Origin of the sequence: Pseudomonas sp. PA1(2017), assembly GCF_001945375.1 — a bacterium.
GTDB lineage: Bacteria > Pseudomonadota > Gammaproteobacteria > Pseudomonadales > Pseudomonadaceae > Aquipseudomonas.
Map to the genome: position 1 here is coordinate 1,213,765 of NZ_MSXU01000009.1, position 57,671 is coordinate 1,271,435.

The 57,671-nt window shown below is 57.9% G+C and carries 53 protein-coding genes and 3 pseudogenes (1 of these 56 running past the window's edge); 14 read left to right on the forward strand and 42 right to left on the reverse strand.

The features are described from left to right. From BVH01_RS24845 to ngg, 4 genes are all read left to right on the forward strand, one after another. Positions 1–277: hypothetical protein (locus BVH01_RS24845; RefSeq protein WP_218189098.1), on the forward strand; the 277-nt coding region annotated here is incomplete at its 5' end. Further along, positions 274–717 (forward strand): transposase, encoded by a 444-nt coding sequence (locus tag BVH01_RS12460; protein WP_075930607.1) that lies wholly within the window; start codon positions 274–276, stop codon positions 715–717. The genes BVH01_RS24845 and BVH01_RS12460, both read left to right, overlap by 4 nt. Before the next feature lie 610 nt (positions 718–1,327). Then, a complete protein-coding gene (locus tag BVH01_RS12465; RefSeq protein ID WP_075930608.1) occupies positions 1,328–3,097 on the forward strand; it encodes an N-acetylglutaminylglutamine amidotransferase in 1,770 nt (589 codons plus the stop codon). 131 nt (positions 3,098–3,228) lie between these two features. Beyond that, complete coding sequence (gene ngg, locus BVH01_RS12470; RefSeq protein WP_075930609.1) at positions 3,229–4,971, forward strand: N-acetylglutaminylglutamine synthetase; 1,743 nt, start codon at positions 3,229–3,231, stop codon at positions 4,969–4,971. A 176-nt stretch (positions 4,972–5,147) separates the two neighbouring features. Here ngg and BVH01_RS12475 read toward each other — a convergent pair whose 3' ends face one another. After that, the gene (locus tag BVH01_RS12475; protein ID WP_075930610.1) at positions 5,148–6,329 is read right to left on the reverse strand and encodes an O-antigen ligase; all 1,182 of its coding nucleotides are present in this window, start codon (positions 6,327–6,329) and stop codon (positions 5,148–5,150) included. Between the two features lie 318 nt (positions 6,330–6,647). Here BVH01_RS12475 and BVH01_RS12480 point away from each other — a divergent pair, with 318 nt between their 5' ends. The 7 genes and pseudogenes from BVH01_RS12480 to BVH01_RS24415 all read left to right on the forward strand — a co-directional run bounded on the left by BVH01_RS12480 (position 6,648) and on the right by BVH01_RS24415 (position 12,151). After that, entirely contained in the window at positions 6,648–7,838 is a 1,191-nt protein-coding gene (locus tag BVH01_RS12480; protein ID WP_075930611.1) for an osmoprotectant NAGGN system M42 family peptidase, read from the forward strand. A gap of 170 nt (positions 7,839–8,008) precedes the next feature. Then, positions 8,009–8,611: pseudogene (locus tag BVH01_RS24980) on the forward strand (IS4 family transposase); the annotation flags it as partial. Positions 8,612–8,703: 92 nt separating this feature from the next. After that, positions 8,704–8,918: pseudogene (locus BVH01_RS25210) on the forward strand (transposase); the annotation flags it as partial. Between the two features lie 57 nt (positions 8,919–8,975). After that, positions 8,976–9,119 (forward strand): transposase, encoded by a 144-nt coding sequence (locus BVH01_RS12500; protein WP_083659464.1) that lies wholly within the window; start codon positions 8,976–8,978, stop codon positions 9,117–9,119. 400 nt (positions 9,120–9,519) lie between these two features. Then, complete coding sequence (locus BVH01_RS25215) at positions 9,520–9,741, forward strand: DDE-type integrase/transposase/recombinase (protein ID WP_371915593.1); 222 nt, start codon at positions 9,520–9,522, stop codon at positions 9,739–9,741. A gap of 221 nt (positions 9,742–9,962) precedes the next feature. Then, positions 9,963–10,814 (forward strand): annotated as a pseudogene (locus BVH01_RS24125) (IS5 family transposase). 320 nt (positions 10,815–11,134) lie between these two features. Continuing rightward, positions 11,135–12,151: a hypothetical protein gene (locus tag BVH01_RS24415; RefSeq protein WP_139317828.1), complete on the forward strand. Its 1,017-nt coding sequence runs from the start codon at positions 11,135–11,137 to the stop codon at positions 12,149–12,151. A 322-nt stretch (positions 12,152–12,473) separates the two neighbouring features. Here BVH01_RS24415 and BVH01_RS12520 read toward each other — a convergent pair whose 3' ends face one another. From BVH01_RS12520 to ihfB, 19 genes are all read right to left on the reverse strand, one after another. Then, positions 12,474–14,408 carry a nucleoside-diphosphate sugar epimerase/dehydratase gene (locus BVH01_RS12520; protein WP_083659485.1) on the reverse strand — a complete coding sequence of 645 codons (1,935 nt, stop codon included), beginning with the start codon at positions 14,406–14,408 and terminating at the stop codon, positions 12,474–12,476. Positions 14,409–14,660: 252 nt separating this feature from the next. Beyond that, the gene (locus BVH01_RS12525) at positions 14,661–16,136 is read right to left on the reverse strand and encodes an aminotransferase class I/II-fold pyridoxal phosphate-dependent enzyme (protein WP_075930616.1); all 1,476 of its coding nucleotides are present in this window, start codon (positions 16,134–16,136) and stop codon (positions 14,661–14,663) included. Continuing rightward, positions 16,136–16,747, reverse strand: coding sequence for an acetyltransferase (locus BVH01_RS12530; RefSeq protein ID WP_075930617.1), 612 nt, complete (start codon positions 16,745–16,747; stop codon positions 16,136–16,138). Before BVH01_RS12530 ends, BVH01_RS12525 begins: the two co-directional genes overlap by 1 nt. Further along, positions 16,737–17,864: a UDP-N-acetylglucosamine 2-epimerase gene (gene neuC, locus BVH01_RS12535; protein WP_083659465.1), complete on the reverse strand. Its 1,128-nt coding sequence runs from the start codon at positions 17,862–17,864 to the stop codon at positions 16,737–16,739. The genes BVH01_RS12530 and neuC overlap by 11 nt, the downstream gene beginning before the upstream one ends. Beyond that, entirely contained in the window at positions 17,864–18,895 is a 1,032-nt protein-coding gene (gene neuB / locus BVH01_RS12540) for an N-acetylneuraminate synthase (protein WP_075930618.1), read from the reverse strand. The genes neuC and neuB overlap by 1 nt, the downstream gene beginning before the upstream one ends. Further along, on the reverse strand, positions 18,892–19,590 hold the full coding sequence (locus BVH01_RS12545; protein WP_075930619.1) for a cytidylyltransferase domain-containing protein: 699 nt from the start codon (positions 19,588–19,590) through the stop codon (positions 18,892–18,894). Before BVH01_RS12545 ends, neuB begins: the two co-directional genes overlap by 4 nt. Then, positions 19,587–20,234: an imidazole glycerol phosphate synthase subunit HisH gene (gene hisH / locus BVH01_RS12550; RefSeq protein WP_075930620.1), complete on the reverse strand. Its 648-nt coding sequence runs from the start codon at positions 20,232–20,234 to the stop codon at positions 19,587–19,589. The genes BVH01_RS12545 and hisH overlap by 4 nt, the downstream gene beginning before the upstream one ends. Then, complete coding sequence (hisF, locus tag BVH01_RS12555; protein WP_075930621.1) at positions 20,227–21,009, reverse strand: imidazole glycerol phosphate synthase subunit HisF; 783 nt, start codon at positions 21,007–21,009, stop codon at positions 20,227–20,229. Before hisF ends, hisH begins: the two co-directional genes overlap by 8 nt. Beyond that, the gene (locus tag BVH01_RS12560) at positions 21,006–22,328 is read right to left on the reverse strand and encodes an N-acetyl sugar amidotransferase (RefSeq protein ID WP_075930622.1); all 1,323 of its coding nucleotides are present in this window, start codon (positions 22,326–22,328) and stop codon (positions 21,006–21,008) included. Before BVH01_RS12560 ends, hisF begins: the two co-directional genes overlap by 4 nt. An 18-nt stretch (positions 22,329–22,346) precedes the next feature. Further along, the gene (locus tag BVH01_RS24420) at positions 22,347–23,639 is read right to left on the reverse strand and encodes a glycosyltransferase family 4 protein (RefSeq protein WP_139317829.1); all 1,293 of its coding nucleotides are present in this window, start codon (positions 23,637–23,639) and stop codon (positions 22,347–22,349) included. A 36-nt stretch (positions 23,640–23,675) separates the two neighbouring features. Then, on the reverse strand, positions 23,676–24,635 hold the full coding sequence (locus BVH01_RS12565; protein WP_139317830.1) for a hypothetical protein: 960 nt from the start codon (positions 24,633–24,635) through the stop codon (positions 23,676–23,678). A 16-nt stretch (positions 24,636–24,651) separates the two neighbouring features. After that, a complete protein-coding gene (asnB, locus tag BVH01_RS12570; RefSeq protein WP_075930624.1) occupies positions 24,652–26,409 on the reverse strand; it encodes an asparagine synthase (glutamine-hydrolyzing) in 1,758 nt (585 codons plus the stop codon). 1 nt (position 26,410) lies between these two features. Further along, positions 26,411–26,965 carry a sugar transferase gene (locus tag BVH01_RS12575; RefSeq protein ID WP_075930625.1) on the reverse strand — a complete coding sequence of 185 codons (555 nt, stop codon included), beginning with the start codon at positions 26,963–26,965 and terminating at the stop codon, positions 26,411–26,413. Position 26,966: 1 nt separating this feature from the next. Then, entirely contained in the window at positions 26,967–28,448 is a 1,482-nt protein-coding gene (locus BVH01_RS12580) for a lipid II flippase MurJ (protein WP_168177281.1), read from the reverse strand. A 41-nt stretch (positions 28,449–28,489) separates the two neighbouring features. Beyond that, the gene (locus tag BVH01_RS12585; RefSeq protein ID WP_075930627.1) at positions 28,490–29,320 is read right to left on the reverse strand and encodes an aldolase/citrate lyase family protein; all 831 of its coding nucleotides are present in this window, start codon (positions 29,318–29,320) and stop codon (positions 28,490–28,492) included. Between the two features lie 152 nt (positions 29,321–29,472). Next, positions 29,473–30,741 (reverse strand): Wzz/FepE/Etk N-terminal domain-containing protein, encoded by a 1,269-nt coding sequence (locus BVH01_RS12590; RefSeq protein WP_075931024.1) that lies wholly within the window; start codon positions 30,739–30,741, stop codon positions 29,473–29,475. A 555-nt stretch (positions 30,742–31,296) separates the two neighbouring features. After that, on the reverse strand, positions 31,297–32,802 hold the full coding sequence (locus tag BVH01_RS12595; RefSeq protein ID WP_083659466.1) for an MBL fold metallo-hydrolase: 1,506 nt from the start codon (positions 32,800–32,802) through the stop codon (positions 31,297–31,299). A gap of 356 nt (positions 32,803–33,158) precedes the next feature. Then, a complete protein-coding gene (locus BVH01_RS12600) occupies positions 33,159–34,799 on the reverse strand; it encodes a methyl-accepting chemotaxis protein (RefSeq protein WP_075930628.1) in 1,641 nt (546 codons plus the stop codon). A gap of 227 nt (positions 34,800–35,026) precedes the next feature. Continuing rightward, positions 35,027–35,314: an integration host factor subunit beta gene (gene ihfB / locus BVH01_RS12605; RefSeq protein ID WP_074884791.1), complete on the reverse strand. Its 288-nt coding sequence runs from the start codon at positions 35,312–35,314 to the stop codon at positions 35,027–35,029. A gap of 293 nt (positions 35,315–35,607) precedes the next feature. On the opposite strand from ihfB, the gene BVH01_RS12610 reads away from it, so the two are divergent. Continuing rightward, the gene (locus tag BVH01_RS12610) at positions 35,608–35,841 is read left to right on the forward strand and encodes a YheU family protein (RefSeq protein WP_075930629.1); all 234 of its coding nucleotides are present in this window, start codon (positions 35,608–35,610) and stop codon (positions 35,839–35,841) included. A 631-nt stretch (positions 35,842–36,472) separates the two neighbouring features. Here the strand turns inward: BVH01_RS12610 and BVH01_RS12615 are convergent. From BVH01_RS12615 to ccmA, 14 genes are all read right to left on the reverse strand, one after another. Further along, a complete protein-coding gene (locus BVH01_RS12615) occupies positions 36,473–36,907 on the reverse strand; it encodes a hypothetical protein (RefSeq protein ID WP_075930630.1) in 435 nt (144 codons plus the stop codon). Positions 36,908–37,076: 169 nt separating this feature from the next. After that, positions 37,077–38,246, reverse strand: a complete 1,170-nt coding sequence (locus tag BVH01_RS12620; protein ID WP_075930631.1) for a CynX/NimT family MFS transporter — start codon at positions 38,244–38,246, stop codon at positions 37,077–37,079. 322 nt (positions 38,247–38,568) lie between these two features. Continuing rightward, positions 38,569–39,396 carry an SDR family oxidoreductase gene (locus BVH01_RS12625; RefSeq protein ID WP_075930632.1) on the reverse strand — a complete coding sequence of 276 codons (828 nt, stop codon included), beginning with the start codon at positions 39,394–39,396 and terminating at the stop codon, positions 38,569–38,571. Between the two features lie 165 nt (positions 39,397–39,561). Beyond that, positions 39,562–40,401 carry an IclR family transcriptional regulator C-terminal domain-containing protein gene (locus BVH01_RS12630; RefSeq protein WP_075930633.1) on the reverse strand — a complete coding sequence of 280 codons (840 nt, stop codon included), beginning with the start codon at positions 40,399–40,401 and terminating at the stop codon, positions 39,562–39,564. 847 nt (positions 40,402–41,248) lie between these two features. After that, the gene (locus tag BVH01_RS12635; RefSeq protein WP_075930634.1) at positions 41,249–41,599 is read right to left on the reverse strand and encodes a hypothetical protein; all 351 of its coding nucleotides are present in this window, start codon (positions 41,597–41,599) and stop codon (positions 41,249–41,251) included. After that, positions 41,596–42,807, reverse strand: a complete 1,212-nt coding sequence (gene ccmI / locus BVH01_RS12640; protein ID WP_075930635.1) for a c-type cytochrome biogenesis protein CcmI — start codon at positions 42,805–42,807, stop codon at positions 41,596–41,598. Before ccmI ends, BVH01_RS12635 begins: the two co-directional genes overlap by 4 nt. Next, positions 42,804–43,289, reverse strand: coding sequence for a cytochrome c-type biogenesis protein (locus tag BVH01_RS12645; protein WP_075930636.1), 486 nt, complete (start codon positions 43,287–43,289; stop codon positions 42,804–42,806). Before BVH01_RS12645 ends, ccmI begins: the two co-directional genes overlap by 4 nt. Next, complete coding sequence (locus BVH01_RS12650; RefSeq protein ID WP_075930637.1) at positions 43,286–43,822, reverse strand: DsbE family thiol:disulfide interchange protein; 537 nt, start codon at positions 43,820–43,822, stop codon at positions 43,286–43,288. The genes BVH01_RS12645 and BVH01_RS12650 overlap by 4 nt, the downstream gene beginning before the upstream one ends. Further along, the gene (locus tag BVH01_RS12655; protein WP_075930638.1) at positions 43,819–45,792 is read right to left on the reverse strand and encodes a heme lyase CcmF/NrfE family subunit; all 1,974 of its coding nucleotides are present in this window, start codon (positions 45,790–45,792) and stop codon (positions 43,819–43,821) included. Before BVH01_RS12655 ends, BVH01_RS12650 begins: the two co-directional genes overlap by 4 nt. Next, the gene (gene ccmE / locus BVH01_RS12660) at positions 45,789–46,253 is read right to left on the reverse strand and encodes a cytochrome c maturation protein CcmE (protein ID WP_075930639.1); all 465 of its coding nucleotides are present in this window, start codon (positions 46,251–46,253) and stop codon (positions 45,789–45,791) included. Before ccmE ends, BVH01_RS12655 begins: the two co-directional genes overlap by 4 nt. Next, on the reverse strand, positions 46,250–46,426 hold the full coding sequence (ccmD, locus tag BVH01_RS12665) for a heme exporter protein CcmD (RefSeq protein ID WP_027905095.1): 177 nt from the start codon (positions 46,424–46,426) through the stop codon (positions 46,250–46,252). The genes ccmE and ccmD overlap by 4 nt, the downstream gene beginning before the upstream one ends. After that, a complete protein-coding gene (locus BVH01_RS12670) occupies positions 46,423–47,181 on the reverse strand; it encodes a heme ABC transporter permease (RefSeq protein WP_168177288.1) in 759 nt (252 codons plus the stop codon). Before BVH01_RS12670 ends, ccmD begins: the two co-directional genes overlap by 4 nt. 56 nt (positions 47,182–47,237) lie before the next feature. After that, positions 47,238–47,909: a heme exporter protein CcmB gene (gene ccmB, locus BVH01_RS12675; RefSeq protein WP_075930641.1), complete on the reverse strand. Its 672-nt coding sequence runs from the start codon at positions 47,907–47,909 to the stop codon at positions 47,238–47,240. Further along, complete coding sequence (gene ccmA, locus BVH01_RS12680) at positions 47,906–48,529, reverse strand: cytochrome c biogenesis heme-transporting ATPase CcmA (protein ID WP_075930642.1); 624 nt, start codon at positions 48,527–48,529, stop codon at positions 47,906–47,908. The genes ccmB and ccmA overlap by 4 nt, the downstream gene beginning before the upstream one ends. 129 nt (positions 48,530–48,658) lie before the next feature. Here ccmA and BVH01_RS12685 point away from each other — a divergent pair, with 129 nt between their 5' ends. Together BVH01_RS12685 and BVH01_RS12690 are read left to right on the forward strand one after the other, a co-directional pair. Then, positions 48,659–50,206, forward strand: a complete 1,548-nt coding sequence (locus tag BVH01_RS12685) for a flagellar hook-length control protein FliK (RefSeq protein WP_075930643.1) — start codon at positions 48,659–48,661, stop codon at positions 50,204–50,206. After that, positions 50,203–50,541, forward strand: coding sequence for an EscU/YscU/HrcU family type III secretion system export apparatus switch protein (locus tag BVH01_RS12690; protein ID WP_075930644.1), 339 nt, complete (start codon positions 50,203–50,205; stop codon positions 50,539–50,541). The genes BVH01_RS12685 and BVH01_RS12690 overlap by 4 nt, the downstream gene beginning before the upstream one ends. Before the next feature lie 628 nt (positions 50,542–51,169). On the opposite strand, the gene BVH01_RS12695 is transcribed toward BVH01_RS12690, so the two are convergent. The 8 genes from BVH01_RS12695 to BVH01_RS12730 all read right to left on the reverse strand — a co-directional run. Continuing rightward, on the reverse strand, positions 51,170–51,568 hold the full coding sequence (locus BVH01_RS12695) for a DUF2802 domain-containing protein (RefSeq protein ID WP_027911376.1): 399 nt from the start codon (positions 51,566–51,568) through the stop codon (positions 51,170–51,172). Between the two features lies 1 nt (position 51,569). After that, positions 51,570–52,049 (reverse strand): chemotaxis protein CheW, encoded by a 480-nt coding sequence (locus BVH01_RS12700; protein WP_013791056.1) that lies wholly within the window; start codon positions 52,047–52,049, stop codon positions 51,570–51,572. A gap of 87 nt (positions 52,050–52,136) precedes the next feature. Further along, a complete protein-coding gene (locus BVH01_RS12705; protein WP_075930645.1) occupies positions 52,137–52,988 on the reverse strand; it encodes a CheW domain-containing protein in 852 nt (283 codons plus the stop codon). 91 nt (positions 52,989–53,079) lie between these two features. Further along, on the reverse strand, positions 53,080–53,868 hold the full coding sequence (locus tag BVH01_RS12710) for a ParA family protein (RefSeq protein WP_075930646.1): 789 nt from the start codon (positions 53,866–53,868) through the stop codon (positions 53,080–53,082). 40 nt (positions 53,869–53,908) lie between these two features. Further along, positions 53,909–54,793 (reverse strand): flagellar motor protein MotD, encoded by an 885-nt coding sequence (gene motD, locus BVH01_RS12715; protein WP_075930647.1) that lies wholly within the window; start codon positions 54,791–54,793, stop codon positions 53,909–53,911. A gap of 2 nt (positions 54,794–54,795) precedes the next feature. Continuing rightward, entirely contained in the window at positions 54,796–55,536 is a 741-nt protein-coding gene (locus BVH01_RS12720) for a flagellar motor protein (RefSeq protein WP_075930648.1), read from the reverse strand. Then, a complete protein-coding gene (locus BVH01_RS12725; RefSeq protein WP_075930649.1) occupies positions 55,536–56,663 on the reverse strand; it encodes a chemotaxis response regulator protein-glutamate methylesterase in 1,128 nt (375 codons plus the stop codon). Before BVH01_RS12725 ends, BVH01_RS12720 begins: the two co-directional genes overlap by 1 nt. Positions 56,664–56,705: 42 nt before the next feature. Next, positions 56,706–57,671 carry the 3' end of a chemotaxis protein CheA gene (locus BVH01_RS12730; RefSeq protein ID WP_075930650.1) on the reverse strand. The gene runs 1,320 nt beyond the window's last position, so the window shows 966 of its 2,286 coding nt (coding positions 1,321–2,286); its start codon lies off the right edge, out of view; its stop codon occupies positions 56,706–56,708.

Below are 57,671 nucleotides of genomic sequence, written 5' to 3' on the forward strand. Positions count from 1 at the left end.
GCGCGGCTCCCACCATGATCGCGAGCAGCCCACCGCCCGTGTAGGAGCGCCGACCCGGCGCGAAGCGATTGCGGCCTCGCTGCGGAACTGGCGTCGCAAGCACCATTCGCCGCGGGTCGCGGCTCCCACCATGATCGCGAGCAGCCCACCGCCCGCGTGGGAGCGCCGACCTCGGCGCGAAGCGATAGTCGGCACACCGCGATACAAGAACCGCGCGTTGAAATCTCTGCACTCCCTAGACTTTGTAAATTTCAAAGACTCCAAGGGATTCGAATGAGCATCAAGCGCAGCGCCAGCCACAGGCTTCGCTTAGGGCGATGGTCAGCAGTCGGCCACTGCTACCTAGTAACCACAGTGACGGCCGACAGAAAACCCATTTTCAACGACTTTTATCTGGCGAGAACGCTGATCCGCATCATGCGGCAGGACGAACTCGCTGGCACGCACAGGACACTTTGCTATGTGCTGATGCCTGATCACTTGCACTGGCTGCTGGAACTGCGACAAGGAACGCTTTCACAACTAGTCGGCAGAGTGAAATCGCTATCCGCCAAGCAGCATGGAGGACGAACCTGGCAAAAAGGCTTTCATGACCATGCATTGAGAAATGATGAAAATTTGCTTAGCGCAGCGAGGTACATCGTCGCCAACCCCATACGCGCCGGGATCGTCACCCGAATAGGTGAATACCCACACTGGGACGCAATCTGGCTTTGATGGTTGCCTCGATACGATGGCAGCCATGATTTAACCGCACCATTCGCCGCGGGTCGCAGCTCCTACAATGATCGTGAGCAATCCAACACTCGCGTAGGAGCATCGTCCCCGGCGCGAAAACGATTGCGGTCTTGCTAGTAGACCGGCGCCGTATGCACCATTCGCCGCGGGTCGCGGCTCCTACGCGACCGCGGATACACCACCAATCGTGTAGGAGCGTCGACCCGGCGCGAAAAAGATTGCGGCCTTGCTACAAGACTGGCGGCGTATTCACCATTCGCCGCGGGTCGCGGCTCTTACGCGACCGCGGATACACCACCAATCGTGTAGGAGCGCCGACCCGGCGCGAATTGACTGTGGCCCTGCTGCAATGCCCCGGCGGCACCGCCCACCTGCCACCCCAAAGCCATTTCATTGAACGTTCCCCACGCACTGAGACTCGAAAAAACTCGAGCCTGCTGCGCTGCCTACCCGCGCGCAGCAGCTTTTTCACTGCTCGATCGTCTCCGGCGCGCACTGGAGCGCACTGGAACTCAGAACCGGTACACCACTGGTACGGACTGACGTTAAGGAGGAACAGAGCCCAGGAAACATACGGGCTTTATAGACTATGTGCGGAATAGCAGGCGAACTTCGATTCGATAACCAACCAGCCGATCTGGCTGCCGTTGAACGCATCACTCACCACCTCGCCCCTCGCGGCCCGGATGCCCACGGCTTCCACAGCCGCGGCCCCGTCGCCTTCGGCCACCGCCGGCTGAAGATCATGGATCTCGCCGAAGCTTCCGGCCAGCCGATGATCGATAACGATCTTGGCCTGTCGATGGTCTTCAATGGCGCCATCTACAACTACCCGGAATTGCGCACCGAGCTGGAACGGCTTGGCTACCGCTTCTTCTCCGGTGGCGACACCGAGGTGCTGCTCAAGGGCTATCACGCCTGGGGCGCCGACCTGCTGCCCAAACTCAATGGCATGTTCGCCTTCGCCATCTGGGAGCGCGACAGCGGGCAACTGTTCATCGCCCGCGACCGCCTGGGCGTCAAGCCGTTGTATCTGTCCAAGACCAAGGATCGCCTGCGCTTCGCCTCGAGCCTGCCAGCCCTTATGAAAGGCGGCGATATCGGCAAGACGCTCGACCCCATCGCGCTCAACCATTACCTGAACTTCCATGCCGTGGTGCCCGCCCCCCGCACCATTCTTGCAGGCGTGGAGAAGCTGCCGCCAGCGACCTGGATGCGTATCGATACCAACGGCAATGTCGAGCAGAAGGTCTGGTGGACGCTCAACTTCGGACCGAACGCCGACGAAGCCGACTTCACCTTCGAAGACTGGCGCGACGCGACCCTCGACAGCATGCGCGAAGCGGTCGAAATCCGTCAGCGCGCTGCCGTGGACGTCGGCGTGCTGCTGTCCGGCGGCGTCGACTCCAGCATGCTGGTCGGCCTGCTGCGTGAGGCCGGCGTCGAGAACCTGCTGACCTTCTCCATTGGTTTCCAGGATGCCGGCGGCGAGCGTGGCGACGAATTCCAGTATTCAGACCTGATCGCCAAGCGCTTCGAAACCCAGCACCACCAGTTGCGCATCGGCGAGAACGAGATTCTCGACCAATTGCCAGCGGCCTTCCGTGCCATGAGCGAGCCGATGGTCAGCCACGACTGCATCGCCTTCTACCTGCTCTCGCGAGAAGTGGCCAAGCACTGCAAGGTGGTGCAAAGCGGCCAGGGCGCCGACGAGCTGTTCGCCGGCTATCACTGGTACCCGCTGGTCGATGGTGCGGACGACGCCTACAGCGCCTATCGCAAGGCCTTCTTCGACCGCGAGCATGACGAATACGCCGCCTGCGTGCAGCCCGCCTGGCTGACCGACGACGTATCCGGCGAATTCGTTCGCCAGCACTTCGCCCAGCCAGGCGCGACCGCCGCCGTGGACAAGGCCCTGCGCCTGGACAGCACGGTGATGCTGGTCGACGACCCGGTCAAACGCGTCGACAACATGACCATGGCCTGGGGCCTCGAAGCGCGCACGCCGTTCCTGGACTACCGCGTGGCGGAATTGTCGGCGCGCATCCCCGGCCGGTTCAAACTGCCGGAAGGCGGCAAGTACGTGCTCAAGGAAGCGGCCCGCAAGGTGATTCCGTCCGAGGTAATCGACCGCAAGAAGGGTTACTTCCCAGTACCGGGCCTCAAGCACCTGGAAGGCGCCACGCTGGGCTGGGTACGCGACCTGCTGGTCGACCCGACCCATGATCGTGGCATCTTCAACCCGCAGATGCTCGACCGCCTGCTTACCGACCCGCAGGGCCAGCTGACGCCGTTGCGCGGCTCCAAGCTGTGGCAGATGGCGGCCTTGAACCTGTGGCTGAGCGAACAGGGCCTGTAACGACGAATCGGGGGAGCTGCGGCTCCCCCGCTTCCAACTGCAATGGCCGTATCCGCCTCGCCGCGGGTTACCAGACAGGCCAACCGATAGCCGGCAATGCCGGCCATGCGTAAGCAAAGGAACATTCTTCAATGCGAGCCACTGCCCACAACCAACGCCTTCTCCGGGGCCAGTCCCCCTCCTACGAACGCCTTCAGGCACGGTTTGCCGAAGAGCACGGCGATGGCATCAGCCAACCGCAAATCGTCCATTGTGGCTGGGGACGACTGCTGATCGGCCACACTTTTCCGGATGCTGCGGTACTGGCCGAAGAGCTGCTCAGCGAGCAGCCCGGCGAGCGCGATATCGCGCTGTATGTAGCGGCACCGCAACAGGTGCTGGCCCACGCCCCGCAGCAGCTGTTTCTCGACCCGTCGGACACCCTGCGCCTGTGGTTCAGCGACTACCGCCAGGCACGCCGCGGCTTTCGCGGCTTTCGCGTACGCCGCGCGCAAACCGAGGCCGACTGGCAGGCGATCAACTGCCTGTACCAGACCCGCGGCATGCTGCCGCTCGATCCCGAGAAGCTCACTCCGCGCCACCAGGGCGGCCCGGTCTACTGGCTCGCCGAGGATGAAGACAGCGGCGCAGTGATCGGCAGCGTGATGGGCCTCAATCACCAGAAGGCCTATCAGGACCCTGAGCTGGGCAGCAGCCTCTGGTGCCTGGCCGTCGACCCGGCCTGCAGCCGCCCAGGCGTGGGCGAAGTGCTGGTGCGTCACCTGATCGAACACTTCATGAGCCGCGGCCTCAGTCATCTGGACTTGTCAGTGCTGCACGACAACGGCCAGGCCAAGAAGCTGTATGCCAAGCTGGGTTTCCGCGAGCTACAGACCTTCAGCGTCAAACGCAAGAACGGCATCAACCAGCCCCTGTTTCTCGGCCCAGGGCCGGACGACAAGCTCAACCCTTACGCGCGCATCATCGTCGACGAGGCCCGTCGTCGTGGCATCGATGCGCAGATCGACGACGCCGAAGCCGGCCTGTTCACCCTGAGTCAGGGCGGCCGACGCATTCGTTGCCGCGAGTCGCTGACCGACCTGACCAGCGCCGTGACCATGACCCTCTGCCAGGACAAGCGCCTGACCCACCGCACCCTCAGCCGTGCCGGCCTGAGCCTCCCCGCCCAGCGCCTGGCAGGCAGCGCCGAGGACAACGCGGCGTTTCTCGCCGAGCACGGCAGCTTGGTGGTCAAGCCCGTGGATGGCGAACAGGGCCAGGGTGTTGCCGTCGACCTGCGCACGCCTGCCGAGGTGCAGGCGGCTATCGAACGCGCCCGCCCCTTCGATGAGCGCGTGCTGTTGGAGAGCTATCACGAAGGCTTCGACCTGCGCATCGTGGTCATCGGCTTCGAAGTGGTTGCCGCAGCAATCCGCCGCCCGGCGGAAATCCTCGGTGATGGCCGCCATACCATTGGCGAACTGATCGACGCACAAAGCCGTCGCCGTCAGGCGGCAACTGGCGGTGAAAGCCGCATCCCCAAGGACGCCGAAACCCTGCGCACCCTGCATGCCGCCGGTTACGACTATGACAGCGTGCTGCCCCAGGGCAAGCGCATGGCCGTGCGCAAGACCGCCAATCTGCATACAGGCGGCATTCTCGAGGACGTCACCGGCATCCTCCACCCCACGCTCGCCGATGCCGCCGTCAAAGCTGCCCGTGCGCTGGACATTCCGGTGGTAGGCCTTGACCTGCTGGTGCCTGCGGCGGACCAGCCCGAGTACGTGTTCATCGAAGCCAACGAGCGCGCCGGCCTGGCCAACCATGAACCGCAGCCAACCGCAGAACGTTTTATCGACCTGCTGTTTCCGCTGAGCCATGGCGTTGGGGATTGATACACCCTAGATTAATGCTATCCCGCAAATAAACCTCGGGTTAGCTAGAGGTGCGCTGGGTATGCCGCTCAGAATCATCACGGGCGGCTAACTCCCCAAATGATTACCATCCTAAAGGATGCAGACCGGTAAATTTGAGAATGCTGACTTCTGCTTAACCAAGCAAAAAAGAAAACTCACTCGATATCCTTTGGCTGCCTTAGTGTGACTGAAAGCGCGCAGCACAAAGCGAGTGGTATCCAGATAATAAACCAGCTTTCATTGGGGCGAGAAAGGAAATTACCACCTTCTGTAAGCCCAGCCCCTATTCCATAGACCAAAAGCGCAGAACCAATCTGAACACTGGAATTAGATTTAAATTTCAAGCAACTGTAGAACACGAATGCATACATTACCGACCAGATTATTAGACCGATCAACCCCAGCTCCAAGAGTACAGCGAGTTCAACATTATGTGGATCATGGAGGAGCATGCCTACACCAGGAATATCGTAAATGAATCTACTATCATAACCACCACCCAACCAAAGGTGGCCATTCGCCTTATCGATCGCGTCCATCCACAGTTGTGGGCGGAAGGAAACTCCGCGTCCTAACAGCAACTCAGGCATCAGGGAAGTGGCTAACAGCGCTGCAAAAAATAAGGACATCACAAGGTAAACTGCTCTACGACCACTCACCAGCAGCATCCAGAAGCTTGTGAGAACCAATGCCATCAGCGGAGTTCTTGAGCCCGTAGCTAACAAGGCGATGAGCAACACTGATGCTAACAAAATAGGGATAATATCGTACCGCTCATTGCATGATAACCAAGATGCAACCCAGTAGGTACATAGAAATCCGAGAACATGTGAAGTTAGCAATGGATTGCGCAGCGCTCCAGTACCGATCATACGACCGCCTGGTTGGCCATCCAACCAAAACAGGACAATATTTATAAGTGCTGCTATCGCGCCAATTGCGGCACCCAACCTTAACGTTTGCATTAATAGCCGTTCGCTTTTCAAAGCAACCATACATAAACCCATAAACAGCATAAATACGTATACAGGTCGCTTCAAAAGACTTCCCACACCCACATCACTGCTGCTCCAAGACAAGCTAATAGCTATCCAGACAATGAGACAAAGATAGGCTTGGATCGCGGGCTCTTTAAGCATTGGCAGAGCCTGGGCTGGATTATTTAGCACACAGAAAAACACTGGCGCCACAATCAGAGCGTAATAAAATTTTGTATAGAGACCACCGTCTTCGACCCAAAACAGGCCGGTTAGTAGGACTAGAAAGCCAAGCGTTAACCAACGATTTATAGTGAACTCTTGTACTGAATTGCGTAGCGCGCCAAAACGCTCTTTCATAGCTCACACACTTTTTGTCTATCCATAAAATTAGCTATTCTAAAGCATTAACGCGCCGAGAGCTGCACCTTCTGCTATCCGTAGCGTTGATACCGCTCACTGAAACCCACTCCCCTACGAAACAGACGCAATGGATTGAGAGGCCTAGCGGCAGAGTCCCTCAATCGAACAATCATTACAGAATCAGGAAACCCTCATCGCCATCGCAGGTCAGCATATAACAGAGACCTGACTTTTACCGTCCGTCGACCGGCGTCAAAGCATTCACCAGAGACTGACGCCGCTCAGCGGCCCATCCCCGTCATAGATGGAGAGCCCATGTCGCAAATTCCTGAACCCGATCTCGAATACATGCAAAAAGTCCTGCTGGAAATGCTCGCCATTCCCAGCCCCACCGGTTTCACCGACACCATCGTGCGCTACGTCGCCGAGCGCCTCACCGAAATCGGCATCCCTTTCGAAATGACCCGTCGTGGAACCATCCGCGGCACCCTAAAAGGCCGTCGCGACAGCCCGGACCGCGCCGTCTCCGTGCACCTGGATACCATCGGCGCCATGGTGCGCGAGATCAAGGACAACGGCCGTCTGTGCCTGACCGCCGTGGGCTGCTGGTCCAGCCGCTTCGCCGAGGGCAGCCGGGTCAGCGTGTTCAGCGATCATGGCGTTTACCGCGGCAGCGTTCTGCCGCTGCTGGCCTCCGGGCACGCCTTCAACACCGAAGTGGACCAGATGCCGATCTCCTGGGATCACGTCGAGTTGCGCCTCGATGCGCTGGTCGCCAGCCGCGCCGACTGCGAAAGTCTGGGCGTATCGGTAGGCGACTTCGTGGCCTTCGACCCGCTGCCCGAGTTCACCGAAAGTGGCCATATCAGCGCCCGCCACCTGGACGACAAGGCCGGCGTCGCCGCCCTGCTCGCCGCGCTCAAGGCAGTAGTGGAAAGCGGCCAGGAGCCGCCCATCGACTGCCACCCGCTGTTCACCATTACAGAAGAAGTCGGCTCTGGCGCCGCCGCAGCCTTGCCGTGGGACGTCAGTGAATTCGTCGGCATCGACATCGCTCCGGTCGCCGCTGGCCAACGCTCCACCGAGCACACCGTCAGCGTCGCCATGCACGACTCCGGTGGCCCCTACGACTATCACCTGTCCCGGCAACTGCTACGTTTGGCGAGCGAGAATGAAATCCCGGTACGCCGCGACCTATTCCGCTACTACCACAGCGATGCCCAGTCCGCCGTAACAGCTGGCCACGACATCCGCACTGCGCTGATCGCCTTCGGCTGCGACGCTACGCATGGCTACGAGCGTACCCACATCGACAGCCTCGCCGCTCTCTCCCGCCTGCTAGGCGCCTACCTGCTTAGCCCGCCGGTATTCGCCAGCGACGCCCAACCGGAAAACAGCTCCTTGGAGCGCTTCAGCCACCAGCTGGAACACGATGCGCAAATGGAAACAGACACCAGGGTGCCGGCCGTCGATAGCCTGGTAGGTAATAGGGAGAGAGAAGGTTAGGTTCTGTACGAAAAGTCAGGCCGCGTAGAATGACGCCATTATTGGCCGGAGCCCCGAATGGAAAAGCGGTCTGTCCCTGAGGAATCCCCACAAAATATCCATGCAGATCAGTCGGATAGCTTGAAGATGCCTACATGAGTCGTGCAATTTGGTAGTCGCCCCCCAGACTCATACAGGCAGTACGATTCTTACACAAGGCATTTTCCAAGCACTCCCCACGATCCACAGCAAGCGACTGAGCGCCTTGATGAGCGGCGTCAGTGCGTAGCTGCATGGGCATCGCCTGACCCTGACCGATTTGGGCAGGGCCATGCCCAGCGCGACTTACACCAAGCATTCGATCAAGCGCGTGGACCGCCTCCTTGGTAATGCTCGCCTGCAATACGAGCGACCACTGTTCTACTGGAAAATACTGACTGCGCTGCTTGGCTCCCTGCGTCATCCACTGATCCTGGTGGATTGGTCGCCGATCAATGCAGCTTCTGATCTTTACTTGCTGCGCGCGTCAATACCGCTGGCCGGGCGGGCGTTCCGCGTTTACGAGAGCGTGCACGATCGTGAAGGCTGCCCACAACGCCAAAGGCAACTACTCGACGCGCTTGAGTTTATGCTCCCCGATCAATGCGTGCTGATCCTGGTGACAGATGCTGGATTTTGCCGTCCCTAGTTCAAGGCTGTCGAAACCAAGGGTTGATATTACGTTGATCGTGTGCGCAATCGTGATCTCTATCGCGACGAACAAGGCTATTGGCAACCGATCAAGCAGCTCTATCAGCGGGTAACCTTGACAGCGAGCTCGCTTGGCAAAATTAAGATGACATGCCGCCCGCCACATCAGGTTGTGCTGTACGGCATTCCCCAGCAGGCCAGAGGCAGGAAACATCGACGCGTAACGGGCAGCATCACGCGTAGCAAGCTCAGCCGACAGAGCGCTCACCGTGAACAAGAGCCCTGGTTGCCGCCAGCAACCTGCTACAAGCCAACTGGACTGCGCGCCAGATCGTAGATATCTACCGCAAACGGATGCAGATCGAAGAAGGATTTCGGGACGTGAAAAGTCTACGCCTCGGCTTTGGTCTGTCCCGGGCTGAGTGGACACTGACTTAAGGTGGATAATGTCCACCGCAAGGAGTGCTCATGACCCAGACCAGACGACGTTTTCCCGAATCTCTCAAGCGTGAAGCGGTGGAGGTGCTTGCCGGCACGCCGCGTCGTCATGTGGCCGAGACGCTCGGCATCGCTGAAAGCCTGCTGGCCAAATGGAAGCGCCAGTGCGAATAGCAAGGTGACGATGCTTTTCCGGGCAATGGCAAGCAGCGCGGTGAGAGTGGCGAGCTCGGCCGGCTACGCCAACAACTGGCCCAAGTCAACATGGAGCACGATGTTTTAAAAAGGCGATCGCCATCTTCTCGCATCCCACGAAGTGAGATTCCGCGCGATTGAGGCGTTGGCCGGTCGTTATCCCGTAGCACCGATGTGCCGGCTATTGCGGGTATCTCGCAGCGGTTTCAGTGCCTGGCAGCAGCGGTCTCCTTCTGCGAGAGAAATGGCCAATCGGCGCCTGAGCCAAGAAATTCGCACCATCCACCATGGAGTAAGCGGGATCTATGGCCATCGCCGCATCAAAGCTGAGCTGTCGGCCATGTGACTGGCGTTTGGTCGGCACCGGGTCGCTCGACTGATGCGTGAAGCCAACTTGCGAGATCGATCATGCAAGCGTTGGAGGCTGGTTTCAGGCAGTCGTCACGACCTCCCGATTGCTCCGAATCACCCGGATCGCCAGTTCGCTTCGGACCGCGCCAATCGTCACTGGGTTTCGGACATGACCTACGTGCGAACTGCGCAGGGCTTGCTGTACCTGGCGGTTGTGCTCGATCTCTATTCGCGCGCCGTTGTCGGCTGAGCAATGCACACCGCATGCAGCAGGCTCTAGTGCATGCAGCGCTGGAGCTGGCGGTTGCACGCCGGCAGCCAAAGACGGAGGTGCTGCTGCATTCGGATCGTGGCAACCAATATTGCGCCGATGACTACCAGCCACTGCCGCGGCGGCATCGCATCGTGCCTAGGTTTTGTACGAAAAGTCGGTACGGGTAAAATTGCCGCCATGATTGGCTGGAGGCCCACATGGCAAAGCATTACGAACTCTCCGACGCACCGTGGGAATTGATCAAGGATCTGGTGTCTCCAGAGCAGAAAATGGGTCGCCCACGCAGTGATGATCGTCTGGTACTCCACGCAATCCTGCGGATCCTCTGCTCGGGCGCTGCCTGGCGTGATCTGCCGGAACGCCTTGGGCCTTGGTCGACGGTGTATCAGCGTTTTCGTGACTGGCGCGACGACGGTACGTTCGACCGGATATTGGAGCGCTTGCACATCCGATTAAACCGGGAGGGACTGATTGATCTGGACACCTGGATGATCGATTCCACTGCGATACGCGCAACCCGAGCCTCTTCAGGCGCCGGAAAAAAGGGGGCCTGAAGAACCGCTAGACCATGCTCTGGGACGTAGTCGAGGCGGCCTTACTACCAAGATCATATGATCTGTGACGCCAATGGTGTTCCATTACGCTTCATTCTTTAGCCGGGGCAAACCAGCGATATCGCTCATGCCCAGCCGTTGCTGGATCAGGTTCGAATTCCCGGTAAGCCGGGGCGTCCACGCAAACGCAGTCGCTGGTTACTGGCTGACAAAGGCTATGACGCGCAACACCTGCGCCATTACTGCGACCGCTACCGAATACAGCCGGTGATCCCGCTGCGTACCATGCCACGCAAGCCTCGACCTGGCCTGCCCCGACTCTTTGATCGTCCAAAGTATCGGCAGCGGAAGATCATTGAGCGGATGTTTGGCTGGCTGAAAGAGAACCGCAGAATAGGCACTCGCTACGACAGGCTGGCGAGAAGCTTTTCAGCCATGGTCACACTGGCCTGCAGCCTGCGTTGCATGCGTCAGTACTTTTCGTACAAAACCTAAGAGCTGGCGGTCGTTGCGATGCGTAAAATAGCTACAGTTTCCAAACGGTAAGGCCTGCAAGCCTCCGTGCACACTTGCAAGGTTGTAAATTATTATTAAGCACTTTCCTAACCAGAGAAAATCGAAATAAAATCAACGACCTACGGCCGATCATCGCTTCAGAAAAGCTCTAGTGGACACGCGTCTTTGCTTCAACAAAAACTCTAAATCCCACCGACCATTCGCACAATAAAACGCAGGCATAAATAAACATCCAACCAAAAGAAATATATTTAGCACAAAGCATCAAATACGAGCCATAAAAAAATGAGCAGAAATAATTGAAAAAATATTTATATCTTGCAGCACTACTAACCATTTCCCCAAAAAACTTTGCGGACGCGAACAATAACCAAAACTATATATTCCCTTCTTACAACAGAGACTCCACTCAATCTTTTTATGAACCAACCATTGGAACAAAACAAATAACTTACTCTGCAAATCACCTTCCAGCCGTGTTCTCTGGAAAGCCTTTTAAAAAAGATCTAATTGTAGCAAGCGATATAGGAACTAACGTATCGAGATATAGTTCAAATGGTAAATTACTATGGAGAGCGATAACTTACCCCAACACAGTGAGAGCAATTGACATTTCCGAAAACAGCGTCATTGCCTATGCAGGAGATGAAATGTTGAAAATTGACCTAGACACGGGAAAAATATTAAATACCAAAAAAACTGGTCAGCTTTTTTTATTTAACAAAAAAATCGGAAGCTATACCCTAAGAGGGCTTGATGATTCCGGCAGAGGCGTAATATACATCAACGACAAGAAGCTCCCATATGAAACAAAGTGGGCCAGAGACGCAATAATAAACCACAAAAAACTATACGTAGCTGACACCTTTGGCTATCGAGTAGCAGTGTTCGACTTAAAAAGCTTAAAATTTCTTTACAAGAAAGATTTTTACTATCCCAATGATCTAGTCTTAATCAAAAATCGTGTAAAAGTCGTAGAAGAGCACGGCAACAGAATTATGGATGTAGACTCTGGGAACATAGAGTTCTCATGCCCTCTCTGGGCTTATATGCAAAATAAAATCAGCATAGAAAAAATTGAACCCGAGGTAGTTAAACTAAATAGCGCGGAAGGCATCGGAAGATGCGCAAGAGAGTACATGGGGGAAAACACTCTATACTCACCTAATGGAGCAGTATATTTTGAAGACGAGCTAATCATAGCTGATACAGACAATCACCGAATAATTGCCATCCAAGAAGGAAAAGTAGTATCAGAGATACTCAATATAAATAATCCAGTCCGAATAATCCTTACAAATGCTACAGCGCCATAACCACAAAAGCCCCCTAAAGCACATAGAACTCAAAAATTTAAACATTGCAACATCAAACATGATCCAAACCAAACAGGCAAGCCCTACAAAGCCCGCAACTCAAGCTATGCCATATAAAACTACAAACCAGTTGAAACCTAAATTTCCTGACAGGTAGTCTCGCAACAACTCAAAGCCAAATCCGAATCACCAACCAAAAGAATGACGATCTAGAAAAATTTGATTAAAGCAATGGACCTTGAAAGTATAGAAAAATGCAAACTTGAGCTAAAATATCCTACGCAACCGATCTAGCGCCAAATTATAATTTGACAAATAAAAATCAAGGCCCTTTATTGCCATCTCGCCTCACATACATCCAATCGACAATATCACCCTCAGGCTTATAGCCGCAGACTGCCTCACGTAGTAACTGACGAACGAGATCGTAATCATCTTGTTCTACTGCACTTAGCAATCTGGCTAGTACGACCTTGAAATCGCTCCATGATAAGTGCTCCTCGTTGGCACGCATGATCATCGCGTGATCCGTTGGACTCACATTGTCACCAATTAAGAGTTCCTCATAGAGCTTTTCACCTGGGCGTAACCCTGTGAACTCAATTGAAATATCACCGTGTGGATTTATCTCCGAGCACACGCTTAAACCAGTAAGATGGATCATCTTCTCGGCCAGATCGGCAATCTTCACGGGTTGCCCCATATCCAGCACGAATACATCGCCGCCCTGCCCCATGGCACCAGCCTGGATAACAAGCTGTGCAGCCTCGGGAATGGTCATGAAATAGCGGGTTATATTGGGATGAGTAACCGTAACAGGCCCACCCTTGCGGATCTGTTCATAAAAGCGCGGAATTACCGAGCCCGATGACCCTAGTACATTACCGAAACGTACCATGGTGAAGCGGGTGTTGTTGACCTGGTGAACCTGCTCCTTGTCGTGAAAAAGTATCGGCGCACTTTCCTGACTTAGTGCCTGAAGAACCATCTCCGCCAGACGTTTGGTGCTACCCATTACGTTGGTAGGACGTACGGCTTTGTCAGTAGAAATCAGTACGAAATGCTCGACCCCTGCACGTAAGGCAGCTTGCGCCGTATAAAGCGAACCTAGCACATTGTTCAGAACGCCTTCGGCGATATTGTGCTCGACCATTGGTACATGTTTATAAGCCGCTGCATGGTAAACGGTATTAACCGTCCAGGTACGCATTAGCTCGCACAGACGCTCTTGATTGCGCACAGAACCCAGAATCGGTATCAGACGCACCCTTAAAGATTCTCGGCGTATCCGCTGCTCGAGCTCGGAATGAATGCTGTAGAGATTGAATTCGCTATGCTCGAACAACAGCAATACTTTTGGGTCAGTAGCCATGATCTGGCGGCAGAGCTCAGAACCAATGGATCCGCCTGCCCCAGTGACCATAACCACTTGCCCGCGGATGCAGCGCTCGAACAGCACCTGCTGAGGTGGAACAATATCGCGCCCAAGAAGGTCGGCAATATCAACCTCCTGAACGTCCTCCACCTTCACGCGGCCACTGGCTAAATCCATGAACCCAGGTACGGTTCGGACATGCAGCGGATATTGCTCCAATGTTTCCAACACTTGCCGTCTGCGCGTACGGCTCGCTGACGGCAATGCGAGGAGAATTTCAACAGCTCCGGTCTCATCGATCATCTGCTGTATATGCTTGGGAGAGTACACTCGTAAGCCGGCAATCACACGATTGTAAATATTGTGGTCATCATCGATGAAGGCGACCGGACGCATGCCACGTCCCATGCGCAAAGCAGCAGCCAATTGATTGCCAGCCGCACCGGCACCATAGATGGCAACCTGTGGCAACCGACTGTCACGCCCACCAAATCTCGACGGCTGCTCGGGCGAAAACCAGTCACCGACGAAGTAATGACGCATGCATAGACGTAAGCCTCCGACCAGCATGATGCTCAACCACCAGTAGTTGAATACCATGGACCGAGGAATCATCGCAGGTGCATCGCGGTACCAGTACACCGCCAAGGCAAGAATAAGGGTGGACAAGCTGACAGCTTTGACGATTGCTATGAGTGCATCACTACCCAGATAACGCATGACCGCACGATACATACCAAAGCGAATGAACAAAGGTATCGATACTAGGGGTACTGCGGCAAACAACCAGAGATGTCCGCTGAATGGATGGATTTCCTCCATATCTCCCAGACGCACTACGAACGCCAACCAAAGAGCAGCCCATAGCAACACGATATCCATGGCTATCTGGATCAGCCGCTTGTAGCGCCGTGGAAGGCGAACCAAGCGTTCTCTTAGTTTGTCAGCTAACCTCAACACAACAACGATACCTCATATCCTTTGAATGGCTAAAACCACAAAAACAGGTATTAGACAAACATCTTCCAATCGAATACTTCGATTACGCCTCTGCAAAGCATAATAAAAGGCGAAAATTCCAAAACAGATTGAGAATCTAAACTCTCAAAATAAATAGTGAAATCCCGCTTACTTTCAAAACCCTGCAAATATTTCATTAAAGGTTTTTATAACCCGTTCCTGCTCTCGCTCAGTCATGTTCGATCCAGAGGGCAGGCAAATACCATGTGCAAAAATCTGGTCACTGACTGAATTATTTTCGTTATGGGGAAAGTATTCGCACTCTGCAAAGAGCGGCTGCAGGTGCAGTGGCTTCCATATTCTACGTGCCTCGATACGGTGCTCTGCCATCCGCTCGATAAAACGCTGAGCATCAACAGCCCCCTCTGTATCGAAAACACCACAACTGAGCCAGCGTGTAGAACGCCCAAAAGAAGCCTCGGGCATCCAACTGAAGCCGCCCCCCCCCATGCCACTATCACTGTAGCGTTCGAATACGGCACGTCGCTGATCGACTCGATCTTCCAGAACCCGCAACTGGCCACGACCTATGCCAGCCAACACGTTACTCATGCGGTAGTTGAAACCGATACTTGTATGCTGATACCAAGGTGCAGGATCTCGCGCCTGCGTCGCATAAAATCGTGCTTTCTCGATAAGTGCAGCGTCATCCGATACCAGCATGCCACCGCCGGATGTGGTGATAATCTTGTTGCCGTTGAAAGAATAAATGCCGAGTTTGCCAAAGGTACCACTCGCTTGCCCTTTATAGCTGGCTCCCAGAGACTCGGCCGCATCTTCGATCAGTGGTACGTTATACTTTTCGCAGATAGCGACAATAGGGTCGAAATCCGAGCTTTGGCCATACAGGTTGACGACAATCACGGCCTTGGGAAGACATCCATCCCGAGCGGCCTTTTCCAAGCCGCGCTGCAATGCGGCAGGTGACATATTCCAGGTTTCCGGCTCGGAATCGATGAAAACAGGCATAGCCTTTTGATAAAGGATAGGGTTGGCACTTGCGACAAAGGTCAGGCTGGAACAAAAAACCTTATCCCCCTCCTCCACGCCCAGAAGAATAAGCGCAAGGTGAATGGCTGCGGTGCCTGAACTCAGCGCAGCCGCATGACCAACACCGACTTTTTCTGCCAGCTCTCGCTCAAAGGCATCGACATTGGGGCCAAGGGGGGCGATCCAGTTAGTATCGAAGGCCTGGTTGATGAACGACAGCTCCTGATCACCCATATGAGGGGTAGACAGAAGAATAGGTAGCTCAAGATCACGAGCGCGTACCAGCTTTACTGGACGCCGCGCAGTGTCGAGCACCGGGATGTGATTCACATCGTGCTGTTTCATCAGATCGAGAATCTGCTCTCTATCCGTTCCCTCGAGCGCGGTAATGGGCGCCTTTTCCGGCAGTTCGAGCTTCACCTCCTCCAGTGCTACGCCCGCAAGCAGCAGGCGACGCAAATCACCATCGGTAATGGTGCGAACCAGGCGACCGTCCTCATCCACCAGTAACAGAATTTCGGCGCTGCCTTCATCCATGCGGGCCAGCAACTCTCGCAGGCAAAGCCCCTGACGAATAATGATGCGTTGTAGTTCAATCATCACAAAGAAACCTTAGCTGGAACACCAATCAAAGTAGCGCCGGCAGGTGCGTCGCGTGTCACCACAGCTCCGGCACCAATACGAGCACCCTTTCCAATACGAATACCGGGCAGGATCACTGCCCCACTGCCCACCAGCACCTCATCATCAAGCCTTACTCCGCCGCCCAGAGTGGCATTCGGTGCAACGTGGCAACACTCTCCAACCTGACAATCATGATCAACGACAGCACCATGATTGACGATCGTGGATCGACCAATAATTGAATCCGGCCCGATAACTGCGCGCGCCGCGATAAAGCAACCCTCCGCTACCTTGGCACTCGTTGCAATACTTGAATGAGGATGCACGACAGTGAACCAGCCCAGAACGTGACTCTGGAGCAACGTCAGCAGTTGGCGCCGAACAGCGTTCTCACCAATGGCTAGATGGCCATAGGATGGCAATTCGGTCAGAGCGGGCTGGAACTCGATTTCATGCCCTAGCAAATGTTTACCGGCCCGTGAGGGATCGCCATCGAACAGGCGAAAGGATCGTCCGTCCCGAATGTATGCGTCCAGGATCACCTTGCCGTGCCCACCAGCACCGAGAATAAAGTGTTCAGTAAACATTGCATTTGAGCAGCAAGTCACGGCTCAGGGGGAGCCTCCCGAGCAACTCGGTAATCCGCTTACCGGCATCCCCGTCGCCATACACGTTCTTTACGGTAACCCGACCACTAGCAAGGGTATGATTCAGCGCGTCCCTTATCGCAGGCGCATCGACTTCGACATCCACGACATTGTCACTACGCTCCCGCCCTCTTTGACGATCACCGACGTTCACCACCGGAGTATGGAAACTGGCCGCTTCGATGATGCCGCTACTGGAGTTCCCCAGCATGACGTCGGCAGCAGCAAGCCAACGGCAAAAATCTTCCCGCCGCAAGTGATTCACGACCCTAACATCGAGAGGAGGATTGGCCAACACAGCACGAATTGCTTCCCCGCCGGCATCGGCATTAGGCATCAACACCAGCGCCTGGAGGTCTACGGCCAGCTTGATGCCCTCAAGCAATGTCTGCATTTGCAGTTCGGCAAGGTCAGCGCTTTGCACTACAGGATGAAAGATTACTAGCGCGATGGGACGCAGAGCGTCGAACCCAAACTCAGCTGCCATCTCATCGCGCCTGGGTGCCCGAATGTCCGCTAGACCATCCAGACCGGGAGCCCCAGTGACAAAAATGTTTTCCTCGCGCTCGCCCATCCGTATCAGACGATCGCGAGCATCGGCTGTGGCAGTGAAATGATAGTGCGCTAGCTTCGATATCGCGTGACGTACAGGTTCGTCGACGGTGCCTGAACGCTCCCCCCCATGGATATGAACGATAGGGACATTCAAATGAAGTGCCGCGATCGCTCCAGCCAACATTTCTCCCCGGTCTCCAAGAAGCACAACGATATCAGGCCGCCACCGCTCGAACGCCTCGACCATTCCTAGAATTTCCACACCAATGGCTTTGGCCATGGCTGAGCCACTATCGGATCGAAGCTCTACGGGTATACGCGCGACGATAGAAACACCCGATGATTCAATTTCACGAATCGTGTCGCCGTATTGCGGATCCAAATGCATCCCAGTCGCCAGGATGCCTAGTTCCAATTCAGCCTCGGCGTTGATCATCAATAACGTGGAACGCATGAGGCCAAAATCGGCGCGAGTCCCGGTAACGTAAAGAATTCGACGCATCAGTCGAGCATCTCCCACTGAAGCGTCGTCCCTGCAAGCATCGATTCGCGTGGCGAGCGACCAACAACCTGATCCAATGCCGCAGGTGGAATTCCATTGCCGGGGCGTAACAGGCAAAGATCTTGAGCGTTCAGAGGCTGCCCCAGCTGAACATCACGCGCGAGGGACACACTGCGCCGCACCAATGCACGAACAGGTAGTTCAGATGCCGTGGGTGCCTTTACATCGGAGCCCAATGCAACCTCGGCCACACGAATCTGCGCCACCAACTGCTCAAGCTCCGCTGGATCGAGCGAGGCCTGATGATCCGGGCCAGGCAACGTTTTATCCAACGTGAAATGCTTTTCTATCACGGTGGCCCCAAGTGCCACGGCAGCGGTCGAAACAGCCAGCCCTAGCGTATGGTCTGAATAACCGACTGGTAGCCCGGTGGCCTTGGCAATTGTGTGCATAGCTCTGAGATTGACGTCCCGTGCATGCGCCGGGTAGTTGGATGTGCAGTGCAAGATACATAGCATGCTGGACAAGGGATCTGTCAGGCCGAGGCTGGCTCGAGCATCTGCAATCACACTCACAGCCTCAACGACCTCTTCGAGAGAAGCCATTCCGGTGGAAAGAATCAAGGGAACATTCTTTTTCGCCAAAAAGCGCAGAAAAGGCCAATTGGTTATTTCACCAGACGGTATCTTGATTCTTCGCATGCCTGAGGCAAGAAGAAAATCGGCCGCCTCCTCGTCAAAAGGTGTAGACATGAACTCGATATCAAGCTCTTCACAGCGCGAGATCAGCGCATGATGCAGTTCTGGAGACATCTCCAGTTGCTTGAGCATCTCGAATTGATCGCCCTCACCTGTAGCAGCTTTCTGGTATGCAGCTTTCTCGGCGCCACGTCGGACGAGTTTTTCAGCGGTAAAGGTCTGAAACTTCACGGCGTCGGCACCACAACGTGCCGCCGTTTCAACAAGCTTCAGCGCAAGCTCTGGCGAGCCGTTATGATTGACACCGGCTTCGGCGATAAAGAATGTAGTCATTGAAAAAATCCCGATCCCAACAAAAGCTGCTCCGCACGCAACCAGTCTTGCTCGGTGTCAATGTCTATGGACTCCAGCGCATCATCGAATAGCACCGCGTGAACGCCGGGAGGAGCAAAGCTGCGCGTTTCCATTAATACTGAGACATCAATCCAATATAAAGCCCCATTGATAGCAGCCGCAGCAGGTAACTCTTGGCTACGCTGCTTTGACTGACCTGGAAAGCAAGGTTGCATGCAGCCGTTAGCGTCCAGCCAATAAGTCCAATAAGGATGCTGTTCTACTGCCGTCACCCCTACAATCGCGGGAAATCCTAGATCAAGCAACCTCTGGGCTTCTCGCCAGCGATCCGCCCGCCTGAATGGCGTCGTCGGCTGTAGCACAGCCACTCGTTCGAAAGACTGCCCTCTTACCTGATATTCGTCTAAGGCATGCAATATCACATCAACAGTACCGGCCTCGTCAGTCGCAAGCTCCGGCGGCCTCATCCATGACAAGGACTCACCACAAGCACGAGCCACTCGAGCCACCTCTTGACAGTCCGTAGAAATCGATACCTCGTCGAATCCTGGATAGGCACGAGCAAACTCAAGAGACCACTGTATAAGCGGTTTTCCAGCAAAAGTGCGGGTATTTTTTCCTGGGACTCTTTTAGAGCCCGCTCGTGCAGGAATGACTGCAAGCGTTCGAGTCATAAAACACTGAAGCCTTTGATAACGGCAAGACCAACTGCCCCACTCCGCTCGGGATGAAACTGAGTGGCCATAACATTTTCACGCTGAACTGCCGCACACAACATATGCCCCCCATAATCGCACTCGGCCAACCGGTCAAATTCACGCGTCGGCGTAGCAACGAAGGAATGGACAAAATACACGGCAGGCGATCTTTCCTCGAGCGCTTGTAACATCGTTCCACGCCAGGCGCGCCCCTGCGGCGCGACCAAGTGATTCCAGCCAATGTGCGGAACACGTAACGGCTCACCGGAAAGGCTAACCTTTGGAACAGCTTGTACCTGCCCCGGCAAGATACCAAGTCCGGGATGCTCTCCAAACTCTTCACTAGCATCGAACAGGATCTGCATACCAACACAGATACCGAATAATGGCCGGCCGGCGTCGACAAAACGCTTGATGGCCTCATCGAAACCACGTGCTTTGATTTCATGCATACTGTCATGAAATGCGCCAACACCTGGCACCACCAGTTTATCTGCGAATCGCACCTGGGCAGGATCGTCAGTTACGAGAACATCGGCCCCACTGCGCTCGAAAGCACGAACGACGCTGAACAGGTTGCACATTCCATAGTCAAGAATTGTAATTTTATGATTAGGCATCTGGCATCATCGATGTGAATTTTCGTACTGGCAGTTCAGCCTCAAATGCGGAGCTTCTTATCTGCTCCAGAGATAAACGCTTGTAATGCAGCACGTCCGCCATGGCAACACCATCTGCCATCCCCTCACGGGCGGCCTCGACAAAATGGGTTAGCGTTCCCATACCGCCACTAGCGATAACAGGAACAGGCACCGCATTGCTGATTGAGCGAATAAGATCGAGATCGAAACCTTGCCGCGTTCCCTCGCGGTCGACTGAGGTGATAAGCAACTCGCCAGCGCCCAACTCGACGCCACGCATGATCCACTCCAAAACATCTAAGCCCGTGCGCTCACGCCCATTGTCAGTGTAGGCCTCCCATTTGGAAGGCCCAACCTGCTTGGCCTCAACAGACAGGACCATGGCCTGAGAGCCAAAACGCCTTGCCACCGCGCGTATGAGATCCGGGTTAGCCACAGCAGCAGTGTTGATGGCCACCTTGTCCGCCCCTGCACGCAGAATATCCCTTGCATCATCCACAGACCTAATACCGCCTCCAACAGTTATCGGTACAAAAACATCTCGAGCCGCTTTTTTGACGATATCGTTCAGGCTATTTCGCCCATAAAGGCTAGCAACTACATCCATATAGATAAGTTCATCAGCGCCTGCCTCATAGTAACGAACGGCATGCTCCTGCGGGTCTCCTACGACGCGCAGTCCTTCTAAGCGAACGCCTTTGATCAGGTTTTTACCTTTAATATCCAGGCGCGGAATAATTCGGAGATTTCTCATTTCTTGTCGTGCCAGATTGCATGCCGGAGCTTCCACTGATCTCCTTCCCATTTCCACAAGTGAGGTGAACGAAAATTATCTGTAAGACGAGTAAAGTAATCACGCGTCAACACAGGCTGCTCAAACATTTTCGACGCCTCCGGAAACTCACTCTCAGGGATACTTAAGTATTTGAAAATCTCATCAGCAAAGCGCTCTGGAAACTCATGATCATAACGCTTAACCAACGCTATACCTTCATCACGCTCGATATCTCCAGAGCGTATTTCTTGCGCCGCATCATATGTAGCACGACCAATACCAAACTTTGTACCTGTTGTATAGTAGTGAAAGTCGTCGATTCGATCATCGATGCTATTATACTTACTATAAGTGCCCGGCGTTCTTTCTGGCGAGGCTTCAAATCCACCATGCTCGACAGAATAATAATAACAAGCCTGCGGGTGCCACTTTAAATAATAACCGAGATAATGAACCTCCGTCTTTTTCTTTTCTATTTCTTCAGGGTTGGCAGGCAAATAAGGTGCAAGATCATGCTGCTGCATACCGAAATGATTCTTGAGGTCAGTAATCGAAACACCACCCAGACTGACTTTCGATTGATCTTCAGCAGTAAAGTATGACCAGTCCCGCTTCGCCGACTCTGTGTCGCCAATTGGGTTACCATACTCCGCTTCATTTTCGCCATAAATGACAAGCGGGATATTGAACAACAGCGACATCTTGGGGGCCAACGCCTTCTGACCAAACATAAATGCTTGAAAAGGATGAAATAGATTATCTACCGCCAATCGTGTCAATAAACGATGCGCACGACCATTGGGAGTCATCAAATAGTTATCATGACCAGCATGAATCCACCGCTGGAAGTTTCTCCACCCCCACTCAGTATAAATATGAGGCGCCCAGGTAACGGTAAGCGGATGCATGCCGTACTTGTGCCGTAAGATATGCGATGCATAAAAACTATCTTTCCCACCCGAACCAGGTACGATGCAGTCATAGCTGCCATCTTTGCTACGGTGCCGATCTAGCAGATCGCGCAGTTGGCGTTCACGCTCATCCCAGTCGATACCGGCCCGTTTTTTCTCTGCAAACCGGCAGGCATCACACACACCATCCTCATCAAAATGGATAGTTTTCTTTTTCGACTCTTTAGTATGCGAATACTCTACCGCAGAGTTTGGTCGCTGATTCGAAATAACACAGCGTTTGCAGTACACAACTTCGCTGGGCAGCCCATACTTCGGTTGAGACGTAACAACATCACCTTCGTATTCCGACTTATCAACTTCCATCGGCGCAGAAATAGGTTTCATATTTTCTCCCATTGCAAACTAGCATTGAATTAGTGACTCGAGAACCTCAACCACACTGCCAGTCGGATTCCTCATACAAACTTTCTTACGACCCAACCTTGCATCATTCAAGCAAGATGACGATAAATCTGCCAGCTTACCAGCAAGCGAATCAATTGAACAAACCTCGTCCGCAATGCCCATCTCTCCATATGGAAGATCTTCACTAAATACGGAACCCGCTACCGAAACAACATATGCGCCTGCTAAATGAGCCTCAAGCCCCACAGTGGATGTAATAATCACCACAACATCAACCGCATGAAGAAGCCCCACCAAGTCCTCAATAGCGGGACTGAGTTGGACGCGGTCCTGCCCGTCGAAAAATTCTATGCATTCACTAGGGTGATAACGAATTACCAATCGGAATCTATGATCAATGGCAACCAACTGTCGAAGACTCGATTCGATGCGCCGCGGTAACATCGGATCGCCACTCTTACCAAGAGCAAATGGATGAAATTCCGGCTCGACCTGAGAGGCCCATAGAACGACAATATCATCCTTTCCCCATCCTTTTGAAGCCCGTATTTCGCGGCCAGACTCTCGTGCCTCATCCAGCTGGAGTCGCTCGAAAGCAGGATTCCCGGTTACAACTACACTATCGGGCTGGCAGCCCTTATCAACGAACATATCTCTAACGTGGTCATTTAGAACGCATATACGACTGGCATAGTTAGGGCTTCTAATCCATTCAATTTCTTGTTTGGCCAGAAGATCTACCGTACATACCGATGGAATGCGAAGTATTCGTGCCGCCTCCAGCGCAGCTCGCTCACTACGCGGTGAGTTCGTGGCCAGAACAGCCAGAGGTGACAAAGACTTAAACCAATCACAAAACAACTCTACCGGAAGAAAAGCCTGACGTCCCTTTTCTGAATAAAGAGCTGATGCCACATCCTCGCCATAAGCATTGATCAAATCACGATAGTTCAGCCCCAGATACGCCAATGACTCGGCTTCCGGAACAGCAGTACTCGGGGGCAAGTCACGTAATAGCTGTCGCCCAATTGTTAGAGTCTCCTGGGCATCAGCTCCTGGCAGATCCTTGTAGCCTATATGAGGTATACCCAACCGATCCAAATAAGCACCAGCTGTAGTTAGGGCCAAAAATAATACGTTGTATTTTTTTGCAAGCAACTCGCGAGCCACAGGTGCCAACATGGCTACGTGACCGCCTCCGTATGCAACTAGCAATATAACATTTTTATCGGCCACCATATTTCCCTCAACACCAAGCCTCATAAAACATCTAAAAATCATCCACGACATTTTTTGTCAAACCAAATCAAAACCGCTAGTCATGCCTCAATTCTGCCGAGGCTTATATAGAACATGACCAAGACCGATCGTTCGAAATACAGCTCGGCTCACGATTTCCAAGCCACATAAAATTAAAGGCATTGCAAGGGTAAGCACAGTAAAACCAAAGAGCCCGCCCACTATGGAAATTAGCAGTAATTTATTAATCGGAGAAAGTCTTACACCAAGATACGCAAAGACCATAATTAAAAAAACACAATAAAAAAAGATAACAGGAAGCAAAAAATTTAAGCAGTCAATTGAGAGGAAAAATTTCCCCATACCATGGCCGAGCATATCTACCACGCCTTGAATACCGCCCCCATAGAAATCCAAATTCTTGTTAATAGCCACGATAAAATAACTGATAAGCATATAAGCAAGCGGCACGCCCAAACAAAACACAAAGCCAGCCCTAATATTTAAAAAATCAATCCGTCTTTGATGCAGTCCGCCAATAAGAAAAACGACGATTGAGGCTAGAACCACTACAAAAACTCCCGTGCTCACCGAGGCGAGAAAACCGGATAAAAAAATTCTCAAGAAGAGCCACTTGACTTCTTCCTTCGAGCGACTCAAATCAAGGCACAGAGAAACGCACATAAGCCAAGCAGACCACGCAATCACACCTCTCCCGTTCATCAGCAAATGAATGCCAAAGAATATGCACCAACCAAGCAACGATGGTTTTACGAGAACCGTCCTCCACATGATATCTGCCCATAAACGAGCATTAAGAAAAAAAAAGATAGAGCAATAAATGGAGAAACCGAACTCGGGAAGCCATGCATCAAGAGTGAGCCCCGGATACGCAACTAAAAACCTAAAAAGGTGAGGGTGACCGAACAAAGAATACAGAGAAGCGCTTCCCTGCCACAGCTCCATTACCTGAGGCCATGCAGAAAAATTTTTCACTCCTGTTAGTATAAAGACAGCAAAAAAAATAAATGCTGCCAATGTGGACACTCTTAGAATCAAGAAACTAACCACAAACAGAGTTCCAATGCCCTATCGCGATGAGTGCACGAATCTCTCTTGTATTGTTCGCCTCACCTAAAATATGCGAATCAACTAGATGTTTCACACACTCAAAATCAAACAGATCTTTGGGAGTTTCATTCCGACAGTAATCAGCTTTGCTGGTTTTGAACCACTCACCAACCGGAACAGTGAACATCTGCTTTTTCCGATAAGCCAAACTCTCTCCAATCAAGGGGGTTACAGCCTTTTTATAAAGATACTTTGTGACTCCCCCTTTTAGTTTTAGCTCGCCGGGCATGCGGAAGGCAAACTCCATCATGCGGTAATCCAGAAAAGGAGTACGGGCCTCAAGAGACACCGCCATGCCCATGCGATCAGGCTTGACCAGGTTGTTGCCACTCAGCAGCAATTGCATATCAAGAAACAATGCCTGATTGATCCGATCCTGATGAGGAACTGCCTGGAAATATGGCGCAGCCACGTCGAAGGAATTGATACCCTGTAGACGTGCAGCCATTTCGGGTTTATAAAGCGCAGCCTTACCAGCATGGCTAAACAGAGAAATACTGTCGAAGTAACGGCGCTGGAACTCTTTATCCGTCAGAGTGGCAACTTCGGCATTGGAGAAAAAATCTCTGTGTTTGTCATAGCCGGCGAAAAGCTCGTCACCACCATCCCCTGTCAATACGACCTTCACATACTTGGCTGCAAGTGCGGAAACCCGGTAAGTAGGAAGAAACGAAACGTCGCCGTGGGGCTGATCGCAGTGATAGATCGACATGGGCCATAGTTCCAGCATATCTGGCTCGACACGCTCCATGATGTGCTGCGTACCAAAACGATCGGCGGCCTCCTGGGCGAACAAAGACTCATCGAAACGGGGATCATCAAAACCGATGCAGAAGGTTTTAACCGGCTCGGACATATGTCGCGCCATCAAACCAACGATCGTGCTTGAATCTACACCGCCCGATAGAAAGGCACCGAATGGCACATCGCTCCTTAAGCGTAGGCGTACCGCGTCATCAAGGATTGCATTGAATTCTTCTATCCAATCCGCTTCGGATCGACCATGGACAGGCTGAATGGCGGCGAGATCCCACCAGCGCGACTCGGAAACACCATTGCGCGTAATCTTCATCACATGCCCAGGCATGAGATGACGCACCCGCTGATAAAGGGTGTAAGGGGCGGGAACATAGTTGAACGTCAAATAGTGGTGCAACGCCTCCTCATCAATTCCCAGACGAGGCATACCGGCCTTGAGCAATGATTTGATTTCGGAACCGAACGTCAATTGATGGCCGTCATCGTGAACGTAGAGGGGCTTGACGCCAATACGATCCCGAACCAGATAAACGGCTTGCTCTCTAGCATCATAGATGGCAATTGCGAACATGCCATTGAGCTTGTTGATGAAGGAAATACCTTCTCGTTCATATAAACGCAGCAACACTTCAGTATCGGAGTGGGTACGACATGCATACCCAGTTCTGGCTAAATCCAGGGCCAGTTCGACATGATTAAATATTTCGCCATTTTGCACCACGACGACTTGCCCATCGTCTGAGACGAACGGCTGATGGCCGCCAGCCAGATCGATGATCGAAAGACGCTGGTTGCCCAGAGCAAGACCTGGTGCACTGAAAACGCCCTGATCATCAGGCCCGCGATGCTGGATTGCATCGCCCATTGCGCGCAATGTTTCAGGAGCAAGGGAGCGTCCCTCACGATGAAAATAGCCAAAAATACCGCACATGTCAGTTGCCGCCTTTTCCAAAAACCTGTTTGAACGTCAGCAGAATTATCTGAATATCCTTGAACAGGGAAGCCTGCCGAGCATATTGCAAATCCAATTCCTTGCGCTGAGTCTCCGTAGCGGCTGAACGCAGTGTTGCCTGAGCGAGCCCGGTGATGCCTGGCCGGACACTGTTTCGCAGCTGCCATTCCGCTTCAGTGTAAAGCGCGCGTTGCGCGGGTACGTCTGGGCGTGGCCCGACCACGCTCATGGAGCCACGCAATACGTTGAACAATTGGGGCAATTCATCGAGGCTGGTTCTACGAATGAATCGTCCCACTCTGGTAATGCGAGGATCACCATCGGCAGTGGAGTACCCACCCAGTTTTTCGGCGTCGATTACCATGCTGCGAAATTTATATATGAAGAAATCTTCTCCCCCACGGCCAACACGCCGCTGGCTGAATAGCACAGGCCCAAAATCAGAAAGATAAATAGCGATTGCAACTCCAACCAGGATCGGCGAAAGAACAATGATCGCAATAAGTGAGCTGAAAAAATCAAAAAATCGCTTCATTTTATGCCACGCTATTTCTGGAAGGGCGCAATAAATAGAAAGCTGCAGTGATGCTGATGGCAAATGTCAAGCCCGCCAACCCTAAGCGCCACAAAGACAAAGAACCACTCAAGCTGAACGCCGTCGACGTAAAAAGGAATATATCAACAAGAATGCCAAACAAAATCACACCGCCAATGGCAACTACACTGCGCAAAGTAGCATACGACACTGCCTTGCTAGCAAGGAATGCTCGCCATCCCACAGCTTGAATCAGGATCATCGCAAGCATCATGTGAAACACAGGTAATGCAAACATCAGGATCACAGGCTCTTTCAGCCAAAGCCCAGGAATGCATATTACAGGGAGAAACAGCATGGTGATAATCGTCCGACGCAATACCAACGCCGGCTGCCGTCGTGCATTCAGAGCTGCTGCAGCGAGACTAGAAATACCGACCCAAGGCACGCTAAACAGAGCAATTTGGGTCAGGAGCGTAATATGCTGTAGGCCTGCCACACCCACCTTACCAGCACCGAAAAGTAAGGAAATCGCGGCGTCGATAAATGGAAAGCCACACAACACGACTGCAGCAGATAATACCAACGAGCGCTGGAGTGAGGAGCTCAAAAGCGCTTCAAATTCGACTGCATCCTGTCGATCATGAGCTTCACTCAGACGAGGAAATACGACTGTAGCAAGCGTAGTAATCAGAATACCAAGTGGCAGTTCTACCAATTTGATTGCATAGTTGAAGGCTGCCAACTCTCCCTCCCCTAACCAGGAAGCTCCCGCACGCAAAGCTACCGGCACCAGAACCAGCAGTGAAGCTGAAGCAATACCTGCAAAAAAGCCACGTAGCAGATGGCGATCCATCAACCAACCATGAGCGCGCTTCTGCTCATCAGGCAGGCCCTTGGTGTTAAGCGCCAACAGTTGGCTAACCCAACGCACTATCGCGCCACATAGAATGCCAAGGCACAGCCAGGCTATATATCGCTCCCCTTGGACCATAGCAATCGCAAGCCCGCCAATGATGCTGAGGTTGAATATCAGCGTGCCACAGCCCGCGACAAAGAACTCATCCTGTGCGTTTAGTGCTGCCGAGCTGACGCCAGAGAGTGCAGTCAGTGGAATGGCGATTGCGACAATATAAATCATCCAGCTGTCAAGCCATCGCAGCGGATCGAGCATGCCGGGCGCCAACAGCCATAGCGAGGCTGCCGGTGCCAACACAAACAGCGCGGCAAGTACAACGAATACGCCAGCGACCAACAGAGAGGCCTGTAGAAAAAGTGCTGCGGCCTTGTCGGCAGTAGCCGACCTCAGCGCAGGAATCAGCGCGACACCGATGCCTCCTGACAGCAAAAGATTGACAAGAAGGTCTGGCACAGTAAGAAGAATGATGGCGACGTCCGCTTCAGCAGACAAGCCGAGCGACGAAGCAAGCAGAACCTCCCGACCGAACCCAGCCAACCGCCCGCCCATCAGAGCCAGGCTCAAGAACAGCCCAGCGCCGAGTAGGCTTCGCTGTCCTCTGGTTATCATTGGGCCTTGCGCGCCTTTATGGAGTCAGCGATCAGTCGCACATTCCTTTGAACGTCACGATGAGCGGCCTGCAACTCCTCGGGATTGCATAAGCTACTTTGCAGAAATGCTTCACGCAGCTTGAAAAGCTCTAGCGAGAAATCCATTTGCTCCTTTATCTCGATGACGGATGTTGCTTGCCGATGGAAGGTTCTCGACAGAATCGCAGCGGTCGAGCCTAGACGAACATGCTCGGCCAACAGAAGTTCCGCGGGCAAAAGCCCTTCGCCTACTCGGGCAATGCCACCAATGCCGAAGGGCACTCCACTGGCACGAAGTATCGCAGCCATACCATCGACGAGGCCGCTGGCCAGCGGCTCGAACATGAAGTGCAGTCCAAGCTCTAAATGAAGGTCATTGAGGCCTATATGAACCTCATCGACACCTGGCACCTCCACACAGGCCTTCAAATCGGCAACGGCGGCAACGGTTTCGACAAGGAGATTGCAACGCGCACGCCCTCCAACGGCTGTCGTGAAAAACCTCACCTCGCCGGCGCTTCGGAACATTGGCAGCATGAGAATGTCAGCGCCTGCCTCGATCGCACGATCAATTTCCTTCTCGCTCTCATCGTGGATAGGGTTAATTCGGACAAGCAAGCGCCCCTCTGGCACTGAAGACCTCAATCGGCTTACGTCATCCAGAGTATGTCTGCTGATTACCGTATTGAGATGCCCTTGGCGCAAGTCTTTACCAAGAATCTCAGTGTCGACGAATATTCGGTCGACACCACTATCGATAGAAAACTTCGCCAATTCGGAGCAATTGGTAATCATGAAAAACTTCATTAGCTAACCCCGGCTCCAAACCCATAGATTGATAGCTACTCAGCTGTGAAACCTGATAGCGGAAACTTTGAACCAAAAAAAATAAAATTAAAAATTTACATTAAAATTCTAGCAAGATAGATTCGCTTATAAATACATTAACACTTATAAATTCACTTCTGATTTCTTGTTAAAACCAAACAAAAGAATGCCACAAACAGCCCGAAAACCAACCCTAGTAAAGCTCCAAATCCGACGACTAGAAAAAATTTCGGCTTAACTGCAGATTTTGGATAAATAGCCTGGCGATCAACATTCACCAGAGGCAATTTCGACAGATTTAGGTTCAGCCCCTTAAGCTCAGCAGCTTCCTTTCGCCACTTTGCATAATTTTCTATGAATACGTCCTCATCATCACGCTGTTTAAGCAGGTCAATTTCGTGATTCTGCTCAAGCATGCTGAGCTTTGACCGAATTTCTGCTATACGAGGCTCAGTAAACTCGTCAGAGCGGCGCTTCTGCAGCACTTCACGCTCAGCCTCCAGTGCTTTCACTCCCATAAAATAGAGTGGTATCTGCTGATTATTGACCTCCGTACGAATCACATTGCCTGAGGTTTGGATATGAGTTGCAGTACCTAGCGAGGACGGCGTGCTGGGCTTTTCGATTCCCAATGCATTAGCTATTTGTATAGCTTCGTTTAACTGGGAAATACGATCATCACGACGAGTACGTAATTGTTTGCGCAAGGCAGCCAGCTCATCCTTGAGTTTTGCTCGCTTGAGTGAGTCTTTTTCGCTGAGAGAGGCCACTTTAGCCTGCTTGTCAGCTTGATAGGCCGCTCGCTCAGCAGCCATTCGCTGCTCCAACTTAGCCAAACGGTTACGGATGATGACCTCGACATCCAAGGCGATGGCTACTCTTTCCTGCTGAATTACATAGGCAATAAGGCCATTGACGATATCGGCCCCCTTCACGCCCCAAGGATAGGTGTAGGCCAGCCCTACATAAGAGAAGCTTCCGTCGACGCGATTAGGATCTGGACGAGAAACTTCAAAATCATCGATGATTTGATTCAGTGCCTGCTCTGGGGTCTGCCCATCAGCCATCGCATCGGGACCAAATAACTCCTGATTGGCCCGAAAATATGCTAGGCGGTATTCATAAGAACTAATACCGGCTCCCACACGCTGCAGCGCCTCTTCCGGGGTCAACTCATAAAGCCCAGAAGCATTGAGTTCATCCAGCACGTTCATGGCCACAGGACGCAACATACTCTGCGTGGTGTAGTACTTGGTCGCAACCAAGGCATAGGTAATGGCAATCAAGGTGGAGACCACGGTGACCGCAAGAATGATTTGCTTGTACGCCCAAAGGGCACGGATCAAATCTCCTAGATCGACCTCATCGTCGCGCAACTGGGTACTAGGGTACTGCGACATCAGTTCGCCATCCTTTTCTAGGCGTTGTATGAAATTATCTACCTGTGCCCACTTGCCCATCGAAGATGGCAAGCTAGGGGCGGCTCGATATGAATCCTATACGGGATACGTGCTTAACAGAATATGGACGGATGAATACTGATCGCGCAGAACGGAGCCACTTGATAGGCATCATTAGGGCAGCCTTGGGGAGGCTGATGCGTACAGACCGCTCGCAGGAACCAACACGGACGTAATTAGTGGAAATGGGCCGGAGTCTCACTGCAAATCCTGGAGTTTTTTTTGAACATACTCATGGTCGGTACGGCAAGCCTTTGCCTTCACTGCACTCCTGTCGGCCCACACTGATTAGTGAAGGCTTTGAAATCACGACCCAGCAAGACTGGCATGTACTCATCCTCTGGACTGCTGGCATCAAGCGCCCTCACAGTTACTGGCTTGGCGCCTGCAGCTCGGCAAGCGGCTTCAAGTTCAGATCACCGCCTATCGGAATGCATATTCTCCATTCTTCATGAATAAATTGCCATCAATGTGAACGGAATCTCACATTCCGAATCACTCTGCGGCGTTGGCGTCGAGAATCCTCGAAGAATAAATATCTACATTCATCCGTCGCCTCACGTACCGCTCCTCCAAAGCCTTTGCCAACCCCACCCTGGCCTTCTTATCGTCATGCACCAGGCGTATTTGCGAAGGCCAATCATTCATCTGAGTCACAAAACTCACCAACCCCGCCTGATCCGCCCCACCAATGCTATGCACACCGGCACGAATGTCATAGCGCTGGCCATCGAATTCCACATAGCCATTACGCGGGCCGAAGCGCTGGATGGCATGGCCTGGCGTGCCTTTGGCCTGGTACCCGACGAACAGCACGTCGTGCCGTGGGTCGCCCAGCATGGCCTTGAGGTAGTTAACGATGCGGCCGCTGGAGCACATGCCGTTGCCGGCGATAACGATGGCGGGCCGGGCGCTGCTGACCAGGTGATTGAGGATCTTCTGGTGGTCGGCGTGGCTGTCGACGGTGATCAGTTGCTCGAACGCCAAGGGTCTCCTGCCGGCCTGGACGCGGGCTTGGGCTTCGTCGTTCCAGTGCTCCTTGAGTTCCGGGTAGGCCTGGGTGAAGCGGCTGGCCAGGGGGGAGTCGAGGATGATGGGTAGGCTTGGCCAGTCGATTTCGATTTGATTGTTTGGTGTGGCTTGAAGATTTTCGCGGGCGTGGCCCGCTCCCACAGGGGGCTCTGATACGCGGGCTGGGGTGTCCAGCTTTTTACTGTGGATGATGTCTTCCAGCTCGTAGAGCAGTTCCTGGGTGCGGCCGACGCTGAAGGCGGGTATCAGCACGGTGCCGTTGTTGGCCAGGGCGTGTTCGATGACCTGCTCCAGACGTTGGCGGCGGGTGCTGCGGTCTTCGTGCAGGCGGTCGCCGTAGGTGCTTTCCAGCACCAGAATGTCGGCACGCTCCGGTGGTATGCAGGGTTTCAGGATCGGTGCGCCGGGGGCGCCGAGGTCACCTGAGAATACGACGCGCGTGCTGGCCTCGCCGGGGCTGTACTGAATGTCGATTTCCACATAGGCCGAACCGAGCATATGGGCGGCGCGCTGCAGGCGTACCTTGGCTTCAAGCTCTTCATCACTTTGCAGGGTGAACCAGTGATCGTAGGGCAGTGCGATGATGCGCTCCTGTACCTGCGTCAGGTAGCGCTCAACCTGCTTCTGGTCACGGCTGAAAGTGAGTTTGAACGCGTCCTCCAGCACGATGGGTAGCAGTTTGGCCGAAGGCTCGCTGCACAGGATGGGCCCTTCGAAGCCGGCGGCCAGCAGATAGGGAATGCGCCCTACATGGTCGGCATGCACATGGGTGACGATCAGGGCGCGAATGCCATCCAGAGGGAATTCGATAAGCTGGTGATCGGCCCGCGCACCGAGTGGCGATGCATCGGCGCCCTGGAACAGGCCGCAGTCGATGAGAACGCTGCTGTGCTGCGAGATATGCAGTTGGTGGCAGGAACCGGTCACGCCCTCCTGAGCGCCGTGATGGGTGATATGCGGGTATTCCACCGGTTAGTCCTTCAACGCTTGGCGGCCAGATCTCGGAGAGGCGCAATGATGCGTTATGAGGCGGCTTGAGGAAAGCGCTGGGACACATGGTGTATCGCTGAATTTTGCGCTTGATGCCAGCTGGGGCATCTATCCCCAAAGCCCCGGGTATCGCTTCGCTCGACCCAGGCTACTGAGGCTCTTGAGAGAAAGTGGTGCGGCTGACCTTGGTCCACTTGCAGGCGCGAGGGAAGGCTGATCATTAAAGCCCAATCGCGGGCATGGATCAGGCGTCCCCGCCCGCTCCCACAATTCTATGCCGGACGGCAGCCTGCGCTTGGCTGCCGCCCATTGGCCTGTAAAACTGCGAACAGCGTTTAGAGCTTGAAAGTACTGACCAGATTATTGAACGACACGGCCAGGCGCGACAGCTCCTGGCTGGAGGCACTGGTCTGGTTGGCGCCGGCGGCAGTCTGGGTGGACAAATCCTGGATATTGATCAGGTTGCGATCGACCTCACGGGCGACGTTGGCCTGCTCCTCGGAAGCCGTGGCGATCAGCATGTTGCGGTCGTTGATCTCGGCGATGTTTTGGGCAATGCGCTCGAGGGATTCGCCCGTGGCCTTGGCCAGTTCCTGGGTGCTGTTGGCCAGCGTGCGGCTGTTGCCCATGGCCTTGACCGCGTCGTCGGCGCGCGACTGCACGCTGGCGATCATCGCTTCGATTTCCCCGGTAGAAGCCTGGGTACGCGCTGCCAGGGCCCGCACTTCGTCGGCCACCACGGCGAACCCACGGCCCTGCTCGCCCGCCCGCGCTGCTTCGATGGCCGCGTTGAGCGCCAGCAGGTTGGTCTGCTCGGCGATGCCGCGAATGACGTCGAGCACCTTGGCGATATCCCGCACGCTACCGGCCAGCTCATCGACGATTACGGTCGACTGGCCGATTTCGTTATTTACGCTGGTAATGGCCTTGACCGCGTCGCGCGCCTGATCGCGGCCGCTGGATGCTTCCTTGCTGGTTTGCCGGGAGGCCTCGGAGGTCGAGGTGGCGTTGCGGGCCACTTCTTCGACCGCAGCGGTCATTTCGGTAACGGCGGTGGCGGCAAGCTGGATCTCGTCGTTCTGACGGGTCAGGCCACGGCTGCTCTCCTCCGTGACGGCGTTGAGTTCTTCAGCGGCCGAAGCCAATTGGTCAGCAGCGCTGGCGATCTGCTGGATGGTGCCCTTGAGGCCATTTTGCATGGCGCCGAGGGCAGTCAGCAGCTGACCAGCCTCATCGCGATGGCCGCTTTCGATTACCTTGGTCAAGTCGCCGCCCGCGATTCGCTCGGCGTTGCGGACTGCCGATGCAATGGGCGTACTGATCGCCCGGCTGATGAACATACCCAGGAGAACCGCAGCGATAAAGGCGACACCGATACCGATGTAAAGATTGAGCTTGGCAGCCGCCTCGCTCTCACGAGCATCCTGGGCGCCCTCGCCGATCTGCCGGTTATTGGATTCGACCATGATGCCCATCTCGTCGATGACCGTGCGGTAGGCCTCATGCAGCTCGCCGGACATCAACTGCTTGGCACCGACCAGATCGCCGCGTTCGATGGCCGCCACTGCGCGATCAATAATGGCCTGATAGGCCGGCCAGTCCTTGTCCATACGGTCGCCAGCGGCGCGTTCGTCGTCTGCCAGGGGCGTGGCACGGTACACGGCGTATGCACGCTCGCTGGTCTGACGGTTCTCCTTCATGGAAGCGAGGATGGCGCTTCGCTCGGCTGCATCGCCCCCAGCCGTGGCTGCGGCCAGCAAACGATACAGGTCGCGGCTTTGCGCAACCGCGTTGGAACGCGCCTCGGCAGTTTTGGCGACCGAAACGAGGTTATTGGAAAACACCGATTGCAAGCTCGAAGACAACGAGCCGATTCCCTGGCTGCCGAGGATCCCAACGATCAAGGTGATAGAGGCGCAAAGCGCGAATGCAAGATACAGCTTGGTTGATATCTTGGCGTCGTAGAACCAGTTCATATGCAGGCCTGCACGAAGGGATGGAGATGAGCTGCGGCACCGGTGATCGGCGGCATCACCACCTTATCGACAGTCCTGAAGCGGCCTGAAGGGGAATGTAAAACTTTATTTCAGCAAGATTGGCCAAGCGATACCGCTATTTGCACGATGCATGATTTGCAACGTCAGCAGGCCAAGAGAAGTAATGGAGATGGCAGAGGTGTCGAACTGACAGGCGCGTTCGAGGATCACTCGTCCTCTTCGTTCACCCGATCGCGCAACTCCTTGCCGGGCTTGAAGTGCGGGACGAACTTGCCGTCCAGGCGTACCGACTGTCCTGTCTTGGGGTTACGGCCCACACGCGGTGCGCGGTAGTGGAGAGAAAAGCTGCCGAAGCCACGGATCTCGATACGATCACCAGTCGCCAGCGCCTGGGACATCTGTTCCAGCATGGTCTTGATGGCCAGCTCGACATCTTTGTTTGAAAGCTGCCCTTGGTGGGTGACGATTCTTTCGATCAACTCCGACTTGGTCATACTTTTCCCTTCGTTTTCAAGCGGCTATGTCACTCGATGGAAAGGTTGTAGCACGCTGATCAGCTTTTGAACAGCCTAAAAAACCACCAGTTCTGAAAATGTGCTTGGCGTTGTGAATCGATTGTCGCTGGTTCGGGCATGTAAAGGTAAGTCGTTGACTGCACTGCATTTGGTTATTGGTGCTCTCGGTCTGCACGCCTGAGGCAGGAAAGGTGATCAAATGATCGCGGGCGCCGTCCAACGAAACCTATACATTCCGAGCTCAGAAGCTGCCAGCGCCTCAGGAGAAAATTTTGCTGATCCCCGCCAATCTGCTCGAGGCAGATACTCTTACTCGCCTGATCGAAGACTTCGTCACCCGGGATGGCACCGATAACGGCGACGAAACTCCGCTGGATACCCGCGTGACGCGTGTACGTCGCGCGCTGGATAGAGGCGACGCGGTGATCGTGTTCGACCCGGAGAGCCAACAGTGTCAGTTGGTGTTAAAGCGCGACGTGCCCAAGGAATGGCTGGAGGAGGATTGAGGCTAGGCGCGGCCTGATAAGTGGGAGCTGCGACCTGCGGCGAATGGGCTGACGACGCTAGTTTGCAGCGAGGCCGCAGTCGCTTCGCGCCGGGGTCGGCGCTCCTACGCGGGCGGTGGGTTGCTTGCAATCACGGTGGGAGCTGCGACCCGCAGCGAATCGTGTGTTCGACGCAGGTCTTGCAGCAAGGCCGCAATCGCTTTCGCGCCGGGCCGGCGCTCCCGCGCGGGCGGTAGGTTGCTCGCGATCATGGTGGGAGCCGCGACCCGCGGCGAATCGTGTGCTCGACGCCGGTCTTGCATCAAGGCCACGATCGCTTTCGCGCCGGGTCGGCGCTCTCACGCGGGCGATAGGTTGTTCGCGATCATGGTGGGAGCTGCGACCCGCGGCGAATCGTGTGTTCGACGCCGATCTTGCAGCAAGGCCGCAATCACTTCGCGCCGGGGTCGGAGCTCCTACGCGGGCAGTGGGTTGCTTGCAATCACGGTGGGAGCCGCGACCCGCGGCGAATGGTGCTTGCAACGCCAGTTCTGCAGCGAGGCCGCAGTCGCCTCGCGCCGGGTCGGCGCTCCTACAGGGGCGGTGGGTTGCTCGCAATCCCGGTCCTGCGGCGAATGGTTTAGTCACCGCGTTACCCGCGCAATCCCCCTTCCCTTTCCCAGGCGCAGCGCACGCGTAACGCGCCGTCCTGCGGGCTGTGCAGGCCGCTCTCGGACTCCGCTTCCCAGCGAAAGGTATGGGTACCGTTCAGTTCGGTTTCCAGGTGCACTACAGCACTGGCCCAATAGAGGCGCTTGAGCAGCGTCTCGAACTCGGCGACCCAGAGCTTCCACTCGTACTCGATGGTCTGGTAGCTGGCGCCGAAGTGAATGACCTGGGTCTGGTACAGGCCGCTGCCGGGTTGCTGGCAGTATGAAAACATCTCGCGGCCCAGAAATGGCCAGGCGTCGCCGCACGGCAATGCATCGAGCACCTGTTTATTGAGCAGGCGTCGCAGGCGACTCTCCGAGGGGCTGTCCGACGGCCAGTCACGAATGTTGCCGTAGACGATGGATTCCGATTCCACGGGGGCACTCCGCTAAAAACTGGCAGCCTTCTATCACAGCGCGCGATGCAGGGGAATGCTGCGCACAGAACGGCCAGTCAGGACAGTGATGGGGGTCATTCAATCACGCGCATTCATGGGCTGCCCGTGATCCGGGGTTTCGCTTCGCTCTACCCAGGCCACAGGGCATTCATACTGAAGGCCGACGCGGGCCCTTGCGCATGGCCCAGGCCAGCACCACCATCACCACCGCCATCCCGGTCAGCACCATGAAAGGCACCTGATAGGTCCCCGAGATATCGCGAGCCAGGCCACTGAGCACCGGGCTCAGGCACGCCACGCTGTAGCCCGAGCCGAGCATCATCGCCGTCCAGCGGCTGACCGCCAGCGGCGAGCCAGCCTCGTAGATGGGCAAAAGCAGCGACAAGGCGAAAGAACCGCTCATGCCGAAGCCCAGGGTCAATGCCCAGAATTCCGGGATGAAGGTGGGCACGAAGGTGATCATCACCAGGCTGACCAGGGTCAGGCTGCCGCAGGCGACCATCAGCAGGTAACGGTTGAAGCGCTGCACCAGCATCGGCAGGACGAAAGAACTCGGCAAGCCCATCAGCATGGCCAGGCTGAACAGCGTATTGCTGTGCATCGCCGACAGGCCCGCCTCCTGGTAGCGCGCCACCGTCCAGGTCGCCACGGCGTAGAACAGGCCGGCCTGCAGGGCAAAATAGGCGCTGATCAACCAAGCCCGCCCTTCGCGCCAGGGCAGGCCGGCGGACGCGTCTTCGCGGCTCAGCGGCTCGGCATGCTGCTGGGGCAATATGCACCAGATGATCACCGCCACTATGGCGGGCACTGACCAGATCGCCAGGCCGTAGCTCCAGTCATCGCCGAACAGCTGGGTGGCCGGCATGGTCAGCACCACGCCAATCGCGCCGCCGATGGCCATGCTCAACGAGTACCAAGCCAGCACCTGCCCCATGCGCCCCGCGAAATGACGTTTGATAAAGCCCGACAGCAAAGGCCCGGCAATGGCGATGGCAGCGCCGAGCAGCACTGCGCTGCCGACCAAAATCGTGCTGGAGTGGCCAACCACGCGCAGCGCCAGCGCCAAGGCGATCGCCCCCAGGCACAGATTGATGGTGCGCTCGAGACCGAAGCGCACGGCCAGGCGGGGCGCAAGGGGCGCCAATAGGCCCATGCACAGCACCGGCAGTGCCGTGGTCAGGCTGATGAAGCCGCGGCTGAGGGACAGTTCCTGAGCGATACGTTCGATAAGCGGCGCCAGCGAGGTAATGCCGGGGCGGAGATTCACCGCTGCGGCCACCAGGGCCAGCAGCAGTAAAGCGCGGGAGACGGGTTTCACACGAGTTCCTGATCATGCGGCCAGGTTCAGCCGAGCCGGCAACCCTACTCGTGCGCTTCGATTAGGGCAAGCGCGAGCCAGTGCTCGCACTGTGCAATGGCCTGAGAAGCTGTTCACGATCACTCGCCGTAATTGCATCTGTAATGACTGCAACGGGCGGAAGCGGACGTAGGGTGGATGACGTTTTTTTCATCCACCATTGCGGTTTCGAAGCGGTGGACGGGTGAAGCGTCGTCCACAAAGCGCACGATGCCCGCTTCTGCCTAATTGCAGCCGACTCACGGGGATACAAGCGCCCATAAACCCAAAGGTCGTGACAGACTTAAGACGTCTTCGCTTCGCGCTGCCCGGCAGCCTTGGCGCGCATTTTCTCGCACATCAGGGTCATCTCGTCATACAGCAACTGCGGGTTCTTCTGCTTCAGCGCCCAGGCCTGGCGGCCCTGCTCGTGCGGCAGGATCATGAACTCGCCAGCGGCGACGGCTTTGAAGATGTAGTCAGCGATGAACTCGGCATTGATCGGCGAGCTTTCCAGCAGCTTGCCGACCTGGGCCTTCATGGCCGGCGTCGGCCCGCGGAACGAGTCGAGCAGGTTAGTCTGGAAGAACGATGGGCATACCACATGCACACCGACCTGCAACGGCTTGAGTTCGGCCAGCAGGCTTTCCGACAACGCCACCACGCCAGCCTTGGCGACGTTGTAGTTGCTCATGCCCGGGCCCTGCATCAGCGCCGCCATGGAGGCAATGTTGACGATGCGCCCGTGGCTACGCTCGAGCAGCGGCAGGAACGCCTTGCAGCCCTTGACCACGCCCATCAGGTTGATCGACAGCTGCCAGTCCCAATCCTCGAGCGAGAGCTCGGCGAAGAAGCCGCCCGAGGCGACGCCGGCATTGTTGACGATGATGTCGATGCCGCCGAATTTCTCTTCGCAGGCCTGCGCCAGGGCAGTCAGCTGGCTGTAGTCACGCACGTCGCAGCGCAGGGTGAAGCCGTCGCCGCCCGCCTCGCGCACCAGGCGCAGGGTTTCTGCCAGCCCAGCGTCGTTGACGTCCGAAAGCGCCAGGCGCCAGCCCTCGCGCGCCCAGCGCAGCGCCAACTCGCGCCCCAGGCCGGAGCCGGCCCCCGTGATCATCATCCGATTGCTCATGCTCAACCTGCCCTGCTGGCCAATGAAAGACAGCCCGAGTGTAGCGAAGGCGCAGGCAGCGCCCAGCCATCATCAGGTTGTTGAATGGGTGCACCGCGGGGTGGATAGGGAAGCTGCTTCGACTCCCGAGTATCGCTGCGTTCGAAGCGGGCCACGTCTGCCAGGCTACTGGAACAAACGCGTGCTTAGTTCGTGGCTGGCTTCCAGCAGAATGGGCAGGAAGCGGTTTTCCAGCTCCTGGCGCGACACGCGGCCCACATGGGTGCCGACGTTGAGCGCCGCCAAAACCTGGCCGGCGGAGTCCTTGAGCGGCACGGCGATGGAGCGCAGGCTTACTTCCAGCTCCTGATCGATGATCACCCAGCCCTGCCGGCGGATCTCCTCGATGTTGGCGCGCAGGTCTTCGGGTGTGTGCAAGGTGCGGCTGGTTTTCACCTGCAGGTCGGCGTGGCTCAGGTAGTCGTCCAGCGCGGCGTCATCCAGCGCCGCCAGCAGGATGCGGCCCATCGACGTACAGTACGCCGGCAGGCGGCTACCCACGCTCAGGTCAACGGAGATCAGCCGCTGAGGCGTCGCCGAACGTGCGATGTAGAGAATCTCGTCGCCCTCCAGCGTGGCCATCGAACAGGCCTCGTGCAGCTGTTCGCTGAGGCGATCAAGAATCGGCTGCGCGGTCACGGCCATCGGCGTCGAGGACAGATACGCGTGGCCCAGGGTCAGCACCTTGGGTAGCAACGAGTAGACGCGCCCATCGGTCGTCACATAGCCGAGCTTCATCAGAGTGTGCAGGCAACGACGCACCGCCGCGCGGGGGATCTCGGTGCGGTGGCTGATCTGGGCGATGGTCAGGTGGCGCTTGCGCTCTTGGAACGCATGGATGACCGCCAGGCCCCGGGCCAGCGAAGTCATGAAGTTGGGGTCGCCGGTAAAGGCTTCGATGCGCTTGGCCGGCGACGCGATGATCGGCGGCGCCATTGAGCTGGGCACGGAACGGGATTCGGGCATGACACTGTCACTCGTCCAGATGATATGCGCGATTATCGAACTGCGGTTCGATAATCGCAAGGGAACGAGTTGCATGTGATCCTGTAACAGCGGCAACCTCGCCGCGAATCATGGGTACGACGCCGATATCACGGTAAGACCACCATCATTCGCGCCGGGTCGGCGCTCCTACATGAATGTGGCCTTCATGAGATCTTGTAGGAGCGGCGACCTCGCCGCGAATCGTGGGTACGACGCCGATATCGCAGCAAGGCCACCCTCATTCGCGCCGATTCGGCGCTCCTACATGAATGTGGGCTTCATGAGATCGCGTAGGAGCGGCGCCCCCGCCGCGAATCGTGGGTACGACGCCGATATCGCAGCAAGGCCACCATCATTCGCGCCGGGTCGGCGCTCCTACATGAATGTGGGCTTCATGAGATCGCGTAGGAGCGGCAACCCCGCCGCGAATCATGGGCACGACGCCGATATCACGGCAAGACCACCATCATTCGCGCCGGGTCGGCGCTCCTGCATGAATGTGGGCTTCATGAGATCGCGTAGGAGCGGCGACCCCGCCGCGAATCGTGTCCACGACGCCGATATCGCAGCAAGGCCACCCTCATTCGCGCCCGGGCGGCGCTCCTACACGGATGTGGACTTCATGCGATCTTGTAGGAGCGGCGACCCCGCCGCGAATCGTGGGTACGACGCCAATATCGCAGCAAGACCACCATCATTCGCGCCGGGTCGGCGCTCCTACATGAACGTGGGCTTCATGAGCTCGCGTAGGAGCGGCGACCCCGCCGCGAATCGTGGGTACGACGCCGATATCGCGGCGCGCCAATGCGACCGTTCTACAGGATAACTACTGCGCGTGATGGCGATACAGCGCAGGCGGCACGCCGGTGCTGTCAACCGGCTCCCACGGGCCTTGCAGGGTGCCGGCCCAGCTCCAGCCGTCCTGCCAGCGGTAGAAGGTGCGTTCGCGGTAATAAGTATCGCGCTCGGAATCGATCTCGTAGACGCCAAGTGCGCCATTCCAGTGGCTGGACACGCCCGGCGGCGGCGCGAAGCGCGGATGGGATTTGCTCATCGGCGGCGAGCCGGTAGGCGCCGAAGGGCCGCCGTCGGGCTTGCCAGGGGCCGGGCTATGCAGGGTACAACCAGCGAGGCTCAACAAGGTGGCTGCCACGGCAGCCGAAATCAGTCTGTTCATGGTGGTGTGCCGTCAGGGCTATCGATGACAAGGCGTTGCACGTCCTGGGTGCTGCTGGCCACTGGTTGCCCCTGGCCGATCCACTCGCCGTTTTTCGCATCGCCGGCGCGCGAAATGCGCGCTACCAGTTGAACCTGGTCAAACGCGGAAAGTTTCAGTTGCGGCATCATCGCATCGCTGTCGGAAAGGCTGAGCTGCGCCGGCAGATCAGCCACGGTCAAGCGCTTGGCCGCCAGCGGCATCGGCGGCCCGGAAGCGGCCCGGGCGAAGACGAATACCGCGTCGCCCGGCTGCACCTTGTCGCGTAGCGCCTCGGCCAACTCGACACGCACCTGCAAACCAGCCACTGCTTGCGGCTGTGCGCCGCTGACAGCACTCTCAGCCGACGAACCCAGTTCCTGACGCGCGCGCTCGATACCACCGGCAATCGCCTGCCGAGAGGGGTCGCCATCGGGCAACACGGCGACCAGTCGCTCCCAGTAGCCGATGGCATCCGCGAAGCGCTGCTCCTCATAGGCGGCGATACCCAGCAGGCCCAGGCTGGTCACCTCCTCCGGGTCGGCTTTCAAGGCTTCGCTGGTCAGCGCATCCAGCTGCGGGCTCCACTGTTTGTCAGCGGCAAAATACAGCGCCTGAGCCCACTGACCGAGCAGCTCCGGCTCGCGCCCCGCAACCTTGACCGCCTGCCCAAATGCCCTTGCCGCATCCGCCGCGCGCTGCTGGGCCATGTAGCTGCGGCCGAGGAAATACCAGCCCTCGGCGGACTCCGGATTATTCTGCACGGCCTGTTCCAGGCGCGCGGTCATTTCCTCGATGCTGTGCGGCTCACCAGCGAAGGTACGCGCCTGCTCGACCTTGTCGATGGCCCCCCACTGCAGGTACAGCGACACGGCCAGCACGGGCACCAGCACCACCGCCAGCAGCGGCACGGCACGGCCGAGGCGACGAGCCTGGCGAGCTTCGCTGCCATCGGTGTCGGCCAGCAGCTCGCGGGCCGCTTCGTCACGGGCAGCCTGCCACTGCGCGGCATCCAGAGTACCGGCCTGATGCTGCTGCTCCAGCTCGCGCAGGCGCTCCTGATAGAGGGTGACGTTAAGGGCGGTGCGATCTTCCTCGGCCTGCACCTTGCGCCCGCGCAGCAGCGGGATGAGCAGGAAACTCACCGCGACCAGGCACAGCAGGCCAGCGGACAACCAGAATTCGATCATGGGGCTTTCTTATCCTCAGACGCCTGTTCGAGCAGGTGCGCCAGACGTTGCTGTTCTTCGCTGGAAAGGCCAGTGGCAGCCGGCCCGTCACTTTTGCGACGACGGCGAACGATCACCGCGAGCACGATGAAACCGCCGACCAGCAGGCCAGCCGGGCCATACCAGAGCAGCAGCGTGCGGCCACTGAAAGGTGGCTTGTAGAGCACGAAATCGCCATAGCGGGCGACCAGGTAATCGATGATCTGCGCGTTGCTGTCACCGGCCTCGAGCATGCGGTAGATCTCGGCGCGCAGGTCCATGGCGATCGGCGCATCGGAATCGGCGATGTTCTGGTTCTGGCATTTCGGGCAGCGCAGCTCTTCGGTGAGCTGGCGATAGCGGGCGCGCTCGGCTTCGCTGGCGAATTCGTAGGTATCGATGGCCGCCTGGGCGACACCGCCCAGCGCCAGCAGCAGAACCAGGCCGCTCAACAGACGCATCATTGGCCGGCCTCGTCGACCATCTGCTGGTACAGCGGCGCCAGCTTCTCGCGCCAGATCGCCTCGTCGATCACGCCAACGAACTTGTGGCGAATGATGCCCTTGGCATCGACGAAGAAGGTCTCAGGGGCGCCGTATACGCCGAGATCCAGGCCCAGCGTACCCTTGGGATCGCTGATATTGAGCTGGTACGGATCATGGAACTCGCTCAGCCATTTCTGCGCGGCCGCGTTGTCGTCCTTGTAGTTGACGCCATGGATGTTCACGCCCATGGACGCCAGCTTGTTGAGCACCGGGTGCTCGACCTTGCAGGCCACGCACCAGGTGGCCCAGACGTTGACCAGCGACGGTTTGCCAAGCAGGTTCTGCTGGGTGATCAACTGATCACCCTCCACCGCCGGCAACGAGAATGCCGGGAAGGGTTTGTCGATCAATGCCGACGGCAGCTCGGACGGGTCGAGAAACAGCCCGCGATAGAGAAACACCGCCACGCCGAGAAAGATCAAAAGCGGTAGCAACAAGATCAGACGTCTCATGCGCGTGCCTCCTGCAGGCCCAGCGCGTCACGCACGCGGGTTTTGACTTTCATCCGGTAGCGCTTGTCGGCAGCAGCGAGAAAGCCGCCGAAGCCCATCATCAGGGCGCCCAGCCAGATCCAGCGAACGAAGGGTTTGATATGGATGCGCACCGCCCAGGCGCCCTGCCCCAGCGGCTCACCGAGAGCCACGAACAGGTCACGGGTCAGCCCGGCGTCGATGCCGGCTTCGGTCATCACCGACTGCTGCACGGTGTACAGGCGCTTTTCCGGGTGCAGCACGGCGATCTGCTTCTCGCCATCGAAGATGCGCACCGTGCCGCGGTCGGAAATGAAGTTCGGCCCTTCATGGTGCGCTGCCCCTTCGAACACGAAGCGATAGCCACCCAGTTCCACCGCCTCGCCCGGCGCCATGCGCATGTCTCGCTCGAAGCTGCCGAGGCTGGTGAGGATCACCCCCAGCGCGCACACGGCCAGCCCCAGGTGCGCCAGCTGCATGCCCCAGTAGCTGCGGCCCAGGCTGGCCATGCCTTTGAAAAAGCCCTTGTGGCGAGTCTTGTCCTGGATGTCGCGCAGCCCGGCCAGCGTTACCCAGGCAGCCAGCAGGCAGACGCCGAGCACCGCCCAGTGGAAATCGCCCCACAGCAGGCTGGCCAGCAGCGCCAGCGCCACACTGGCGACCAGCACCGGGGTGAGCATGCCCAGCAGCCAGCGCAGCGGCGTGTCCTTCCAGCGCACCAGCACGCCGACTGCGAGCACGGCCATCAACAGGCCCATCAACGGCACGAACAGCGCATTGAAGTATGGCGGGCCGACCGACAGCTTGGCGCCGCTCAGGGCGTCGAGCACCAGCGGATAAAGGGTGCCGAGCAGAATCATCGAGGCGGCCACCACCAGAATCAGGTTGTTGGCCAGCAGCAGCGTTTCCCGCGACCACAGGCCGAAGCCGACCTGGCTGCGCACCACCGGCGCACGCAAGGCGAACAGGGTCAGCGAGCCGCCGACCACCAGCAGCAGGAAGGCGAGAATGAACACGCCGCGCTCCGGGTCGCTGGCAAAGGCATGCACCGAAGTCAGCACGCCGGAGCGCACCAGGAAGGTACCCAGCAGGCTGAGAGAGAACGCGGCGATGGCCAGCAGTACCGTCCAGCTCTTGAACACACCACGTTTCTCGGTCACCGCCAGGGAGTGGATCAGCGCCGTGCCGACCAGCCAGGGCATGAACGAGGCGTTTTCCACCGGGTCCCAGAACCACCAGCCGCCCCAGCCCAGCTCGTAATAGGCCCACCAGGAGCCCAGGGCGATGCCGATGCCGAGAAAAGCCCAGGCGATGATGGTCCATGGCCGCGACCAGCGCGCCCAGGCGGCGTCCAGCTTGCCGCCGAGCAGCGCGGCGATGGCGAAGGCGAAGGCCACCGAGAAGCCCACGTAGCCCATGTACAGCATCGGCGGATGAATGATCAGGCCAAAGTCCTGCAGCAGCGGGTTGAGGTCGCGGCCATCGGCCGGCACGTTGGGCAGCAAGCGGGTAAACGGGTTGGAGGTAACGATCAGGAACAGCAGGAAGCCGACGCTGATGATGCCCATCACGCCCAGCACGCGGGCGAGCATTTCCTCGGGCAGCTGCCGCGAGAAGATCGCCACGGCAAAGGTCCAGCCGCCGAGAATCAAGGCCCAGAGCAGCAGCGAGCCTTCGTGGGCGCCCCACACGGCGCTGAACTTGTAGTACCAGGGCAACGCGGTGTTGGAGTTCTGCGCCACGTAGGCCACGGAAAAGTCGTCGATCATGAAGGCGTAGGTGAGACAAGCGAAGGCGAACGCCAGAAAGGCGAACTGCCCCCAGGCGGCCGGTTGTGCCAGGCTCATCCACTGGCGGTCACCACGCCAGGCACCGATCAGCGGCAGGGTCGCCTGCACCAGGGCCAGGCACAGGGCCAGAATCATCGACAGGTGGCCGAGTTCGGGAATCATCGCGCGGCCTCCCCGGCTTTCTCGTAATGCTTGTTCATGCCGCTCTGCTCCAGGGCCTGTTTGACCTCCGGCGGCATGTAGTTCTCGTCGTGCTTGGCCAGCACTTCGTCGGCTTGCAGCAGGCCGGCGTCATCGACCTTGCCCATGGCGACGATGCCCTGCCCCTCGCGGAACAGATCCGGCAGGATGCCGTGGAAGCGGATGGTCACCCGCGCCGCGCCATCGGTGACCACGAAGTCGGTCTGCAGCGAATCGCTGGAGCGCTTTACCGAGCCCTTTTCCACCAGCCCGCCCGCGCGGATGCGGGTATCAACCGGCGCCTCGCCGTTGGCGATCTGCGTGGGGGTGTAGAACAGGTTGATGTTCTGCTGCAGGGCGCTCAGGGCCAGCGCCACGGCGATACCGACGCCGGCGACGATCGCCAGGACGATAAGCAGGCGCTTCTTGCGAACGGCGTTCAACGTGACTCCTCCCGGCGCATACGGCGCGCCTCATCCTGCAGGTAACGGCGTCTGGCGCGCAGCGGCAGCAGCACATTGAGCACCAGTACCACCAGGCAGATACCGTAGGCCGACCACACGTAGGGGCCGTGGTTGCCCATGGCGAGAAAGTCGGCGAATGACGCGAAGTTCATCGTTTGCCCTCCACCAGCGCACGGATCTCGGTTTTCACCCAGCTGCTGCGCACTTCCCGGCGCAGCACTTCGAGGCGCATGCGCATCAGCAGCACCGCCGCGAAGAAGCAGTAGAAGCCCAGCACCATGATCAGCAACGGCAGCCACATCTGCACCGGCATCGCCGGCTTGTCGATGACGCTGAAGGTGGCCGGCTGGTGCAGGGTGTTCCACCACTCCACCGAGTACTTGATGATCGGGATGTTGATCACCCCGACCACTGCCAGCACCGCGCAGGCCTTGGCGGCGCTGTCGCGGTTGCTGATCGCCTGGCCAAGGGCGATGACGCCGAAATACAGGAACAGCAGGATCAGCATCGAGGTCAGGCGCGCGTCCCAGATCCAGTAGGTGCCCCAGGTCGGCTTGCCCCACACGGCGCCGGTGATCAGCGCGATGGCGGTCATCCAGGCACCGACGGGCGCAGCCTGCTGCAGGGCGACATCGGCCAGTTTCATCTTCCACACCAGGCCGACCACCCCGGCCACCGCCAGCATCACGTAGATCGACTGGGCCAGGAACGCCGCCGGCACATGGATGTAGATGATCCGGAAACTGTTGCCCTGCTGGTAATCCGGCGGCGCGAAGGCCAAGCCCCAGACGGTGCCCACGGCCAGCAGCACGGCCGCGGCGACGGCCAGCCCCGGCAACCAGCGGCCACTGATTTCGTAGAACCATTTGGGCGAGCCCAGCTTGTGAAACCATGTCCAGTTCATCAGGTCACTCATCATTCTCCGAGGTAATGGCCCGCGGCCGTCCCCGGTAGCACGTTCAATCACTCGCTGACGCTGATAGTCAGGCCGGCGGCTATGGCGAAGGGTGTCAGGGTTACCGTCAACGCGGTGAGGCTGGCCAGCCAGAGCAGATGCCCGGCCACCGGCAACCCTTGCAGACTCGCCTGCAAGGCTCCGCTGCCGAGAATCAGCACCGGGATGTACAAAGGCAAAATGAGCAGCGCCAGCAACAGCCCGCCACGCTTGAGGCCAACCGTAAGCGCGGCGCCGATAGCGCCCAGCAAACTAAGGATGGGCGTGCCAAGCAACAGAGAGGCCAACAACACTGGCAGGCAACGGCCCGGCAGGCCCAGCATCAATGCCAGCAAGGGCGACAGCAGCACCAGAGCCAGGCCGGAAAACAACCAGTGCGCCGCGACCTTGGCCAACACCAGCACCGGCAAAGGGTGCGAGGAAAGCAGCCATTGTTCCAGGGAGCCATCTTCGAAGTCGCTGCGAAACAGGCTATCGAGCGAGAGCAGGACCGCCAGCAGCGCCGCGACCCACACCAACCCCGGCGACAGGCTCTGCAGCAGTTGCGATTGCGGCCCGACGGCCAGCGGGAACAGGGCGATGACGATAGCGAAGAACACCAGTGGATTGGCCAGCTCTGCGGGGCGGCGACATAGCAACCGCGCCTCGCGCACGACCAGCAGCATAAACAGGCTATTCATGCGGCATGCTGTCCCAGATCAAGATCGCGATAGCCATCCGGTACGCGGCTCAGGACATGGTGAGTGGTCAGCACGACCAGGCCGCCGCTCCGGCAATGCGCGGCCAGGTGGTCTTCGAGTTGGCTCACTGCCTGTTTGTCCAGCGCGGTGAAGGGTTCGTCGAGAATCCACAAAGGCGGGCTGTCCAGATACAGCCGAGCCAGGGCCACGCGGCGTTGCTGCCCGGCGGAAAGCGTGTGGCAAGGCACATCCTCGAAACCGCGCAGCCCGACGGCCTGCAGAGCCTGCCAGATCCGTTCACGGCTCGCCGGGCGATGCAGGGCGCACAGCCAGGCGAGGTTTTCTTCGGCGCTGAGCAGCCCCTTTATGCCCGCGGCATGGCCGATCCACAGCAGCTCACCACTGCGGCTGGCGAGAGGCTGGCCATTGAGACGCACGGTGCCACTGGTGGGCGGCCTGAGACCGGCGAGTACGCGCAGCAGGCTGGTCTTTCCGCTGCCGTTGGGCCCGGAAACCTGCAGCATCTGCCCGGCATCCAGGGCGATGTCGAGGTTCTCGAACAGCAGACGCCAGTCCCGTTCGCAGGACAGCGCAGTTGCTTCGAGAAAGGGACTGCTCACAACGCGGGCACCTGGTTCAAGTCGAGACGATTGCGGCCGCTATACTCTTGCGGACGTTCGGATTGGCCGCGAGTATACATGCCCGCCCTGCTCACCCGCAGCGTGCGTGGGCCCAGAGTATGAGACTTAATGACCGAGATCAGTGGATCGCGTCCGATTGCACCGCCTTCCGCCGCCAATAGACCGGCGGTGAGCGCCGCCGACCTGGCTGTGAAGCTGCTCAAGCCGCTCGACGGCCTGATGCTGCCCGGAGAAAGCGCCAAGGCCGAGGTGGTTGGTAGCAAGGAAGTAGCACAGAACTTCCAGCTCATGCTGCGCCTGAACCTGGACGGCGGCCGCCAGGCGACGTTACAGGCCAGCAGCCCACAGCCGCTCGCCCAGGGCACGGCGCTGGCGGTCACGGCGCTCTCCGACACCCGCCTGGCATTGGCCGTACTGACCGGTGGCAACAAACCGCTGACCAGCATCGACCTCGAACAATTGCCCGTTGGCACCCTGCTGCAAGGCAAAGTGCTCACCCGCGAGGCGATGCCCGTACAGGTTGCACAGGCGACCGTTTTCAAAGTGCTGGTCAACCTGCTCAACACCGGGCTGGCCGGCAACACCCTGAGCCTGGAAACCACACTCGACCTTCCACCCGGCAGCCTGCTCAGCGCCCGGGTGCAGGGGGATCAGTCCTTGGCATTCCTGCCACTCAGCGGCCGCCTCGACCAATTGGCACTGCTGCAACAGCTCGGCAACCAGCAAAGCCGCCAGGGCTCGCTGGAGGGACTGATGGCTGCGCTCAAGGGCATGGGTGGCCAAGGTGGGCTGCCCGACGGTTTGAAGGGCAGCATCGACAAACTGCTGGCAGGCCTGCCGACTGGCGAGCAGATGAGCGATGGCAAAAGCCTGATGAAGGCATTGGAAAACAGCGGGCTGTTTCTCGAGAGCAAGCTACTGGCCGGCCAGACTGGCGGCCTGGGCACCGACATGAAGGCCAACCTGCTGCGCCTGGTCAGCCAGTTGCTGCCACTGCTGCCAGGCGCCGCGCCATTGGCGGCTGCTACCGCCTCGGCCAACGCCATGACCCAGGCACTGCCTGCTTTCGCCCGCAACGTGCTGGGCAATATCGGCCAGAGCAGCGGCCGCCAGCAGGCGATGAGCTTTCCCTTGCCCAGCCGCCTGCTGCAATCGATGGATGAGGAGGCAGATCTGGAGGCACTGCTCAAGCTCGCCGCGGCCGCCATCTCGCGCCTGCAGACGCACCAGCTGTCGAGCCTTTCGCAAAGCCAGGTCGGCCCCGAGGGCCAGCTGTTGACCACCTGGCAGATGGAAGTGCCGATGCGCAATCAACACGAGCTGGTACCGCTGCAGGTGAAGATTCAGCACGAGGAGCCGGCGCCCTCCGCCAAGCAGGATCCCAAGGAAGCGCTATGGCGAATCGACCTGGCGTTCGATCTCGATCCGCTGGGGCCGCTGCAGGTGCAGGTGCAGCTGGCCCACGGCAGCCTGTCCAGCCAGCTATGGGCTGAGCGCGCCAGCACTGCCGGCCTCATCGACCGGGAGCTGGGTAACCTGCGTGAACGATTGGTGGCGGCCGGCCTCACCGTTGGTGAGCTTGCCTGCAGCCAGGGCACGCCGCCGCAAGGCCCGAAAACCTCCCTGGAACAACGCTGGGTCGATGAAACCGCATGAGCAGTAAAGCCCCCCGCCAGGCCATCGCCCTCACCTACGACGGCCAGAATGCCCCCAACCTCAGCGCCAAGGGCGACGACGAGCTGGCCGAGGCCATACTCGCCATTGCCCGCGCCCATGATGTGCCGATCTATGAGAACGCCGAGCTGGTCCGCCTGCTCGCGCGCCTGGAACTGGGCGAAGCGATACCCGAGCAGCTGTACCGCTGCATCGCGGAAATCATCGCCTTCGCCTGGTACCTGAAAGGCAAGTTCCCGGCCGGTTTCGACCCACGGGGCAAGCCGAAGGATGAGCCGTTGATGCTCGAAGGGCCGGGCAAGAAAACCGGGCGCTGACTACGGCGCTCCGCCGCCCCTGTGGGAGCGAGCATCCCATTACTCGCGTGGGAGCGCCGACCTCGGCGCGAACGGATTGTGGCCTTGTTGCAAGAGCGGCGTCGTACGCACGATTCGCCGCGGGGTCGCGGCTCCCACAATCACCGCAAGCAACCCACCACCTGCGTGGGAGCGCCGACCCCGCTCGAAAGGATTGTGGCCTTGTTGCAAGAGCGGCGTCGCACGATTCGCCGCGGGGTCGCGGCTCCCACAATGACCGCGAGCAACCCACCACCTGCGTGGGAGCGCCGACCTCGGCGCGAAAGGGTTGTGGCCTTGTTGCAAGACCGGCGTCGTACGCACGATTCGCCGCGGGGTCGCGGCTCACACAATGACCGCAAGCAACCCACCACCTGCGTGGGAGCGCCGACCCGGCGCGAAAGGATTGTGGCCTTGTTGCAAGAGCGGCGTCGTACGCACGATTCGCCGCGGGGTCGCCGCTCCCACAATGACCGCGAGCAACCCACCACCTGTGTGGGAGCGCCGACCCGGCGCGAAAGGATTGTGGCCTTGTTGCAAGAGCGGCGTCGTACGCACGATTCGCCGCGGGGTCGCCGCTCCTACGAGATGGCGAGCAACCAGCCGCAGGTTAGGAGCGGCGCGCCTGATGCAGCTTGGCGACCAGTTCCGCTTCGGCCTTGCTGAGGCCGCAGGACTGGGTCAGGTCGTCGGCACTGGCGCCCATGCCGACCAGACGGGCGGCCTGGGTGAAGGACAGGCTGGTGGGGTCGCGTTGTTCGATCTGCGTCAGCTTGTCGGGCAGCGGCGCAACGGTGCGCCGCAACTCGTGCAGTTCCTCGCCCATGCGGATGCTACCCGTCAGATAGGTGTCCAGGCGCTTGCCCAACTCGCGGATACGCTGGTCACGCTGGGCATCGCGCTCGGCCTGCAGTTGGCTGGCCAGGCGCAGACGTCCGGCAAGCCAGACGCAAGTGCCCACCAGCCCGGCACAGACCAGGGCGAGAACGATGAGTGCGGCTTCGAGCACTTCAGATGCTCTCCAGCTCCGACCACTCCTCCTCGGTCATCATCTTGTCCAGCTCGACCAGAATCAGCAGTTCGCCGTTCTTGTTGCACACACCCTGGATGAACTTGGCCGACTCGTCGTTACCGACGTTCGGAGCGGTTTCCACCTCGGACTGGCGCAGGTAAACCACTTCGGCCACGCTGTCGACCAGAATGCCCACCACCTGCTTGTCCGCCTCGATGATGACGATGCGGGTGTTGTCGGTGACGTCGGAGGAATCCAGGCCAAAACGCTGGCGCGTGTCGATGACGGTCACCACGTTGCCGCGCAGGTTGATGATCCCCAGCACGTAGCTCGGCGCGCCCGGCACCGGGGCGATCTCGGTGTAACGCAGCACTTCCTGCACCTGCATCACGTTGATGCCGTAGGTCTCGTTGTCCAGACGGAACGTGACCCACTGCAGGATCGGATCTTCAGCGCCTTGTGCAGAGCTTTTCTTCATGGCCTAGCCTCGTCATTGACCGCACGTTGCGGTGCGCGGGAGTCCCGCTATTCAAGTGATCGCACGCTGTAGCGCGTACGAACGTTATCAGTGTATCTGCCCGTTGTGCATGCGCTTGGTAGCGCCGCTGGCGATCAGCTCGGCCAGCGCGGCGACATCAAGTAGCGCGCACATGTGTTCGATCACGGTTCCTGCCAGCCACGGCCGCTGCGAGCGCTGGCTGCGCCATTTGATTTCGTCCGGATTGAGGCGGATCGAGCGGCTGACCTGGTGCACCGCCAGCCCCCACTCGTAGCCCTGCACGGAAATCACGTACTGCAGGCCTTGCTTGAAATCATCCCGGTAACGATCGGGCATTACCCAGCGGGCGGTATCGAGCACCTTAAGGTTGCCGGACTGTGATGGCAGTATGCCCAAAAACCAGTCGGGTTGGCCAAACAAAGGTGTCAGATCCTGGCCCGCCAGTGGGTAGATCGAGCCCAGACACACCAGCGGCACCGCCAGGGTCAACCCGGCCACATCGAACAACAGGCATTCGAACGGCTCTTCGGCCCACTCGGGACGGCCGTCGGGCTGGCTGGAGAAAATCTGTGGTGCAGGGCGATGCACGTCGACGACCGGCTCGACCACCGGCGGCATCGGAATGGGTTCGACGACGACCGGCGCAACCGCCTCGGCCACCGGAGCGGCCACCTCGACGACCGGCTCGCTGACCACTTCGGCCACGGCAGGCTGAACCAGGGTCAGCGCCGGCGCTTCGGCGCGCGGCACCAGCTGCGCATCACGTACCTGCTCCTCGAGCACGGCGGCCTCGAAATCATCGAGGGCGCTATCTTCGAGGGTTTGTTCGAGCTCGATGGCGGCATCCTGCAGCAACCCATCGAGGTAGGACTGCAGCGCCAGTTGGGGCCGAGTTGCGGTAGCAGTGGAACGACTCATGAAGGCAACCTGCAGAAGATATCTGTATGAGCTATCGGCCGCTGGGGCGGCAGACTTGAGCCGGTTCGCGCAGAATATTCAGCCGCCATGATCAAGCCACCTGGGAAGCAGGCTGCTGCGCCAGCAAATGCTTGAGCAGCGCACGGTAGGCGATGGTGCCCCGGCTGTTGCCGTCGAACTGCGACGGCGTCAGCCCTGCCCGGCTGGCATCACGAAGGCGCGTATCGACTGGAATGTAGGCCTGCCAGAGCTGCTCGGGGTAAGCATTCTTGAGCAGACGCAGGGTCGACAGCGATGCCTGGGTGCGGCGGTCGAACAGCGTCGGCACGATGGTGTACGGCAGCGCCTGCTTGCGCGAGCGATTGATCATGGTCAGGGTGTTGACCATGCGCTCCAGGCCCTTGACCGCCAGGAACTCGGTCTGCACGGGAATCACCAACTGCTGGCTGGCCGCCAGCGCATTGACCATCAGCACGCCGAGCAACGGTGGGCTGTCGATCACCGCGTAGTCGAAGTCCTGCCACAGCTGCGCCAGGCTCTTGGCGATCACCAGGCCCAGGCCGCTCTGCCCAGGCGACTGGCGCTCCAGGGTGGCCAGCGCGGTGCTCGACGGCAGCAGGGAAATACGTTCGTGGCTGGTGGGCAGCAGCAGTTGCTTCGGCAAGCCCTCCGGTACACTGCCCTGGTGCTGGAAGAGGTCGAAATTGCTGTTTTCCAGGGTGTCCGGGTCGTGTCCAAAATAACTGGTCATCGAGCCATGGGGGTCGAGATCGACCACCACCACGCGCTTGCCGGCATCGGCCAGCAGACCCGCCAGGGCGATACTGGAAGTGGTCTTACCCACGCCGCCTTTCTGATTGGATACAGCCCACACTCTCATAATCTTCATCCTCCCGGGGACAGGCTATGCCCGGCCGAGACTAGTTGCCCGCTTCACGGACTGGCGACGGGGAATTGACGGCGCCGTTGGCAGGCGTCGGTGCTGCAGGCCCTGTAGCAGGTTGCGTGCCAGCGCGCTGTAGCGCCGCGTCAGGCTGTGCATTGGCGCTTCCCACACCACTAACACTACGCCGTACATCGAGATTGCGCGAGACCACCAGCACAACGCGGCGGTTACGCGCCCTGCCCTCGGCGGTGCCATTGTCGGCCACCGGCTGGAATTCACCATAGCCCACGGCGGCCAGGCGCGAAGGATCGACGCCGTCCATGGCCAACATGCGCACGATGCTCGCCGCACGCGCCGTAGACAGCTCCCAGTTGGTCGGGTATTGCGCCGTCTTGATCGGCTGGTTGTCAGTGAAGCCCTCGACGTGCACTGGGTTGCCATAAGGCGCCAGGATCTTGGCGATTTTTTCGATGATCTCGAACGCCTCGTCGTTGGGCAACGCATCACCGCTGGGAAACAGCAGCCCGGAACTCAGTTCGATCTCGATCCACAGCTCGTTGCCACGCACCTTGAGCTGATCGCTTTGCAGCAGGCCGCCAAAGGCATCGCGGATACTGTCGGCGATGTTCTGCAGGGTGGACGCCGCTATCTGCTGAGGCGATGCCTCGTCGACCATCGAACGATCCGGCTCGGTCGTACGTGGGCGCTCGTCACCCACCGGAATCGGCTTGATCGAGCGATCCGGCTGGTTGAATACGCCGGTGAGGGTTTCCGACAGAATCTTGTACTTGCCTTCGTTGATCGAGGAAATCGAGTACATGACCACGAAGAAGGCGAACAATAGGGTGATGAAATCGGCATAGGAAACCAGCCAGCGCTCGTGGTTCTCATGCTCTTCGTGGCGGCGTCGGCGGGCCATGATCAGCTCATGAAGCCTTGCAGCTTCAGCTCGATGGACCGTGGATTTTCGCCCTCACCGATCGACAGGATGCCTTCCAGAAGCATCTCCCTATACGCCGACTGGCGAAGCGCGACCGATTTGAGCTTGTTACCGATGGGCAGCAACAGCAGGTTGGCGATGGCCACACCGTAGATGGTGGCGACGAATGCCACGGCAATGCCGCTGCCCAGCAGGCTGGGATCGGCTAGGTTGCCCATCACGTGGATCAGCCCCATGACCGCGCCGATGATGCCGATGGTCGGCGCATAGCCGCCCATGCACTCGAAGAACTTGGCAGCCTGAATGTCACGGCTTTCCTGGGTGTAGAGATCCACTTCGAGAATGCTGCGGATGGCCTCGGGCTCAGCGCCATCGACCAGCAGTTGCAGGCCCTTGCGCGCATAGGGATCGGGCTCGCCGTCGGCAACTGCCTCCAGGCCCAGCAGGCCTTCCTTGCGCGCGGTCATGCTCCAGTTCACCACACGGTCGATGCCGCCCGGCAGGTCGATCTGCGGCGGCACGAAAATCCAGCGCAGGATGCTCACCGCCCGCTTGAAAACCGCCACGGGCGTCTGCAGCAAGGCCGCTCCCAGGGTTCCGCCGATCACGATCAAGGCCGCCGGGCCATTGAGCAGTGCCGAGGCATGACCGCCTTCCAGGTAGTTGCCGCCAAGGATCGCGACGAACGCCAGAATGACGCCGATCAGGCTCAGCACATCCATCAGAGGCAGGCCTCGACCAGATGGCGACCGATATCATCGAGGGGATAGACCGCGTCGGCCAGATTGGCTTTGACGATGGCCATGGGCATGCCGTAGATCACGCAACTGGCTTCATCCTGGGCCCAGACCTGGCTGCCGCCCTGTTTGAGCAGGCGCGCGCCCTCGCGGCCGTCGGCGCCCATGCCGGTCAGCACCACGGCCAGCACCTTGTCGTTGTACGACTTGGCCGCCGAACCGAAGGTGATGTCCACGCAGGGCTTGTAGTTCAGGCGCTCGTCACCGGGCAGGATGCGGATGGTGCCGCGGCCGTCGATCATCATCTGCTTGCCGCCCGGCGCCAGAATGGCCAGCCCGGGGCGCAGGATATCGCCGTCCTCGGCTTCCTTGACGTTGATCTTGCAGAGCTTGTCCAGACGCTCGGCGAAGGCCTTGGTGAAGGCGGCCGGCATGTGTTGGATAAGCACGATGGGCGTCGGAAAATTGGCCGGCAACTGGGTCAATACACGCTGCAGGGCCACCGGGCCGCCGGTCGAGGTACCGATCGCCACCAGTTTGTAGGCCTTGCGCTTGGGCGCCGCGCTGGACGAAGTCGCATGCCGCTCGGCTGGCGGATGACTAACGCTCGGCTGCGGGCGTGCTGCTGGTGCAGGCGTGCTCGGCGTGCTGGCGGGTCGGCTCAGGCTACCGCCGGCAGGCGACGTCAGGGACGCCGTGCCGATCCCCCGGCGGTTGCTGCGCGAGATGCTGTGAACCTTCTCGCACAGCAACTGCTTGACCTTCTCGGGATTGCGCGAGATGTCTTCGAAGTTCTTCGGCAGAAAGTCCACCGCACCGGCATCCAGGGCGTCCAGGGTGACCCGGGCGCCTTCGTGGGTGAGCGAGGAGAACATCAGAACCGGCGTGGGGCAGCGCTGCATGATGTTGCGCACGGAGGTGATGCCGTCCATGAGCGGCATCTCGTAATCCATGGTGATCACGTCCGGCTTCAATGCCAGGGCCTGATCGATGGCCTCACGTCCGTTGGTGGCCGTACCGACCACGGTGATGTTGGGATCCGACGAGAGAATTTCCGAAACCCTGCGGCGGAAAAAACCGGAGTCATCGACTACCAGTACCTTGACAACCATAAACACTCCTAAGCGGCACGGCCGTCGCCGTGCCGCGGACGATCAGAGACGCCGTGCGTAGCGCTTGAGCATGCTGGGCACATCGAGGATCAGCGCGATGCGACCATCACCGGTGATGGTCGCGCCGGACATGCCGGGCGTGCCCTGCAGCATCTTGCCCAGCGGCTTGATCACCACCTCTTCCTGGCCAACCAGTTGGTCGACCACGAAGCCGATGCGCTGGTTGCCCACGGTGAGAATCACCACATGCCCTTCACCCTGCTCCTCATGAGCCGCGCTGCTCACCAGCCAGCGCTTGAGGTAGAACAGCGGTAGCGCCTTGTCGCGCACGATCACCACTTCCTGGCCATCGACCACGTTGGTACGCGACAGATCGAGGTGGAAGATCTCGTTGACGTTGACCAGCGGGAAGGCGAACGCCTGGTTGCCCAGCATCACCATCAGCGTCGGCATGATCGCGAGAGTCAGCGGCACCTTGATGACGATCTTCGAGCCCTGACCCTTCTGGGAGAATACGTTGACCGTACCGTTGAGCTGGGAAATCTTGGTCTTCACCACGTCCATGCCCACGCCGCGGCCGGACACGTCGGAAATCTCGGTCTTGGTCGAGAAGCCGGGCGCGAAGATCAGGTTGTAGCATTCCAGATCGGTCAGGCGATCGGCCGCGTCCTTGTCCAACAGGCCTTTTTCCACGGCCTTGCTGCGCAGCACGTCGGCATCCATACCCTTGCCGTCATCGGTGATCATCAGCAGGATGTGGTCGCCTTCCTGCTCGGCGGACAGCACCACGCGGCCGGTACGCGACTTGCCGGCCGCCTCGCGCTCGTCCGGGCTTTCCACGCCGTGGTCGACGGCGTTGCGCACCAAGTGCACCAACGGGTCGGCCAGGGCCTCGACCAGGTTCTTGTCCAGGTCGGTCTCTTCACCGACCAGCTCCAGGTTGATCTCCTTCTTGAGCTGGCGAGCCAGGTCGCGAACCAGGCGCGGGAAACGCCCGAAGACCTTCTT

Bases quoted from the DNA above. Each gene is read 5' to 3' on its own strand.
- BVH01_RS12460 (WP_075930607.1), top strand. From the start codon at position 274: ATGAGCATCAAGCGCAGCGCCAGCCACAGGCTTCGCTTAGGGCGATGG.
- BVH01_RS12465 (WP_075930608.1), top strand. From the start codon at position 1,328: ATGTGCGGAATAGCAGGCGAACTTCGATTCGATAACCAACCAGCCGAT.
- ngg (WP_075930609.1), top strand. From the start codon at position 3,229: ATGCGAGCCACTGCCCACAACCAACGCCTTCTCCGGGGCCAGTCCCCC.
- BVH01_RS12475 (WP_075930610.1), bottom strand. From the start codon at position 6,329: ATGAAAGAGCGTTTTGGCGCGCTACGCAATTCAGTACAAGAGTTCACT.
- BVH01_RS12480 (WP_075930611.1), top strand. From the start codon at position 6,648: ATGTCGCAAATTCCTGAACCCGATCTCGAATACATGCAAAAAGTCCTG.
- BVH01_RS12500 (WP_083659464.1), top strand. From the start codon at position 8,976: ATGACCCAGACCAGACGACGTTTTCCCGAATCTCTCAAGCGTGAAGCG.
- BVH01_RS25215 (WP_371915593.1), top strand. From the start codon at position 9,520: ATGCGTGAAGCCAACTTGCGAGATCGATCATGCAAGCGTTGGAGGCTG.
- BVH01_RS12520 (WP_083659485.1), bottom strand. From the start codon at position 14,408: ATGGATATCGTGTTGCTATGGGCTGCTCTTTGGTTGGCGTTCGTAGTG.
- BVH01_RS12525 (WP_075930616.1), bottom strand. From the start codon at position 16,136: ATGATTGAACTACAACGCATCATTATTCGTCAGGGGCTTTGCCTGCGA.
- BVH01_RS12530 (WP_075930617.1), bottom strand. From the start codon at position 16,747: ATGTTTACTGAACACTTTATTCTCGGTGCTGGTGGGCACGGCAAGGTG.
- neuC (WP_083659465.1), bottom strand. From the start codon at position 17,864: ATGCGTCGAATTCTTTACGTTACCGGGACTCGCGCCGATTTTGGCCTC.
- neuB (WP_075930618.1), bottom strand. From the start codon at position 18,895: ATGACTACATTCTTTATCGCCGAAGCCGGTGTCAATCATAACGGCTCG.
- BVH01_RS12545 (WP_075930619.1), bottom strand. From the start codon at position 19,590: ATGACTCGAACGCTTGCAGTCATTCCTGCACGAGCGGGCTCTAAAAGA.
- hisH (WP_075930620.1), bottom strand. From the start codon at position 20,234: ATGCCTAATCATAAAATTACAATTCTTGACTATGGAATGTGCAACCTG.
- hisF (WP_075930621.1), bottom strand. From the start codon at position 21,009: ATGAGAAATCTCCGAATTATTCCGCGCCTGGATATTAAAGGTAAAAAC.
- BVH01_RS12560 (WP_075930622.1), bottom strand. From the start codon at position 22,328: ATGAAACCTATTTCTGCGCCGATGGAAGTTGATAAGTCGGAATACGAA.
- BVH01_RS24420 (WP_139317829.1), bottom strand. From the start codon at position 23,639: ATGTCGTGGATGATTTTTAGATGTTTTATGAGGCTTGGTGTTGAGGGA.
- asnB (WP_075930624.1), bottom strand. From the start codon at position 26,409: ATGTGCGGTATTTTTGGCTATTTTCATCGTGAGGGACGCTCCCTTGCT.
- BVH01_RS12575 (WP_075930625.1), bottom strand. From the start codon at position 26,965: ATGAAGCGATTTTTTGATTTTTTCAGCTCACTTATTGCGATCATTGTT.
- BVH01_RS12585 (WP_075930627.1), bottom strand. From the start codon at position 29,320: ATGAAGTTTTTCATGATTACCAATTGCTCCGAATTGGCGAAGTTTTCT.
- BVH01_RS12590 (WP_075931024.1), bottom strand. From the start codon at position 30,741: ATGTCGCAGTACCCTAGTACCCAGTTGCGCGACGATGAGGTCGATCTA.
- BVH01_RS12600 (WP_075930628.1), bottom strand. From the start codon at position 34,799: ATGAACTGGTTCTACGACGCCAAGATATCAACCAAGCTGTATCTTGCA.
- ihfB (WP_074884791.1), bottom strand. From the start codon at position 35,314: ATGACCAAGTCGGAGTTGATCGAAAGAATCGTCACCCACCAAGGGCAG.
- BVH01_RS12625 (WP_075930632.1), bottom strand. From the start codon at position 39,396: ATGAGCAATCGGATGATGATCACGGGGGCCGGCTCCGGCCTGGGGCGC.
- BVH01_RS12630 (WP_075930633.1), bottom strand. From the start codon at position 40,401: ATGCCCGAATCCCGTTCCGTGCCCAGCTCAATGGCGCCGCCGATCATC.
- BVH01_RS12635 (WP_075930634.1), bottom strand. From the start codon at position 41,599: ATGAACAGACTGATTTCGGCTGCCGTGGCAGCCACCTTGTTGAGCCTC.
- ccmI (WP_075930635.1), bottom strand. From the start codon at position 42,807: ATGATCGAATTCTGGTTGTCCGCTGGCCTGCTGTGCCTGGTCGCGGTG.
- BVH01_RS12645 (WP_075930636.1), bottom strand. From the start codon at position 43,289: ATGATGCGTCTGTTGAGCGGCCTGGTTCTGCTGCTGGCGCTGGGCGGT.
- BVH01_RS12650 (WP_075930637.1), bottom strand. From the start codon at position 43,822: ATGAGACGTCTGATCTTGTTGCTACCGCTTTTGATCTTTCTCGGCGTG.
- BVH01_RS12655 (WP_075930638.1), bottom strand. From the start codon at position 45,792: ATGATTCCCGAACTCGGCCACCTGTCGATGATTCTGGCCCTGTGCCTG.
- ccmD (WP_027905095.1), bottom strand. From the start codon at position 46,426: ATGAACTTCGCGTCATTCGCCGACTTTCTCGCCATGGGCAACCACGGC.
- ccmB (WP_075930641.1), bottom strand. From the start codon at position 47,909: ATGAATAGCCTGTTTATGCTGCTGGTCGTGCGCGAGGCGCGGTTGCTA.
- BVH01_RS12685 (WP_075930643.1), top strand. From the start codon at position 48,659: ATGACCGAGATCAGTGGATCGCGTCCGATTGCACCGCCTTCCGCCGCC.
- BVH01_RS12690 (WP_075930644.1), top strand. From the start codon at position 50,203: ATGAGCAGTAAAGCCCCCCGCCAGGCCATCGCCCTCACCTACGACGGC.
- BVH01_RS12700 (WP_013791056.1), bottom strand. From the start codon at position 52,049: ATGAAGAAAAGCTCTGCACAAGGCGCTGAAGATCCGATCCTGCAGTGG.
- BVH01_RS12705 (WP_075930645.1), bottom strand. From the start codon at position 52,988: ATGAGTCGTTCCACTGCTACCGCAACTCGGCCCCAACTGGCGCTGCAG.
- BVH01_RS12710 (WP_075930646.1), bottom strand. From the start codon at position 53,868: ATGAGAGTGTGGGCTGTATCCAATCAGAAAGGCGGCGTGGGTAAGACC.
- motD (WP_075930647.1), bottom strand. From the start codon at position 54,793: ATGGCCCGCCGACGCCGCCACGAAGAGCATGAGAACCACGAGCGCTGG.
- BVH01_RS12720 (WP_075930648.1), bottom strand. From the start codon at position 55,536: ATGGATGTGCTGAGCCTGATCGGCGTCATTCTGGCGTTCGTCGCGATC.
- BVH01_RS12725 (WP_075930649.1), bottom strand. From the start codon at position 56,663: ATGGTTGTCAAGGTACTGGTAGTCGATGACTCCGGTTTTTTCCGCCGC.